Annotated in this window: 52 protein-coding genes and 1 CRISPR repeat array (2 of these 53 only partly in view); of the genes, 33 read left to right on the top strand and 19 right to left on the bottom strand. The window is 66.9% G+C overall.

Features of this window, described 5'->3' with window-relative positions; translation table 11 throughout:
- Positions 1-300: the 5' portion of a glycosyltransferase family A protein gene (locus HOP52_RS14020; protein WP_238978020.1), read on the bottom strand. 246 nt of this gene lie to the left of the window's left edge; the window shows 300 of its 546 coding nt (coding positions 1-300); it begins with the start codon at positions 298-300; the stop codon falls past the left edge of the window.
- A 407-nt stretch (positions 301-707) separates the two neighbouring features.
- Here HOP52_RS14020 and typA point away from each other — a divergent pair, with 407 nt between their 5' ends.
- From typA to HOP52_RS13985, 7 genes are all read left to right on the top strand, one after another.
- Positions 708-2534 (top strand): translational GTPase TypA, encoded by a 1827-nt coding sequence (gene typA / locus HOP52_RS14015; protein ID WP_238978019.1) that lies wholly within the window; start codon positions 708-710, stop codon positions 2532-2534.
- A gap of 107 nt (positions 2535-2641) precedes the next feature.
- Positions 2642-2971, top strand: coding sequence for a hypothetical protein (locus HOP52_RS14010; protein WP_238978018.1), 330 nt, complete (start codon positions 2642-2644; stop codon positions 2969-2971).
- Positions 2972-3128: 157 nt separating this feature from the next.
- The gene (locus tag HOP52_RS14005) at positions 3129-4574 is read left to right on the top strand and encodes a sodium-dependent transporter (RefSeq protein WP_238978017.1); all 1446 of its coding nucleotides are present in this window, start codon (positions 3129-3131) and stop codon (positions 4572-4574) included.
- Between the two features lie 132 nt (positions 4575-4706).
- Complete coding sequence (locus tag HOP52_RS14000; protein ID WP_238978016.1) at positions 4707-5477, top strand: ABC transporter ATP-binding protein; 771 nt, start codon at positions 4707-4709, stop codon at positions 5475-5477.
- 52 nt (positions 5478-5529) lie between these two features.
- Positions 5530-6234 (top strand): ABC transporter ATP-binding protein, encoded by a 705-nt coding sequence (locus HOP52_RS13995; protein WP_238978015.1) that lies wholly within the window; start codon positions 5530-5532, stop codon positions 6232-6234.
- Between the two features lie 30 nt (positions 6235-6264).
- Positions 6265-7272: a branched-chain amino acid ABC transporter permease gene (locus tag HOP52_RS13990; protein WP_238978014.1), complete on the top strand. Its 1008-nt coding sequence runs from the start codon at positions 6265-6267 to the stop codon at positions 7270-7272.
- Positions 7272-8588 (top strand): branched-chain amino acid ABC transporter permease, encoded by a 1317-nt coding sequence (locus tag HOP52_RS13985; RefSeq protein ID WP_238978013.1) that lies wholly within the window; start codon positions 7272-7274, stop codon positions 8586-8588. The genes HOP52_RS13990 and HOP52_RS13985 overlap by 1 nt, the downstream gene beginning before the upstream one ends.
- Before the next feature lie 78 nt (positions 8589-8666).
- On the opposite strand, the gene HOP52_RS13980 is transcribed toward HOP52_RS13985, so the two are convergent.
- On the bottom strand, positions 8667-9872 hold the full coding sequence (locus tag HOP52_RS13980; RefSeq protein ID WP_238978012.1) for an ABC transporter substrate-binding protein: 1206 nt from the start codon (positions 9870-9872) through the stop codon (positions 8667-8669).
- A 241-nt stretch (positions 9873-10113) separates the two neighbouring features.
- Here HOP52_RS13980 and HOP52_RS13975 point away from each other — a divergent pair, with 241 nt between their 5' ends.
- Positions 10114-11184, top strand: a complete 1071-nt coding sequence (locus tag HOP52_RS13975; RefSeq protein ID WP_238978011.1) for a C45 family autoproteolytic acyltransferase/hydrolase — start codon at positions 10114-10116, stop codon at positions 11182-11184.
- A gap of 4 nt (positions 11185-11188) precedes the next feature.
- Here the strand turns inward: HOP52_RS13975 and HOP52_RS13970 are convergent, their stop codons facing one another.
- The 10 genes from HOP52_RS13970 to casA all read right to left on the bottom strand — a co-directional run bounded on the left by HOP52_RS13970 (position 11189) and on the right by casA (position 25326).
- A complete protein-coding gene (locus HOP52_RS13970; protein WP_238978010.1) occupies positions 11189-11455 on the bottom strand; it encodes a hypothetical protein in 267 nt (88 codons plus the stop codon).
- Between the two features lie 101 nt (positions 11456-11556).
- Positions 11557-12147, bottom strand: coding sequence for a DUF4202 domain-containing protein (locus HOP52_RS13965; RefSeq protein ID WP_238978009.1), 591 nt, complete (start codon positions 12145-12147; stop codon positions 11557-11559).
- Positions 12148-12306: 159 nt separating this feature from the next.
- Entirely contained in the window at positions 12307-13719 is a 1413-nt protein-coding gene (locus tag HOP52_RS13960; RefSeq protein ID WP_238978008.1) for an amidase, read from the bottom strand.
- A 144-nt stretch (positions 13720-13863) separates the two neighbouring features.
- Positions 13864-19078: a CRISPR direct-repeat array (repeat unit 29 nt; unit sequence CGGTTGAGCCCCGCGCCTGCGGGGACCGG).
- Between the two features lie 110 nt (positions 19079-19188).
- On the bottom strand, positions 19189-19482 hold the full coding sequence (gene cas2e / locus HOP52_RS13955) for a type I-E CRISPR-associated endoribonuclease Cas2e (RefSeq protein WP_238978007.1): 294 nt from the start codon (positions 19480-19482) through the stop codon (positions 19189-19191).
- On the bottom strand, positions 19482-20402 hold the full coding sequence (gene cas1e, locus HOP52_RS13950) for a type I-E CRISPR-associated endonuclease Cas1e (protein WP_238978006.1): 921 nt from the start codon (positions 20400-20402) through the stop codon (positions 19482-19484). The genes cas2e and cas1e overlap by 1 nt, the downstream gene beginning before the upstream one ends.
- Positions 20403-20429: 27 nt before the next feature.
- Positions 20430-21128 carry a type I-E CRISPR-associated protein Cas6/Cse3/CasE gene (cas6e, locus tag HOP52_RS13945; protein WP_238978005.1) on the bottom strand — a complete coding sequence of 233 codons (699 nt, stop codon included), beginning with the start codon at positions 21126-21128 and terminating at the stop codon, positions 20430-20432.
- On the bottom strand, positions 21128-21871 hold the full coding sequence (cas5e, locus tag HOP52_RS13940; RefSeq protein WP_238978004.1) for a type I-E CRISPR-associated protein Cas5/CasD: 744 nt from the start codon (positions 21869-21871) through the stop codon (positions 21128-21130). The genes cas6e and cas5e overlap by 1 nt, the downstream gene beginning before the upstream one ends.
- A gap of 9 nt (positions 21872-21880) precedes the next feature.
- A complete protein-coding gene (gene cas7e / locus HOP52_RS13935) occupies positions 21881-22954 on the bottom strand; it encodes a type I-E CRISPR-associated protein Cas7/Cse4/CasC (RefSeq protein ID WP_238978003.1) in 1074 nt (357 codons plus the stop codon).
- Positions 22955-22990: 36 nt separating this feature from the next.
- Positions 22991-23647, bottom strand: a complete 657-nt coding sequence (gene casB / locus HOP52_RS13930; protein ID WP_238978002.1) for a type I-E CRISPR-associated protein Cse2/CasB — start codon at positions 23645-23647, stop codon at positions 22991-22993.
- Positions 23644-25326 carry a type I-E CRISPR-associated protein Cse1/CasA gene (casA, locus tag HOP52_RS13925; protein WP_238978001.1) on the bottom strand — a complete coding sequence of 561 codons (1683 nt, stop codon included), beginning with the start codon at positions 25324-25326 and terminating at the stop codon, positions 23644-23646. The genes casB and casA overlap by 4 nt, the downstream gene beginning before the upstream one ends.
- Positions 25327-25541: 215 nt before the next feature.
- On the opposite strand from casA, the gene HOP52_RS13920 reads away from it, so the two are divergent.
- A complete protein-coding gene (locus tag HOP52_RS13920) occupies positions 25542-25973 on the top strand; it encodes a DUF29 domain-containing protein (protein ID WP_238978000.1) in 432 nt (143 codons plus the stop codon).
- Between the two features lie 8 nt (positions 25974-25981).
- On the opposite strand, the gene cas3 is transcribed toward HOP52_RS13920, so the two are convergent.
- The gene (gene cas3, locus HOP52_RS13915) at positions 25982-28660 is read right to left on the bottom strand and encodes a CRISPR-associated helicase Cas3' (protein ID WP_238977999.1); all 2679 of its coding nucleotides are present in this window, start codon (positions 28658-28660) and stop codon (positions 25982-25984) included.
- Between the two features lie 150 nt (positions 28661-28810).
- Between cas3 and HOP52_RS13910 the strand changes: the two genes are divergently transcribed.
- Together HOP52_RS13910 and HOP52_RS13905 are read left to right on the top strand one after the other, a co-directional pair.
- Entirely contained in the window at positions 28811-29680 is an 870-nt protein-coding gene (locus HOP52_RS13910) for a BrxR family helix-turn-helix transcriptional regulator (protein WP_238977998.1), read from the top strand.
- A 74-nt stretch (positions 29681-29754) separates the two neighbouring features.
- The gene (locus HOP52_RS13905) at positions 29755-30042 is read left to right on the top strand and encodes a DUF1330 domain-containing protein (RefSeq protein ID WP_238977997.1); all 288 of its coding nucleotides are present in this window, start codon (positions 29755-29757) and stop codon (positions 30040-30042) included.
- 246 nt (positions 30043-30288) lie between these two features.
- Here HOP52_RS13905 and HOP52_RS13900 read toward each other — a convergent pair whose 3' ends face one another.
- Complete coding sequence (locus HOP52_RS13900; RefSeq protein ID WP_238977996.1) at positions 30289-30672, bottom strand: DUF4168 domain-containing protein; 384 nt, start codon at positions 30670-30672, stop codon at positions 30289-30291.
- A 347-nt stretch (positions 30673-31019) separates the two neighbouring features.
- Here HOP52_RS13900 and HOP52_RS13895 point away from each other — a divergent pair, with 347 nt between their 5' ends.
- Complete coding sequence (locus HOP52_RS13895) at positions 31020-31970, top strand: glycerophosphodiester phosphodiesterase (RefSeq protein ID WP_238977995.1); 951 nt, start codon at positions 31020-31022, stop codon at positions 31968-31970.
- 28 nt (positions 31971-31998) lie between these two features.
- Here HOP52_RS13895 and HOP52_RS13890 read toward each other — a convergent pair whose 3' ends face one another.
- Both HOP52_RS13890 and HOP52_RS13885 read right to left on the bottom strand, forming a co-directional pair.
- Positions 31999-32553, bottom strand: a complete 555-nt coding sequence (locus HOP52_RS13890) for a porin family protein (protein ID WP_238977994.1) — start codon at positions 32551-32553, stop codon at positions 31999-32001.
- Between the two features lie 42 nt (positions 32554-32595).
- Complete coding sequence (locus HOP52_RS13885; protein ID WP_238977993.1) at positions 32596-33189, bottom strand: malonic semialdehyde reductase; 594 nt, start codon at positions 33187-33189, stop codon at positions 32596-32598.
- A 102-nt stretch (positions 33190-33291) separates the two neighbouring features.
- Here HOP52_RS13885 and HOP52_RS13880 point away from each other — a divergent pair, with 102 nt between their 5' ends.
- On the top strand, positions 33292-33957 hold the full coding sequence (locus tag HOP52_RS13880) for a hypothetical protein (RefSeq protein ID WP_238977992.1): 666 nt from the start codon (positions 33292-33294) through the stop codon (positions 33955-33957).
- A 90-nt stretch (positions 33958-34047) separates the two neighbouring features.
- Here HOP52_RS13880 and HOP52_RS13875 read toward each other — a convergent pair whose 3' ends face one another.
- The gene (locus HOP52_RS13875) at positions 34048-34395 is read right to left on the bottom strand and encodes a hypothetical protein (protein WP_238977991.1); all 348 of its coding nucleotides are present in this window, start codon (positions 34393-34395) and stop codon (positions 34048-34050) included.
- Between the two features lie 184 nt (positions 34396-34579).
- Here HOP52_RS13875 and HOP52_RS13870 point away from each other — a divergent pair, with 184 nt between their 5' ends.
- The 10 genes from HOP52_RS13870 to HOP52_RS13825 all read left to right on the top strand — a co-directional run bounded on the left by HOP52_RS13870 (position 34580) and on the right by HOP52_RS13825 (position 46106).
- Complete coding sequence (locus HOP52_RS13870; protein ID WP_238977990.1) at positions 34580-35464, top strand: metal ABC transporter permease; 885 nt, start codon at positions 34580-34582, stop codon at positions 35462-35464.
- A 134-nt stretch (positions 35465-35598) separates the two neighbouring features.
- Entirely contained in the window at positions 35599-35754 is a 156-nt protein-coding gene (locus HOP52_RS13865) for a hypothetical protein (protein WP_238977989.1), read from the top strand.
- Entirely contained in the window at positions 35754-36491 is a 738-nt protein-coding gene (locus HOP52_RS13860; RefSeq protein ID WP_238977988.1) for a metal ABC transporter ATP-binding protein, read from the top strand. The genes HOP52_RS13865 and HOP52_RS13860 overlap by 1 nt, the downstream gene beginning before the upstream one ends.
- Positions 36485-37387, top strand: coding sequence for a metal ABC transporter permease (locus HOP52_RS13855; RefSeq protein WP_422677719.1), 903 nt, complete (start codon positions 36485-36487; stop codon positions 37385-37387). The genes HOP52_RS13860 and HOP52_RS13855 overlap by 7 nt, the downstream gene beginning before the upstream one ends.
- A 39-nt stretch (positions 37388-37426) precedes the next feature.
- Entirely contained in the window at positions 37427-38656 is a 1230-nt protein-coding gene (locus HOP52_RS13850; protein WP_238977987.1) for a metal ABC transporter solute-binding protein, Zn/Mn family, read from the top strand.
- A 382-nt stretch (positions 38657-39038) separates the two neighbouring features.
- Entirely contained in the window at positions 39039-40262 is a 1224-nt protein-coding gene (locus tag HOP52_RS13845) for an ABC transporter substrate-binding protein (protein ID WP_422677718.1), read from the top strand.
- Positions 40263-40442: 180 nt separating this feature from the next.
- Entirely contained in the window at positions 40443-42002 is a 1560-nt protein-coding gene (locus tag HOP52_RS13840) for an acyl-CoA synthetase (protein ID WP_422677717.1), read from the top strand.
- A gap of 2 nt (positions 42003-42004) precedes the next feature.
- Positions 42005-43156 (top strand): acyl-CoA dehydrogenase family protein, encoded by a 1152-nt coding sequence (locus HOP52_RS13835; protein ID WP_238977985.1) that lies wholly within the window; start codon positions 42005-42007, stop codon positions 43154-43156.
- A gap of 57 nt (positions 43157-43213) precedes the next feature.
- On the top strand, positions 43214-44404 hold the full coding sequence (bktB, locus tag HOP52_RS13830) for a beta-ketothiolase BktB (protein WP_238977984.1): 1191 nt from the start codon (positions 43214-43216) through the stop codon (positions 44402-44404).
- Positions 44405-44453: 49 nt separating this feature from the next.
- Positions 44454-46106 (top strand): fatty acid--CoA ligase, encoded by a 1653-nt coding sequence (locus tag HOP52_RS13825; protein ID WP_238977983.1) that lies wholly within the window; start codon positions 44454-44456, stop codon positions 46104-46106.
- A 66-nt stretch (positions 46107-46172) separates the two neighbouring features.
- On the opposite strand, the gene HOP52_RS13820 is transcribed toward HOP52_RS13825, so the two are convergent.
- Complete coding sequence (locus tag HOP52_RS13820) at positions 46173-47183, bottom strand: AraC family transcriptional regulator (RefSeq protein ID WP_238977982.1); 1011 nt, start codon at positions 47181-47183, stop codon at positions 46173-46175.
- A 73-nt stretch (positions 47184-47256) separates the two neighbouring features.
- On the opposite strand from HOP52_RS13820, the gene HOP52_RS13815 reads away from it, so the two are divergent.
- The 8 genes from HOP52_RS13815 to HOP52_RS13780 all read left to right on the top strand — a co-directional run bounded on the left by HOP52_RS13815 (position 47257) and on the right by HOP52_RS13780 (position 54439).
- Positions 47257-47559 (top strand): nucleotidyltransferase family protein, encoded by a 303-nt coding sequence (locus HOP52_RS13815; protein ID WP_238977981.1) that lies wholly within the window; start codon positions 47257-47259, stop codon positions 47557-47559.
- Complete coding sequence (locus tag HOP52_RS13810; protein WP_238977980.1) at positions 47556-48083, top strand: hypothetical protein; 528 nt, start codon at positions 47556-47558, stop codon at positions 48081-48083. Before HOP52_RS13815 ends, HOP52_RS13810 begins: the two co-directional genes overlap by 4 nt.
- Positions 48084-48131: 48 nt before the next feature.
- Positions 48132-48809 carry an ABC transporter ATP-binding protein gene (locus HOP52_RS13805; RefSeq protein WP_238977979.1) on the top strand — a complete coding sequence of 226 codons (678 nt, stop codon included), beginning with the start codon at positions 48132-48134 and terminating at the stop codon, positions 48807-48809.
- Positions 48806-49489 (top strand): TVP38/TMEM64 family protein, encoded by a 684-nt coding sequence (locus HOP52_RS13800; protein ID WP_238977978.1) that lies wholly within the window; start codon positions 48806-48808, stop codon positions 49487-49489. Before HOP52_RS13805 ends, HOP52_RS13800 begins: the two co-directional genes overlap by 4 nt.
- Before the next feature lie 66 nt (positions 49490-49555).
- Positions 49556-52057 carry an FtsX-like permease family protein gene (locus tag HOP52_RS13795; protein WP_238977977.1) on the top strand — a complete coding sequence of 834 codons (2502 nt, stop codon included), beginning with the start codon at positions 49556-49558 and terminating at the stop codon, positions 52055-52057.
- 114 nt (positions 52058-52171) lie between these two features.
- Positions 52172-53074: a LysR family transcriptional regulator gene (locus HOP52_RS13790; protein WP_238977976.1), complete on the top strand. Its 903-nt coding sequence runs from the start codon at positions 52172-52174 to the stop codon at positions 53072-53074.
- A 125-nt stretch (positions 53075-53199) separates the two neighbouring features.
- The gene (locus tag HOP52_RS13785; RefSeq protein WP_238977975.1) at positions 53200-53622 is read left to right on the top strand and encodes a DoxX family protein; all 423 of its coding nucleotides are present in this window, start codon (positions 53200-53202) and stop codon (positions 53620-53622) included.
- A gap of 64 nt (positions 53623-53686) precedes the next feature.
- A complete protein-coding gene (locus HOP52_RS13780; protein ID WP_238977974.1) occupies positions 53687-54439 on the top strand; it encodes a DODA-type extradiol aromatic ring-opening family dioxygenase in 753 nt (250 codons plus the stop codon).
- A gap of 43 nt (positions 54440-54482) precedes the next feature.
- Here HOP52_RS13780 and HOP52_RS13775 read toward each other — a convergent pair whose 3' ends face one another.
- Positions 54483-55289 carry a helix-turn-helix domain-containing protein gene (locus tag HOP52_RS13775; RefSeq protein ID WP_238977973.1) on the bottom strand — a complete coding sequence of 269 codons (807 nt, stop codon included), beginning with the start codon at positions 55287-55289 and terminating at the stop codon, positions 54483-54485.
- Between the two features lie 193 nt (positions 55290-55482).
- Here HOP52_RS13775 and HOP52_RS13770 point away from each other — a divergent pair, with 193 nt between their 5' ends.
- Together HOP52_RS13770 and HOP52_RS13765 are read left to right on the top strand one after the other, a co-directional pair.
- Positions 55483-55932, top strand: a complete 450-nt coding sequence (locus tag HOP52_RS13770) for a hypothetical protein (protein WP_238977972.1) — start codon at positions 55483-55485, stop codon at positions 55930-55932.
- Position 55933: 1 nt separating this feature from the next.
- Positions 55934-56222, top strand: partial view of a tripartite tricarboxylate transporter permease gene (locus tag HOP52_RS13765; RefSeq protein WP_238977971.1) — the beginning only. Its footprint extends 1232 nt past the window's final position; 289 of the gene's 1521 nt are visible here — the first part of the coding sequence; the start codon lies at positions 55934-55936; its stop codon lies off the right edge, out of view.

The raw sequence follows: 56222 nt of genomic DNA, 5'->3' as shown, positions 1-56222 counted from the left end.
GGTCACCCAGACAGGGGACAGGTCGATGGCGGCCCCCGGAAAGATCAGGATCTCTCCCGCGCTGCTCGACACGGCCGCATTGAGCCGCCCGCCCAGCGCCATGGCGTCGGTGCTCAGCAGGCGCACCCCGTAGCGCTGGGTCAAGCTGGAAAGCCGCGCATCCTTGGTGTCATCGACTACCAGCAGCTCCACCGCGCCCTGGTGTTTCCCCTGGCGCACGGCCTTGTGCAGGGTTCCCAGTTGGCGAGGTAGTCGAGCCCCCGAAAGGCGAGCATCTAGCACGATGCTGCAAGTAGGCATGGTCAGTCGAGCTCCCTGGGAGGCGACCGCCATGCATGGCGCTCACCGGTTCGACGAGCAGTCGCCCTCGACTACAGTGTAAGCCAGTGTATCCCTGGGTTGAAAAAAGTATCAATGCTGTGGAGGTTGAAATTCCTGTTGTCGACTTTCTCAGCTTCCCCCTGCAAAATGATGGCTACACGAAATACCAGGGCCTCGAGCCGCTCCCTCTCCAGCAACACGCCTTACCCACCGACAGGCCACTTGGCAGCACTTACCGGCGGCAAATCAAGGCGGTGCAGTGCCAAGCCGCCACCGGCCCAGCGCCTCCCGATGGAAAACCCCCTCGCGTGGCACCGGTAAAGGTGGCAGCCGCAGCGCCCCAGCCCCTATAATGCGTCCCCACTTTTTCCCAGCAGGATCGCGTCGTGATCGAGAATCTTCGCAACATCGCCATCATCGCTCACGTCGACCACGGCAAGACCACCCTGGTCGACAAACTCCTCAGCCAGTCCGGCACCCTGGACCGCAAGGCCGAGGGGCAGGAGCGCATCATGGACTCCAACGACCAGGAAAAGGAACGCGGCATCACCATCCTGGCCAAGAACACCGCGATCCGCTGGCGAGACGGCAACGGCCGTGACTATCACATCAATATCGTCGACACCCCCGGACACGCCGACTTCGGCGGCGAAGTAGAGCGGGTGATGTCGATGGTCGACTCGGTGCTGCTGCTGGTGGACGCCGTGGACGGCCCCATGCCGCAGACCCGCTTCGTCACCCAGAAGGCCTTCGATCAGGGACTCAAGCCGATCGTGGTGGTCAACAAGATCGACCGCCCCGGCGCACGCCCCGACTGGGTCATCGACCAGATCTTCGATCTGTTCGACAACCTGGGCGCCTCCGACGAGCAGCTCGACTTCCCGATCATCTACTGCTCGGCGCTCAACGGCATTGCCGGCCCCGAGCCGGAGGCGCTGGCCGAGGACATGAGCCCGATGTTCCAGGCCATCGTCGACATCGTCGAGCCGCCCAAGGTGGAGGTCGACGGCCCCTTCCAGATGCAGATCTCGGCGCTGGACTACAACAGCTACGTGGGCGTGATCGGTCTGGGCCGCATCAAGCGCGGCGCGGTGCAGCCCAACCAGCAGGTGGTGGTGGTCGGCACCGACGGCAAACCCCGCAAGGGCAAGGTCGGCCAGGTGATGACCCACATGGGCCTGGAGCGGGTGCAGACCGACGAAGCCACCGCTGGCGACATCGTCTGCATCACCGGCATCAGCGACCTGTCGATCTCCGACACTCTGTGTGACCCCAACGCCGTGGAGGCGCTGCCGCCGCTGTCAGTGGATCAGCCCACCGTCTCCATGACCTTCCAGGTCAACGACTCGCCCTTCGCCGGCAAGGATGGCAAGTACGTCACCAGCCGCAACATCAAGGATCGCCTCGACCAGGAGCTGATCCACAACGTGGCGCTGCGCGTCGAACAAGGCGAGAGCCCGGAGAAGTTCATCGTCTCAGGGCGCGGCGAGCTGCATCTCTCGGTGCTGATCGAGACCATGCGCCGCGAGGGCTTCGAACTGGCGGTGGGTCGCCCCGAGGTGATCATCCGCGAGATCGACGGGGTCAAGCAGGAGCCCTACGAAGAGGTGATCATCGACTGCGAGGAGCAGCACCAGGGCGCCATCATGGAGGAGCTGGGCTATCGCAAGGGCGAGCTCTCCAACATGAACCCCGACGGTAAGGGCCGGGTGCGCCTGGACTTCATGATCCCCGCCCGCGGCCTGATCGGCTTTCGCGGCCAGTTCATGACCCTGACCTCGGGCACCGGCATCCTCACCAGCCGCTTCGACCACTACGGCCCGCTCAAGCCCGATGCCGCCATCGAGCGCCGCAACGGCGTGATGGTCTCCATGGTCGACGGCAAGGCCCTGGCCTACGCCCTCTACGCCCTGCAGGACCGCGGCAAGCTGATCATCGACCACGGCACCGAGGTCTACGAGGGCATGCTGATCGGCATCCACAGCCGCGCCAACGACCTGGTGGTCAACCCCACCAAGGGCAAGAAGCTCGACAACATGCGTGCCTCGGGCAACGACGAGAACATCGTGCTGACCCCGCCGGTGAAGTTCAGCCTGGAGCAGGCCATCGAGTTCCTCGACGACGACGAGCTGGTGGAGATCACCCCCAACCATATCCGCCTGCGCAAGAAGTTCCTCAAGGAGCACGAGCGCAAGCGCGCCAGCAAGAAGTAAGCGGCCCCGGCCCCGACACGCCCGCCCCACCGGCGGGCGTTTTCGTGTGCGCCTTGGCAGCCAAAACGCTACGCTTGGCAGTTCATCCCGAGCATGGAGACAGCGGCATGCACAAGCACGTGGAGTGGGACGACCCCGGCGCCGACAGCGTGATGCGCCACTTCGCGCGAGACCCGATGGGACACAGCGACCCGGGACCCGGCGATATCCTCTCGGCCCGCTACCAGGGGTACGTGGTGCGTATTCGGGTCGAGGCCTATGTGAACGGCACCAGCATCGGCGAGGTGGTGGCCCTGATCGCCCCGGTCTCCGGCGAGCGCCGCAAACTGTGCGGCAAGCTCGCCCTTGGCGACATGGTGCGCCTGCCCGACGCATCCCGCGCCTTGGAGCCGCGAGCCGACGAACCTGATGACGACGAGGAGGACGAGGCGCCGTGATATCCACGATCGCGCGCCTCGGTCACCAGCGCCACCCAACGGGCCCTAAACGCTTGACCACTGGCAATGCAACCGGAATCTGGCACAGTTAGGCTTTTCTACCTGAAAACCGGCTACCCCGGCCCACAAGGCCTGAACCCCAACCGTCGGAACCCCCATGAGTACGCACAACGTCTGGACGCACAAGGGCACCTTCCTGCTGGCCGCGGTCGGCTCCGCGGTAGGGCTGGGTAACCTGTGGCGCTTTCCCTATCTGACCGGCGAAAACGGCGGCGGGGCCTTCATCCTGGTCTACGCCCTGACCATCTTCGCCGTGGGCATCCCCATCCTGATCGCCGAGACCATGCTCGGCCGCAACAGCCGCCAGAGCCCGATCATGGGCATGCGCTACCTGACCCGCACCCACAACACCTCGCGGGCCTGGGAGTCGATCGGCTGGCTGGGCGCTGCCTCGGCCTTTTTGATCCTGAGTTTCTATTCGGTGATCGCCGGCTGGGCGATCCACTACACCTGGCAGATGCTCACCGGCTCGCTGTCCGGCGCCGATGCCGAGACCATCGGCGCCGGCTTCGACGCCCTGCTGGCCTCGCCGGCGCTGCTCACCCTCTACCACACCCTGTTCATCATCGCCTCGGGCCTGATCGTCGCCATGGGCATCCACCGGGGGATCGAGAGCGGACTGCGCATCATGATGCCGGCGCTGTTCGTGATCCTGCTGCTGGTATTGGGCTACGGCGTGGCCAACGGCGACTTCGGCGCCGCCGCCCGCTTCCTGTTCACCTTCAACATCGCCGACCTCAGCCTGGAAGGCTGGCTGGCCGCCATGGGACAGTCGTTCTTCACCCTGAGTCTCGGCATGGGCGCGATCATGGCCTACGGTGCCTACATGTCCAGCGAGGCCTCGCTGACCCGCACCGCGGTGGCGGTGGCCTTCGTCGATACCGCCGTGGCCATGGTGGCGGGCCTTGCCATCTTTTCGCTGGTGTTCGGCGCCGGGCTCTCGCCGGGGCAGGGCCCGGGACTGATGTTCGTTACCCTGCCCATGGCCTTCGCCGAGATGCCGCTGGGTGCGCTGATCGGCGGGGTCTTCTTCATCCTGGTGCTGGGCGCGGCCATCAGTTCCTCGATCTCGCTGATCGAGCCGGTGGCCGCCTTCCTGGTCGAGCGCTTCGACCTGACCCGGCCCCAGGCGGTGACGACCATGGTGGTCGCCAGCTGGGCGCTGGGGCTGCTCACCGTGGTCAGCTTCAACATCTACGCCGAGGGCACCATCTTCCACGCCCTGTTCGGGCGCAGCGCCTTCGACTTCATCGAGCTGCTGACCAATATCTTCATGCCGCTGGGCGGCCTGCTGATCGCGCTATTCGCCGGCTGGGCGCTGACCCACGCCGAGGTCATGAAGGAGATGCGCACCAGCGAGACCTGGTTTTCCATCTGGCGGTTCCTGGTGCGCTTCGTGGCCCCGGCCGCGGTGGCCTTCGTGTTCCTGCGCAGCATTCCGCAGATCGAGGGCTACCTGATTCCGACCATCGGGGCCCTGGTGATCGTCGGCGCCTTCGCCGCCGGCCGCACCTTCCTGATCGACCACAGCCAGGAACAGTAGGCCGGCCCGCCGGCAGCGGCCACCCCCACGAGCGGTGGCCAAAGTACGGACACGCACCCGTCCCGGCCAGCCCGCTGGGCAGGACGGGTGCCATATAACAACCAACTCCGCAAAGGAACTGGGCACAACGCTATGGCTGCCATCATCGACGTGCGACACGTCCACAAGGCCTTCGGCGGTCTGAAGGTCATCAACGACTGTTCGATCCAGGTGGAGCAGGGCTCCATCACCGGGCTGATCGGCCCCAACGGGGCCGGCAAGTCGACGCTGTTCAACATCATCGCCGGGGCCCTGCCGCTGGACAGCGGCCAGGTACTGCTCGACGGCGAGGACATCACCAACCGCCCCGCCAACGAGCTGTTCCACAAGGGCCTGCTGCGCACTTTCCAGATCGCCCACGAGTTTTCCCAGATGACCGCGCTGGAGAACCTGATGATGGTGCCTCCCGCCCAGGACGGCGAGAACCTGTTCAGCGCTTGGCTCAAGCCCGGCCTGGTACGCCAGCGGGAAACCAAGGTTCGCCAGCGGGCCCTGGAGGTGATCGAGTTCATCGGCCTGCACCACGTGCGCAACGAGCTGGCCGGCAACCTCTCCGGCGGCCAGAAGAAGCTGCTGGAACTGGGCCGCACCATGATGACCGACGCCCGGGTGGTGCTGCTCGACGAGATCGCCGCCGGGGTCAACCGCACCCTGCTGGGGGATCTGGTCAGCAACATCGAACGGCTCAACCGAGAGATGGGCTACACCTTCCTGGTCATCGAGCACGACATGGAAATGATCGGCCGACTATGTGACCCGGTGATCGTGCTGGCCCAGGGCAGCGTGATGGTCGAAGGCACCATCGACGAGATTCGCAACAACCCCGAGGTCATCGAAGCCTACTTTGGCTCCAACGTCGCCTGATGCCACGGGCCTGACCACAACACGAATAACGAGACTACGCTGGAACTTCACAATGCCACTACTCGACGCACGCGATGTGCACGGCGGCTACGGCGGCATGAACATCCTCAACGGGGTGAACATGGCCGTCGAGGCCGACGAAATCGGTGTGATCGTCGGCCCTAACGGCGCCGGCAAATCGACCATGCTCAAGGCCATCTTCGGCCTGCTCACCGTTAACCAGGGCGAGATCCTGCTGCGCGGTGAGCCGATCCACAACCTGCCGCCCAACAAGCTGGTGCAGAAGGGGATGGGCTTCGTGCCCCAAGAGAAGAACGTCTTCCCGAGCCTCACGGTTAAGGAAAACCTGGAGATGGGCGCCTTTCTCAAGCCCGACAACGTCAAGCGCATGCTGGGCCAAGTCTACGAGTTCTTCCCGCCGCTCTATGACAAGCGCCACCAGCCGGCCGGCGAGCTCTCCGGCGGCCAGCGCCAGATGGTGGCCATGGGCCGAGCGCTGATGGCCGAACCCGAGATGCTGCTGCTCGACGAGCCCACCGCCGGCCTCTCGCCACTCTACATGAACGAGATCTTCGAGCGCGTGAAAACGATCAATGCCGCCGGCGTGGGCATCCTGATGGTCGAGCAGAACGCCAAGCAGGCGCTGGCCATCGCCGACAAGGGCTTCGTGCTGGCCGCCGGCCAGAATCGCTTCACCGATACCGGGGCCGCGCTGCTGGCCGACCCGGAAGTGGCCAGGAGTTTCCTCGGCGGCTAGAACGCCGGGGAGCATGGGAGAGAAACCGTCGTGAATGAACTCGTCTTTTTCATCAACAATGTGATCGTCGCCGGCAGCGTGACCGGCTCGATCTACGCCATCGGCGCCATCGGCGTGACGCTGGTGTTCAGCATCATGCGCTTCGCCCACTTCGCCCACGCCGACATGATGACCTTCGGCGCCTTCATGGTGCTGCTGCTGACGCTGGCCTTCCCCGGCGTCGGCAGCGTGGTCGGGTTGCCCACCCCGGTGGTGATGCTGCCGCTGGCGATCGTGCTCACCTCGCTGCTCGCGGTGGGCATCGACAAGGCTTTCTACAAGCCGCTGCGCGCCCACGGCGTCAAGCCCATCGTCATGGTCATCGGCTCGCTGGGGGTGACCCTGATGCTGCAGGGCCTGATCCGCCTGTTCGCCGGCACCAGCGCCCAGAACCTCTACTTGGGAGGGGAGCGCAAGGAGATCTACCGCCTGGAGCTGCCCTTCGAGCTGGCCACCCGCCCGGTGATCGTCACCGAGCCGCAGGTCATCCTCTTCGTGCTGACCATCGCCTGCGTGGTGGGCCTGCACCTCTTTCTCAGCCGCACCCGGCTGGGCAAGGCGATGCGCGCCATGTCCGACAATCCCGACCTGGCCCGCGCCTCGGGCATCAACACCAACCATATCGTGGCGGTGACATGGGTGATCGCCGGGGGCCTGGCCGCCACCGCCGGCACCCTGCTGTCGCTGGACGTCACCTTCAAGCCCGACCTGAGCTTCTTCCTGCTACTGCCGATCTTCGCCGCGGCCATCGTCGGCGGCGTGGGCCACCCCTATGGCGCCATCGCCGGCGGCTTCGTGGTGGGCTTCGCCGAGACCCTGGCGGTATTCAACTGGTCGGTGCTGCTGCGCCCCATCGCCCACCACTTCCCCGAGTGGCTGGAACTGCCGCGCAACCTGGCCTTCGTCGGCACCGAGTACAAGATCGTGGTGCCCTTCTTCATCCTGGTGGCGATCCTGGTGTGGCGCCCCACCGGCATCTTCAAGGGTAAGGTGATCTGATGAGCACACAGCAACCTAGCGAACAGCGCGCCGATAGCGTCGCCGCACCCTCCCGCTTCCCGTTGCGCGAGGTAGTACTGTTCACCGCCCTGCTGGCGGTGGTGCTGGGCGTCTATGCCATGATGGGCACCGCCTACAGCACCCGCATGCTGGTGGAAGCCTCCTGCTACGCCATCCTGGCCCTGGGGCTGACCATCCAGTGGGGCTACGCCGGGCAGTTCAACGCCGGGGTGATGGGCTTCGTGGCCCTGGGCGGCTTCTGCGCCATGTTGTTCAGCGTACCGGTCAACGACGCCTTCTGGGGCACCGAGCTGCCCGGCGAACTCGGCCGGGTGCTGCTCTACGGCGCCGCGGCCGCCATGCTGGTCTACGGCGCCACCAAGCTCGACCGCCTGGGCGTGCCGAAGAAGCTGCGCACGGTGATCGCCGTGGCCCTCGCCGTGGTGCTCTACCTGGTGGTGATCAGCCTGCTGCGCGGGGTCACCGGCGAGATCCAGTCCCGGGCCGGCTTCATCGGCGGCCTGGGCCTGCCGGCCTGGACCGGCTGGCTGGTCGGCGGGGCACTGGCCGGCGGCATCGGCTACTTCATCGGCAAGATCTGCCTGGGGCTGCGCAGCGACTACCTGGCCATCGCCACCCTGGGCATCGCCGAGATCATCAAGGCGTTTCTCAAGAACTCCGACTGGCTGACCCGCGGCACCGCCACCGTCTCGCCGCTGCCCTGGCCGACCCCCGGGCCCAGCGAGCTGGGCTTCACCCTGGCCCGGGCGCTGTATCTCTCGGTGACAGCGCTGATGATCGCGGTGATCTTCTTCCTGCTGCACCGCGCCTACCACGCTCCCTGGGGGCGCATGATCCGCGCCATCCGCGACAACGAGATCTCCGCCGCGGCCATGGGCAAGGACATCAACCGCCGCCGCCTGGAGATCTTCGTGCTCGGCTGCATCCTGATGGGCATCGGCGGCGGGGCGCTCGCCTCCTTCAACAGCATCTTCGATCCCAACGGCTATCTGCCGCTCAACCACACCTTCCTGGTGCTGGTGATGGTGATCCTGGGCGGGCCCGGCAACAACCTGGGTACCATCTTCGGCGCCGTGGCGGTCTACATCATCTGGATCATGTCCGAGCCTCTGGCGCTGTTTGTGATGCAGCTGGCGGTGAGCGTCGGCGAGGGAGCCTTCGGCTGGGAACCGCCGAGCAACCTCGACAGCCGTGCCCTGCAGGCCCGGGTGTTCGTGATCGGGCTGCTGATCACCCTGGTGCTGCGCTTCGCGCCTCAGGGGCTGCTGCCAGAAAAGGTCAAGCACCACGGTTAGAGAGCACCTCAGCAACGACAAGGCCCCGGCGGTTCATTCCCGCCGGGGCCTTTCGTTGCTAGGGCGTTGCGCTAGCGCTTAGAGGTCGACCAGGCCCTTGCTGACGAAGGCGCCGTCTTCCACGGTCATCTCGACCACCACGCCCGGCACGTCGCCGTTCTCATCGAACTCATGGGTGCCGGAGGCGCCCTCGTAGTTGATCTCGGTGCCGGCGGCGATCAGCTCCACGGCCTTCTCCCACTCGCCGGGCAGAATCACCTCGCCCGGGGCGGTGGCGACGCTGCGCAGGGCGGCGGAGAGCCCCTCACGCTCGGCGCTGCCGTTCTGCTCGATGGCCAGCGCCAGCAGGAAGGCGGCATCGTAGGCCTGGGCGGCAAACACCGCGCTGGGGTCGAAGCCCGCCGCCTCCGCCGCCTCGGCGAAGATATCGGTACCGGGAAGCTCCGGGCTACCCGGGCGGGTGGCGATCATGCCCTCCAGCACGTCGGCCCCGACGGCCTCCACCAGCGATGAGCCGACCATACCGTCCGCCCCGGCGTACTGGGTGAACATGCCACTCTCGTAGGCCTGGCGCAGGATGGTCTGACCGGAGCCGTCGGCGTAGGCCAGTACCACCAGGGTCTCGGCGCCGCTGGCGGAGAGCGAGCCCAGTTCGGAGCGGTAGTCGGCGCGGCCATCCTCGTGGGCCAGGTTCTCGGCCAGGAAGCCGCCGCCCGCCTCGAAGGCCTCGCCGAAGGCGTCCGCCAGGCCGCGGCCATAGTCGTTGTTGACGTAGGTGACGGCCACCTCGTCGAAGCCCTTGTCGAGCATCAGCTTGGCCAGGATCTCGCCCTGGAAGGCGTCCGAAGGCACGGTACGGAACACCAGGTCGTTGTCATCGAGCTCGGTGACCGCCGGCGCCGTGGAGGCCGGCGAGACCATCACCACCCCGCCCGGAATCGCCGCGCTGTTGGCCGCGGCCACGGTGGCCCCGGTACACAGCGCGCCGACGATGGCGGTGACGTTCTCGGTGTTGACCATGCGGTCCGCCGCGTTGGAGGCCGCCGAAGCGTCGCTGCAGGTGGTATCCGCATTGGGCATCACCAGCGTCTGGCCGCCCAGGATGCCACCCTGCTCATTGATCTGCTGAACCGCCAGCCGGGCGCCGTCATAGATCGGCGGGGTCAGGCTCTCGATGGGACCGGTGAACCCCCCGATGAAGCCGATCTTGACCTCTGCCTGGGCCGCACCGACAAAGGCCACGCTGGACGCCGCGATCGCAATCGCCAATACGCTCTTCTTCATGGTTGTTTTTCTCGCTCTGGTTGCAATGATGGGACACGTCACCAATCTGGAAGGGCGGCACGCAAAATACAAGCCCCCGCTGCCAACGTTAGCCTGCTTCAATATCACCCCAAGCCCCTGATTGTGCAAACACTATGATCGCCGCTTTGGCCCGGGGCGAGACTTCAACGCTGACCAGGCAGCCCCCCTAGCGGGGCTCCTATACTGGAAGCCAACCACCCAATCAGGAGGCGCCTACCCTGTGACACTCCCCGTTACCGAACTATCCGGCAGCCGGCGCATGATCGGCGAGGCCCACGGCCGGATCCACGCCCGCTTGATCCAGCACAGCCTGACGGTCTACGCCCAGCTGTTCCATGACTTCGTCGGCATCGACTGGGACGCCGCCCGCCGCGAGGCCGGCCGCTTCCAGGCCATGATCGAACGCGGCTTCCCGGCGATTCTCGAGGAGATGGACGGCATCGCCCGCGGCGCCGGCGTCGACTTCACCGACGTGCTGACCCTCAACTGCAGAAGCGAGATCGCCCTGACCCGCGCCAGCGGCGGTTGCTCAGCCTTTGCGCTGCTGCGCGACGGCCAGCAGTGGCTGGCCCAGAACTGGGACTGGCGCACCGACCAACTGCACAACGTGGTGGTGCTGCGCATCGAGGGGATCGGCCGTCCGGCGCTGATCAGCATTGGCGAGGCCGGCATGGTCGGCAAGGTGGGCCTGAACGCCCAGGGCATCGGGGTCTGTCTCAATGCGATTCGCTCACAGACCTGCGGCGAGGGGCTGCCGATCCATATCGCCCTGCGCAAGATCCTGGAAAGCCCCGACTGGGACAGCGCGCTGCGCGTGGTCACCGACGACCGGGTCTGCTCCCCCGCCCACTTCCTGCTCGCCAGCGCCCCGCCGGCAAGCGAAGCGTGCCAGGCCCTGGGGCTCGAGGTGCTGCCCGGCGAGCCCGGCCGGCTCGAGGCGCAGGGCGGCCTGGTCACCCACACCAATCACCTCTACGCCCCCGCCGCGACCCGCCAGGTGGAGGACTTCCCGCGGGCCGACTCCCGCCCCCGGCTGGCGCGGCTCAACGCCCTGCTGGACGGCGAATCGGCAAGCCAAGGCAGCCTCGATGAGGCCAGGCTGTTCGAGATCCTCAGCGACCACCAGGGCGCACCGATGTCGATCTGTCGCCACTTCAATCCCGACCAGCCCCCCGACGAGCGCATGGAGACGCTGTTTGCCGTGGTCATGAACCTGAGCCAGCGCCGCCTGACCCTGCGCCACGGCAAGCCCTGCGAGACCAGCGACAGTCTCAGCCTGACGCTGGCCTGACGGCTCAACCCCGCCCCCCATGCCGGCGAAGCTGCCCGCGCTCGTCGAGCTCGCCCTTGAGATACTGCTCGGTGGTCCGCAGAAACAACCGGCGAAACAGCTCATGGAGGGCCTCGTCCCGACGCAGCTGCAACAGCGCCTGGTCGGCTTCGCTGAGCGCCGAGTCAGGACGGGGGGACTGCCAGGCCAGGCGTACCGAGCCCGATGTCGCATCGCAGACCTGCAGCGCGGGGCTGGCTCCCTTGAACCGAGTATTGGCGCAGTACGTCATGGCGACCTCCTTGATCACACGATTTAATGATAACAATTATCATTGGCAATCGTGAATCTAGGTCGCCTCGGCCGGTTTGTCAAATGCTCAGAAAAGCGGTGTCACCCCGCCAGGGCTTCCTCGACCAGCCCGCGCGCCTCCTTGCTCATCGGCAGACCCAGCGCCAGTTCGTGTGCCCGCGGCGACATCTTCTTCCAGGTCTTCTGCACGATGCGGATCAAATGATCGTGGTCGACCTGCTTCGAGAAGTCGGCGAAGTAGTTCTCCAGGAATACCAGGCAGGCGCAGTCCTCCACCGCCTGGGTACCGGCATCCCGGCCCAGGCCCTGCTTGCGAATCATCTGCGCCACCCGCTCCGCCTGATCGGCCGAATAGCCGGCCTCCTGCATCAGCCGGGCGGTGGTCTCACCGGCCCGCTTGCCCTGGTCGCGCCGCCAGGTGAGATAGCCCACCCGGCCTTCCGGGTACTCGCTGCGCGGCACCTGCCAGCGCTGCAGGTGCTGGGCCCGCACGGCGATCTGGGTCAGCTCATCGGCATCTGCCACCAGCTGCTCCAGCCAGGCGCTCATGCGACCGGCGTGCCACAGCTCCAGGGGAACGGAGTCACCGTCGACCTCCACCCGGCGGGGGTCCTCCGCGTGGAGGGCATCGATGGCGCTCAGGGTGGCGGCGAAAGGGGTTTGATCTGACATCGGTCTTTCCTTGCAAGCTATTGTGGTTTCAGCATACCGCATATGGCCACCTTGGCGAGGCAAAGGACTGGCAGGCGCTGATCGCCGACGACCTTTCCGGCTCGGTAAGCCCCGCGGCACCGGCTATCCGTGTCGGGCCCCGGCTCAGGTCACCCGAGCTCAGGGCCGCCCAGGATCGGGACAGTCGGGAAAGCGCGGTGGATAGGCCGCCATGAAGGCGTGACAGACGCGCAGCACCCGCGCATCGTCATGCTTGCCGCCCGCCAGCTGGAAACCCACCGGCAGGCCGGCATCGGTGAAGCCGCAGGGCACCGAGGCGGCCGGCTGCTGGCTGAGATTGAAGGGATAGGAGAAGCTCGCCCACTCCTCCCAGTCACGCATGCCGCTGCCGGGCGGTACGGTATGGTGGAGCGCGAAGGGCTCGATCGCCACGGATGGCGTCATCAGCAGGTGGTAGCGCTGGTTGAAGTGCTCGAGCCGCTCGGTCAGCCGGGCCCGCTCGGTCAGGGCATGAAACAGGTCCACGGCGCGCCAGGCCTCGGCGCGACGCGCATCGGCCACCAGGCCCGGGTCGAGCAGCTCGCGCTGACGCTCGTCGAGCTCCTCCCAGACCACCAGCGAGGCGGTGAACCACAGCTTCTGGAAGGTATCCAGCGGGGAGTCGATCTCCGGGTCCACCTCCTCGACCTCGGCGCCGAGCAGGGTGAGCCGATGTGCCGCTTCGCGCACCCGCTCGGCGACCTGGGCGTCGACCTGCGCATAGCCCAGGTCCGGCGAATAGGCGATGCGCAGCCCACGCAGCCCCTGATGGAGCTCCATCCCCCAATCCTCTGGCTGGCCGCGCACCGCATAGGGATCGCGAAAATCGTAGCGTCCCATCACATTGAGCATACGGGCGGCATCGGCCACCGAGCGGGTCAGCGGGCCGAGGTGCGACAGCGTCGGCTCCTTGCTCGGCGGCCACTGCGGCGTCCAGCCGAAGGTGGGCTTGAAGCCGAACACCCCGGTAAAGGCCGCCGGAATGCGAATGGACCCGCCCGAGTCGCCGCCCTGGTGCAGCACGCCCATGTTGAGCGCCGCCGCCACGGCGGCCCCACCGGACGAGCCACCGGGGGTCAGGCGGGTATCCCAGGGGTTGGCCGTAGCGCCGAAGACCCGGTTGTCGGTCACCGCCTTCCAGCCGAACTCCGAGGAGTTGGTCTTGCCCAGGATCACCGCCCCCGCCTCGCGCAGCATCCGCGCCGGCGGCGCATCCCGCCGGCAGGGGGTGTCCGGCACCGTCAACGATCCCTGGCGCGCCGGCATCCCGGCCACCTCGGTCAAATCCTTGAGCGAGACCGGCACGCCATCGATCGGGCTCAGCGGCTGACCCTGCTGCCAGCGCCGGGTGGAGGCGCGGGCCGCCGCCTCGGCCCCCTCCCGGTCTAGGTACACATAGGCATTGACCGCGTCGTTGAAGCGGTCGATACGCTGGAAGGCCGCCTGTGTCGCCTCGAGTGGCGACGCCTCGCCCGACAAGAACAGCGCACTCAGTCGGCCGGCATCCATCAACCCCAGATCGCTATCGCTCACATACTCCCCCTGCACCGGTGGACGGGACACCCAGTCCCACGAAAGCACTCTCAACGTAGGTGACAAGGGTGGGCCTGCGCAAAGTGGCGAGGCTCGCGCCTGCGGGGATCGGTCTGATTACGGGTATTCCGGGTGGGGGTAAATCGGTTGAGCCCCGCGCCTGCGGGGATCGATCGGCAAGGTGCTCGACATCCAACTGATCCAGCGGTTGAGCCCCGCGCCTGCGGGGATCGGATGCGCCACAGCGAGGCCCGCCAGCTCGAAGCCGGTTGAGCCCCGCGCCTGCGGGGACCGGTCGTAGATCGAGCCGTTGGCCAGCTGGAGGAGCGGTTGAGCCCCGCGCCTGCGGGGACCGGGTGGGGCCTGTCGCGCAGGCCGTCGAGCAGTTCGGTTGAGCCCCGCGCCTGCGGGGACCGGGTCATGCCGCCGTAGGCGTTGTCGGCCTCCAGCGGTTGAGCCCCGCGCCTGCGGGGACCGGTGATAGTCGATCACGGGCTGGTCAGTCTTCGCCGGTTGAGCCCCGCGCCTGCGGGGACCGGGCGCTGCCGTGGTGGGCCGTGGCCCGGTAGCTCGGTTGAGCCCCGCGCCTGCGGGGACCGGATCTGCTCCTCGTCCAGGTTGTTACGGCGCTGCGGTTGAGCCCCGCGCCTGCGGGGACCGGTTACTATCACCGTAAACAGAGTTTAGTGCCAGCGGTTGAGCCCCGCGCCTGCGGGGACCGGGCCGAGCGCCTGCCGGCGGTGATCACCTGGCGCGGTTGAGCCCCGCGCCTGCGGGGACCGGGGGGGTGCCGATGACCTCCTCACCGAGGATCGCGGTTGAGCCCCGCGCCTGCGGGGACCGGCAGGCGAAGCGTAGAGCGCGCCGAACGCACACCGGTTGAGCCCCGCGCCTGCGGGGACCGGAGCAGCTGGCGGGTCCAGCCGGTGTGGTAGGCCGGTTGAGCCCCGCGCCTGCGGGGACCGGCAGTTCCCTGCATTCCCCGTCTACGGGCGGGGCGGTTGAGCCCCGCGCCTGCGGGGACCGGTCCCAGCGGTAGACGCGGCGCCCGCGCTCGATCGGTTGAGCCCCGCGCCTGCGGGGACCGGCCGTTGGCGTCAGAATCACGCACTTCACCGAACGGTTGAGCCCCGCGCCTGCGGGGACCGGGACCATCGCGTAGTCGTCTGCGCTGGCGGCGTCGGTTGAGCCCCGCGCCTGCGGGGACCGGAGTTGATCGAGCGTCAGCGCCAGCCGGTGGCGCGGTTGAGCCCCGCGCCTGCGGGGACCGGGACTAGGCACAACATGTTGTGCCAATGACGGCCGGTTGAGCCCCGCGCCTGCGGGGACCGGGTCGATGCGGTGATCTACGACGAGCTGTCCGCCGGTTGAGCCCCGCGCCTGCGGGGACCGGGCCTGGTCGTGCAGGCGGAATAGGTACATGTTCGGTTGAGCCCCGCGCCTGCGGGGACCGGTCGCAGTCTCCAGGCTCAAACTCGAAAGGCGGCGGTTGAGCCCCGCGCCTGCGGGGACCGGGACGACAACGACTGACCCGCCGCCCGGCGGGTCGGTTGAGCCCCGCGCCTGCGGGGACCGGAACAACATCTTGGTGTAGCCGAGACGAGCCGACGGTTGAGCCCCGCGCCTGCGGGGACCGGTGGTCAATAGCATCTACCAGAACAGCTGTGACCGGTTGAGCCCCGCGCCTGCGGGGACCGGTGCCTAGCCATGTAAGCCTGCTGACATTCCTGCGGTTGAGCCCCGCGCCTGCGGGGACCGGCGAGCGGATTCGCGATGTTGCTTCCATTCGGCCGGTTGAGCCCCGCGCCTGCGGGGACCGGGCGGCGGGGTGTGGGGCTTCGGCCTGCTGGTGCGGTTGAGCCCCGCGCCTGCGGGGACCGGAGAGCCTGGATGGTGGCGTCGCCCCACTGCGGCGGTTGAGCCCCGCGCCTGCGGGGACCGGATCATCAGGCGACTTGCGGGTTTTCATTATCACGGTTGAGCCCCGCGCCTGCGGGGACCGGCAGACGTTTCACGTGAGGTGGCGGCATGAGCACGGTTGAGCCCCGCGCCTGCGGGGACCGGCGCCCGGATCAGCGCGAGGCCTATCGCAATTACGGTTGAGCCCCGCGCCTGCGGGGACCGGGCCTATCCCGCGACTCAACGAAACTGACCATATGGTTGAGCCCCGCGCCTGCGGGGACCGGGTTTCCAGTCAGGTCCAGAGCACCCACCATGCCGGTTGAGCCCCGCGCCTGCGGGGACCGGGGCACGGAGCGCGACGAAAAAAAACGCGGGTCCGGTTGAGCCCCGCGCCTGCGGGGACCGGCCCCGGTGGTCGTAGTAGATGCCGTCGGGCAGCGGTTGAGCCCCGCGCCTGCGGGGACCGGGTGGGGGCAGTAGGTGAGGGTGGTCATGGGGTCGGTTGAGCCCCGCGCCTGCGGGGACCGGGCCTGCACGTCGATACTGCCGCCGTCGTCGCTCGGTTGAGCCCCGCGCCTGCGGGGACCGGGGTGATGATCCAGGGCGTGGCGTCGATCTCGGCGGTTGAGCCCCGCGCCTGCGGGGACCGGTCCAGGGTGTCGGGTTGCACGGCACTGTCGGCCGGTTGAGCCCCGCGCCTGCGGGGACCGGGGCGGCCTTCTCTGCGTACTTGGCGGACAGGGCGGTTGAGCCCCGCGCCTGCGGGGACCGGCAGCCGGGGAGCCGCTGCCCGTTCCTGGCAGTCGGTTGAGCCCCGCGCCTGCGGGGACCGGGCTACTGTCGCTACTGCCGGCATTGCGAATGCCCGGTTGAGCCCCGCGCCTGCGGGGACCGGGGGTGTGCACCGGGCCTTCGGCCCACAGCTTGCGGTTGAGCCCCGCGCCTGCGGGGACCGGGGCGCAGTGGTCGACGTGCCGGACCGCATCAGCGGTTGAGCCCCGCGCCTGCGGGGACCGGGACCCGAGCCCAGGCCATCATCGACCTGGGCGCGGTTGAGCCCCGCGCCTGCGGGGACCGGTTTGCCGGTAGCGTTCATCATGGGTAAGACTCCGGTTGAGCCCCGCGCCTGCGGGGACCGGACCGCCCTGTTCGCGTCGGTCAACGAGGATCGCGGTTGAGCCCCGCGCCTGCGGGGACCGGGGTTAAAACGTGTCGCCGCGCTTGATGACCGCCGGTTGAGCCCCGCGCCTGCGGGGACCGGCTCGATACGGGTCTGCATGGTCACTCTCCTTTCGGTTGAGCCCCGCGCCTGCGGGGACCGGCCGTCCAGCGTCTCGAAGCGGTAGCCGGCGACCGGTTGAGCCCCGCGCCTGCGGGGACCGGGGCTGGCGCGTGTTGCCGCTGCGCAGCCATGCCGGTTGAGCCCCGCGCCTGCGGGGACCGGCCTAGCGTGGCGGGAATAACGCACCCCTACGCCGGTTGAGCCCCGCGCCTGCGGGGACCGGGCCGCCTCCATGGCGGCGGCATGGGATTCACGCGGTTGAGCCCCGCGCCTGCGGGGACCGGTTCCAGCACGGCCAGCGGCGCAACCTCGGCGGCGGTTGAGCCCCGCGCCTGCGGGGACCGGCGCTTAACGGCGTTAACTATGTAAGATGGATTCGGTTGAGCCCCGCGCCTGCGGGGACCGGTTCGCTCGACTCCGCGTTAGCCACGTCGATAACGGTTGAGCCCCGCGCCTGCGGGGACCGGGGGCGGATGATCGAAGCCTGTTGTGAGCATATCGGTTGAGCCCCGCGCCTGCGGGGACCGGATCGCCCAGGGCGGCTGTGGGCACGCCTTCAGCGGTTGAGCCCCGCGCCTGCGGGGACCGGAGCGCGTGTGACAGCCTCGTCAAACTCTGCGGCGGTTGAGCCCCGCGCCTGCGGGGACCGGACCGTGACAGGGCGGGCGCACTGCACCAAGCGCGGTTGAGCCCCGCGCCTGCGGGGACCGGCAAACAATGCCCACACAAACAATCACCAATAACGGTTGAGCCCCGCGCCTGCGGGGACCGGGTACCCGAGTCGAGGCAAACAGTATCGAATTGCGGTTGAGCCCCGCGCCTGCGGGGACCGGCGACATTCGTCTAGGGGACGACTGATGAAAGACGGTTGAGCCCCGCGCCTGCGGGGACCGGTTCCCAAGTGCGTCGCGCCTCCACCTTGGTAACGGTTGAGCCCCGCGCCTGCGGGGACCGGGTGCGCAGCGTGTCCGATGGCGCGCCTTGGGGCGGTTGAGCCCCGCGCCTGCGGGGACCGGATTATCCACCCCGCTTCGCCATTGCCAAATCGCGGTTGAGCCCCGCGCCTGCGGGGACCGGACAAGGTGTTTCACCATACGGCGGATATTCGGCGGTTGAGCCCCGCGCCTGCGGGGACCGGGGCGTCCGAATCGGCGCCGTCCGTCGTGCAGTCGGTTGAGCCCCGCGCCTGCGGGGACCGGGCCGCCCGGTACCAGCAAAGCCGGCGTGACGACGGTTGAGCCCCGCGCCTGCGGGGACCGGGCTGCAAAAATATCTGACAAACGTGTCACCGTCGGTTGAGCCCCGCGCCTGCGGGGACCGGTGTTCTTCACAGGAACCTCGTCAGGGCGTGACCGGTTGAGCCCCGCGCCTGCGGGGACCGGCCGGTCAAGTCTCGACCCACCCCCGGTCAACCCGGTTGAGCCCCGCGCCTGCGGGGACCGGGGCATGGATCGACTGACCATCGTCGGAAGTGCCGGTTGAGCCCCGCGCCTGCGGGGACCGGCGCGCCAGCTCGGCCTCGTCGGCGCCACCCATCGGTTGAGCCCCGCGCCTGCGGGGACCGGTAGAGGTTGATCAACGACAGATCGCCGTAGCTCGGTTGAGCCCCGCGCCTGCGGGGACCGGGACTGGACAGTGCCTGCATAACCCATAGATAGCGGTTGAGCCCCGCGCCTGCGGGGACCGGTTCAAGCCCAGCCACCGCGTGGATCTCTCCACCGGTTGAGCCCCGCGCCTGCGGGGACCGGGCGTAGGGACCATTGGCAGCATCGACAACGATCGGTTGAGCCCCGCGCCTGCGGGGACCGGCGAGCAAGCGTAAGGTTCCTAAGTGTAAGTTTCGGTTGAGCCCCGCGCCTGCGGGGACCGGTCCGTAAGAGCTATATCTCAGCGGACACCCCACGGTTGAGCCCCGCGCCTGCGGGGACCGGACGACATGTGGCTCGCTATCCAGTGGCTGTATCGGTTGAGCCCCGCGCCTGCGGGGACCGGGCTCGCAGCCGTTGCGGGTCGCGGTCCCAGGGCGGTTGAGCCCCGCGCCTGCGGGGACCGGCCCATGGCACAACATGTTGTGCCAATGACGGTCGGTTGAGCCCCGCGCCTGCGGGGACCGGTCAATCAGTTTCTTCGCCGAAAACTTCAGCGACGGTTGAGCCCCGCGCCTGCGGGGACCGGACTAATTGTAGACACTTGATCTACAAAAGGAAAACCGCCGGCAGAAATTCCACCAGCGATTTTGCCTATTTTTTGTACAGACTAAATTTTTAAAGATCCAAAATTATCAATCACTTAGTCTCAACTGGCAGAAAGCGCACCAAACGCAAGCCATCATGGTCCCAAGGCTCGCGACGATTGGTGCCGTAAGTCTGGAATTCGAAACCGGACTCATGGTTGCTGGCCCAGGCCATGGCGACATTGCCATCCTCAGCCAGGGCACTGATCTGCTCCCAGATCATTTCCCGGATACGCTTGCTGACATCACCGACGTAGACCCCGGCACGTATCTCCAGTAGCCAGACGGCAAGTCGCCCCCTCAGGCGGGGCGGAACCGCTTCGGTCACTACCACGATCATGGCCATCATCCACTCCTGTGACCGGCATCACCGATCGAGGGTGGTTCGGGAATCGCCGGCGGTACGGCTTCCGGGGCGGGGGGAGGCGGCTCGATCTCCCCGGCCGCCAGGACCTCTTCGATCATGGGGATCAACCGCTGCAGTATCTTGGCCTGTTTGAAGGCATCACGACAGGCGATGCGGACTTCGCGCTCCGGCATGGGCGGGTTGCGTGCCGCGACACGAAATGCTGCAGGAACAACCGTTTCAAACTTCACGATATCGGCGATATCGTAGACAAAGCTTTTCGGCTTACCGGTATGCAGAAAACCGATGGCAGGAGCATAACCCGCCGCCAGGATGGCAGCTTCACTGATGCCATAGAGACAAGCGGTGGCGGCGGAAAGGCACTGGTTGGAAACGTCGGAGGCATCCCACTGGGTTGGGTCGTAGCGGCGCCCCGACCATTTGACGCCATATTGCTTGGCGATCAACTGATAGGTCTTGCGTACCCTGGCGCCCTCCATCCCACGGAGTTGTTCGACGCTGCGACGAGATGGCGGCGGCTCACCAAAGCGCAGCTCGAACATCTTACGGACGACCTTCAAGCGTAGCGAGTCGTCCAGCGCCAGCTGTGCTTGATAAAGCAGCTTGTCGGACCGCGCCCCACCAGGTTGACCGGCGCTATAGAGCCTCACGCCGGCATCACCAACCCAGATCAGCAGGGTACCCACGGTCGCCGCCAGCTTGACAGCGGCGTGGGAAACTCGCGTACCCGGCTCCAACAATAGGCAGGCGACAGAGCCCACCGGGATGTGCATGCGCTCGCCATTGACCTCGTCGATCACCACAAAGGCGCCGTCTCGCACATCAATCTGTCCCATGCCGACGAAGATCATCGACATACGGTCCTTCATGGGAATCGGCTTGAGTGGAATAAAGCCCATACTGGCCTCCCTGCCTTTGAAGTGTCGCTATGGCCGGCGAATCAGCATCAGCCCGCAGCCAAAGGCCTTGGCACGCCCAACACCCTGGGCCAAGGCCTCGATCAGGCGGCCGGGATCGGTAACCTCCAACAAGCCCTCATAGTCAACACTGGAATATTGGATGGCATCACGCCGCCCGGGTTTGTGCAGAGCATGTTGACGATAGGCCCCGACCTCCGGATCCACCAGTAGCCGAAAGCCCAGCGCTTCCGCCCTCGTCCGCAGCCAGTCTCGCGCCGCCTGATCCATCGCCTGGACGCATTCCGTGCCAGTACGCTGACCGGGTGGAAAGGGTTTCTTCGCGGCCATTAGCACATCGCTGCGGGGCGAGTGCTTGGCCCCCTCTACTCGCCGTGCCACCGTCGGGTTGGCGCGCAGCCGGAATGCCAGTTGCTCGCCTTCCCGCAGCGTCGGCGCAAAGGGTTTGCACTGCACATCGAGCAGGCCCGCGATGGCAGTAGGCTCCCGATCGGAGAGTACATAGAAGAGCGGCAGCCCCTTGGGGGTCTTGCTCTGCTCGGTCTCCTCTTCCATCTCCTGACGAAACAGGAAAGGTCGGGCTCCCTGGTGGCCCGGGAAGGCCTGCCACAGCAGCTGGTGAGCGCCATAGGCCCCACCCTGCATAACGTCGAAAAGGGCTTCGCGGGAGAGGCCGTTGAGATCGACGCGAACGCGTGAAAGAAACATTAGTGCCCCTCCTCTGCCGGCACGAAGCGCCGGAACTCGGTGCGTGGCCCGAACTGCCAGCGACGCCGATTGAGCGGCCGATCCCACACTTCGCTGGACTCCACATCGTGCTTGTCGCCATCCAGTAGTGCGGCTCCCCCCTCCCAGCAGTACAGCGTCTCTCCAGTCAGTCGCAGGGCCTTCCCCTCACCAGGGATCAACGCTTCGAACTCGCTATCGAGGGCTTCGCGAAGGTGCGCGACCTCGACTCGTCGAGGCGCCAACGGTGCCGCCAAGGGGCATGACTTGCGTCCCAGGTAGAGCGAGTAGTGAGGTCGCTGCAGCGCTGCCTCGAGTGACTCTAACGTGTAGACGGAACCCTCGGAGAGCCATACCGCAACGCTCCAGAGACCGTCGCAGCGGTAGTCACGGCTGGAAAGGATGGTATTGATCACCTTCTGTGGGGCATGCAATTCATCGCGTCGCGTGCGATAGGTCACGCCCTTACGATCACTCGGCACCTGGGCGGTGTGGTAGTCACGCAGCAGGGTACCGGGAGAGCGCTGCTTGACGGCAATAAGCACACTATCAGCCAAGGCCCGTTGGCCGGCATCGTCCTCCCGCTTGATGCCCAGGGCGGCACCGAGCAGGCCCAGGATCGCGCCACGCCCGGGGTAGGTGGCGGTCGGCCGAGACTCGCCCACCGCCGCTTCGCCCCAACTGGCGAGTGGGGCATAGAGTCGAAAGACCAGATATTCCGTCATGACGACTCCTTACCAATCGGCTTTGAGAAACTCGATCAGGCCATCGAGGTTGCCCGTGACGACCTCGCCCTCGAACTTGGGGCCCTGGTAACCAGGCATGGCGGAGACGATATAGCGGCGATCGGCTCCCGCTCCATAGGCCCCGTCGAAGGCGTTCACCTGTGCCTCAAGCTGATCGATAGCCTCACCGGCCTGATCCTGACCGACCACCGGTCGCAGGAAAGCCACCGACAGCGAGCGGGGCTGCTGGTCGCCCTTCTCGGCCAGCACATAGCTGGCATGGGCGCGGGAGCCAAAGCTGTTCTGCTTGCCCTTTGGCGAAGTCCGCACAGCGGCTTCCACCAGGGCGGCAATGGCACGCTCGGCCAGCTCGGCATCGCCGTTAAGGTTATCGATCAATTGCTGTCGATCGATGCAGATGTAGCTATAGAACAACCCCGCCGCGAAGCCGGCCTCACCGACATGGGCCGCCCCCCGATGCTCATCACCGGTATTGAGGTCATCCACGGCGGTGAAATAGTCATCCTCCACCTCTGCCGCATGAACGGTGATGGCATGCGCGACCTGACAGGCCGCCTCGACGTTGTATTCCGGCACCGCTGCCAGCATGCGACCGAACAGGGCGATATCCGCGGCGGCTGGCTTATGGCGCAGAAGCTCCAGGTCGGCCTTCTCGGGAGCCCGATTCTCGGCGGCCAGCGTCTCGACGAGAGCATCCACCGCCGTTTGCTCTTCGGGGCCGATATGCACCAGTTGACTGGTCGCCAACTCACCCTTGGCGACATCACCAAATACCTTGGCGATCTCCGTGGCCCAGGCCCGAGCCTCTTTCTCCTTCACACCTTTTTCCAGCAGACGCTTCTCGGCCTCGAGCCCCACGCGCTTGGTACGCTGGCCGCGGTGCTGACCCAATGCCTCCTCGAACAAGGCCGAGGTACGCCAGGTGCGCTTGAGACTCTGGGAGGAGACACGTAGGCGCTTGGCACCGCCCATGATCGCGGTTTTTGGCCGCCCCAGGTCATCGCGGTTGAGGTTGGCCGGTGGATAAGAGGTCAGCAGATGCAGTTGAATGAAGTGGCTCATGAGTTTAATTCCCTGTCGTAAATGGTGAAGGCTCGATCAGTCGCTGCCGCGCTGATAGCGGGACAGCGCCTCGAAATAATCATTGGCCCATAGGAAGCCGAGTCGACCGGATGGCTGGGGTGCCATGTCACCCTGCGACTCACGCCACCAGAGCGCGATATTGTCGGCCAGATGGACAACGCTCACATCCCGCTTGTCGATCAGCGCCAAGGCGCGCCGCAGCCGCTGCACCAGTTCTTCCGGTGTCTGGCAAGTCAACAGCTGCTGGAAGCGCAGCTCGCTCATGTGGGGCTTGCCGGTGTCCTTCTTCTGTTTGCCTAGTTGGCTACCCAGGCTGACATTGGGGCGTTCCGCCGTCACCTCGGCCAGTACCAGCGCGATGCAAGCCCAGGCCTGAAGCCGGATATCTCGCTGCCCCATCCAGCTGCCCTCCACCTTCTCCACCGAGTGCCAGAGGTGGCGAAAGGCCTCGCTCAGCATGGCGGCCTCCGGCGTTTCACTGCGCCGCAGCATGGCCCGCACTCCCTTCGGCCAAGGAGGTGCCGAGGTAAAGGCTTTCAGTTCCTCGGCAGGCAAGGTCAGCCGCTGCCACCAGCAACGCACGGCAAAGGCTTCTTCTGGCCTGACGGCTCGTAGGTACTCGGTCACCACAGGCGTCTCTTTCTCCGCCTGTGGTTCTGCTGTCTCGCTCATGGCGCGACCTCCTCAGTTGTGGTGCTTTCCTTGCTAGCCGCTATCGCGAACCCTCCTTTCTTGGCGAACTGGGTGATGACCTTGCTGCCCTTGCTGCGCCCCGAGAGCCAGGCCTGCAGATTGCGACGGGCCCCGGTAATGCGTTTCATATCGAGCTCGGCCACGGGGCCGCTCAGGGCCTGCGCATCGAACAACCGCAGGGCTTCCTGTCGGAGTCCGCGATACCAGCCTTTGGCGATATCTGTCGGCATATGGGTGCTCTCGCCATCGAGCAGCGCCTGCTGCATGCCAAACAGGGCATGGAAGAATCCGGCCTGTGTTGCCTCATAGAATTGGGTATCGATGGGGCTCATATCCCCCTTGGCATCGGCAGGGCGCGAGAACCAAGCGACCTTGATCTGGTTTCGCACCATCCACGCCACTTGGCGAGCCAGTTCGGTCACATCCTGAACCCATGATCTGAGCACTTCCTGCTGTTCAGGCGGCACCGCCACCAGCGGCATCTCCACGCCATACCAGCCGCGGGGCTTCATATTGTCCATGTCGTAACCGAAGGCCCAGAGCCTCGCATGCTGGAGCAGCGGCTCGAATGCCTCACCTTCGCGTCGCGCCTGCCGATTGGCCGGCACCTTGCCATACAGGTAGTCATGCACCACCGCCGCCGGCAGGGCGCCGCTGTTATCGACATCATTGAGCACTAGGTTCGACCAGTGCCGATACCCCAAGCCACCTGGCTGCCCCTTGGTGGAAAGCGGCGGTTCACTGGGCTTCTTGGGATCACGGCGATAGGGGGTAAGCGGATGCTGCCAAGGACCCTCGTAGTTGGCGCCATAGTTCTTGGCGCGAATCTCGGCTACGGACCGGGTAGCTTCTCGCCCACAGAGATCGCACCGACAGGGGGCGTCCTCGAAGAGCAGGCGAAAACGCCGCGGCATGGCCCAGTAGGCATGCAGTGCATGCATGCTATCCGGGACGACAACGGCGCCCTTCTTGTCGCTGAGCCGAGTTGGTCCCATCCAGGGGAAGAGGGTGTCGTCCTCCGGACGCGGCGCTTCGACCTTGCCCTGCCGCGCAAGGGATTTGCTCGGCATCACGTTCAGCCATAGCCGCTGCCAGAGGCTGGCCTCCTCATCATCCGGCAAGACCAGGGTCGTAAGCGGGCCACCGCCCCGCAGCCCCACACGATAACCAGCCCCCCCGGATGGGGCATTGATCTGCATGGTAAACAGTGCCAGCGCCGCACAGTCGGGGCAGACTGTCTCGACCCGCCCCCGTTTAACGAAATGATCGGTATTCAGCTTGAGGCCGTTGGCGCCGGGGGAATCGATCAGGAGTCCCGAAACGGAAGTTGGCTTGGCATCCTCCAGCGGATCCCGGTCCTGCATAAAGCGCGGACCATCGCCATCCAGTTCGAAGGCAGCAGCTAACGGCGCAAAGGCGGCGTCCAGCTCCTCAATACTCGGCGGCTCGGCAAGGCGATCCAGCCAGTCGTCGTGATCCTCGGGTGGCAAGGCGGTCTGCAACAAGCCAATCAGCCACTGGTAAGCAGCCCCCTGGAAATCCGCCCGAGGCAGCGCGAGCTCGACGATATTGGGGTCGGCGACGGAAGAAGGTGGGCGGTACGCAATGTTTCCATCCCTGGCTCGAAGGGGCAGCCAGGCATCCAGTAGGAGGTTCATGTCGACTCCAATAAATTTATCTATTCAGTGACGATCCATTGACTGTAGACCATAATCCCCGAACAGCACCTTCCCTGTCCGTTCGGGGTTGAACCGTTTATGTATTCGATGAGTGCTATGTTCCCCGCCTTGGCGGGGCTTTCCTCGTGACCCGGTGACGACTCGGGGCCTATCATGTCCGTAGACGTCGCAGGCGGGACCCGAGGAGCCGACTTATGCCGACACACTACGATCAGGATGCCTATGCATGGGCGCTCGAGCAGGCAGCGTTGCTGCGTGCCGGCAAGCTCGACCAGATCGATATCGAACATGTTGCCGAGGAGATCGAGAGCATGGGCAAGAGCGAACGGCGTGCGCTGATCAGCCAGCTGGCTCGACTCCTCATGCACCTGCTGAAGTGGGATCACCAGCCGGAGCGCCGCTCGCGCAGCTGGCGCCTCTCCATAGAAGATGCCCAGGCCAAGGTGGAGCGGCTGCTGGAAGACAATCCCAGCCTCAAGGCGGCGATACCCGAACTGATGGCGAAGGCCTATGAGGACGCTCGCCGGGCAGCCGCTATCGAGACGGACATGGAACCAAGCAACTTCCCTGGAGAGTGTCTGTACAGCTTCGAAGAAGCCATGACCTTCGCCCCAGAGGAGTGCTGACTGAGGACTCACGCTGGGCTCTCCTCGGCAGCCACTAGCCCACGTTGAGCGTTGTAGTGCCAGTTGGCATCCCCATTCGCCAGCCAAGGCTGAACAAAGCGCAGCGCCTTGTAACGCTCCTGCAAGACTTCCCACTGGGTCTGATACTCACCTGGAAGGCTAACCAGCTTGCTTGCCTGACTCTGGCGCAACTTGATCTGACTGAGCATATCGGCATGGCGGCCGCCCTCGGCCCATAACACCAAGGCCCCCGTAGCATCACACTTGAGGAGCGCCACATTGACCGTCGGCTCATCCACCAGCCGCGTGCCGATCTCCTGCTCCTCCTGCCACTTGTGGCGATCCCAGACGTAGCCGGCCTCCAGCTCCAGGGCATTGAAGTTAGCCATCGAGGTCGCGACCCCCTGGATCCCTTTCTGCTCCCAACGCGCCCCCTGCAAGCCAGCCGGCACCAGGTCAATCACCTCACCGTAGACATCTTCAATCAGCAGACGCGCCTGCTCGGGCATATGGATTCCTCCCAACTCGCGTAGGATTCGCTGGGTCAGCCACAGCAAGGAAGTGTCCCGATAGACGGCATTCGTTCCGGGTAGAGCACGCTTCAGCCAATTCTCATCCGGCGCGTCTGACCACTCGGGTGCCAGTACATGGAGAACGGGTGGCAGGCGCAGGCCTCGCACATGGCGCTGGAGACGCCCGGCGCGTTGAATCAGCAGGTCGATGGGAGCGAGATCACTGATCATCAGGTCGACATCACAGTCCAGAGACTCCTGGAAGACCTGGGTACTGATCAGCACCTGACCTCGACGTGCCTCTGGGGTCGATGCCTTCCCCAATCGTTCGATCACCTCGCACTCGATACGCTGACGGTCGATCATGGCGAAGCGGCTATGAAAGAGCAGACAACGCTCCGGCTCGGGATGCCTCTCACGCACCGCCTCGAAGGCACGGATGGCGTCGTCTACGGTATTGCGCACCCAGGCAACGCACTCGCCGGCCTCGACGGCTGCCAGAATGGTCTCGATGGCCTGCTCTTCCTGGGTCAGCCAGTCGACGCGCACCTCCCGCGAGACTTCCGGGCGCGAGCCCAAGGCCACCTCACGAGACGCGCCCTGATCGATCTGCGTCAGCAGCGGAAAGTGACTGCATTCAAGGGCGGCAGGCCCCCGGTCCAGACCTGCACGCCACGCCGTTGCCAGCGACTCACGCATTGCGTTTGGCAGGGTGGCGGTCAACAGGATGGCGCTGCCGCCCTGCCGTGCGTGATAGCTCAGCAGCTGATTGAGCAGGGTCTGCATGTAGTGGTCATAGGCGTGCACCTCATCGACGATCAACACCTTGCGCGCCAAGCCATAGAGGCGTAGCGACTGATGGCGGAACGGCAATAACCCCATGAGCGCCTGGTCAATGGTGCCTACGCCCACCTCAGCCAGAAGCGCCTTCTTGCGCGAGTCGGCGAGCCAGCGGTTGCAATGGGCCGTCGCCGTGGCTTCGCCGGGCTCGTAGTCCCGATCACCCGGCTGAGGCCTGTCGATCGCCAGCGAGAACGATTCGTTCAGCCTGCTGGCACCGTGGGCCAGTACGAAGGAGGGATGGGAATCGGCCGTGAAGAAACGTCGATGCAACAAGCCGAGACGCTCATACATGGCGTTGGAGGTCGCCATGGTGGGTAAGGCGAAGTAGAGCCCTTCTCCGTGACCTTCGACCAGCAGTCGTTGGGCAAGAATGCAGGCCGCCTCGGTCTTGCCAGCCCCCGTAATGTCTTCAAGGATGAAAAGCTGCGGCCCATCAAGAATTGGCAGTGTCTCGGCCTCATACTGCAAGGGTGTGGGCGTTACAGTCTCCCCATCGAACCAGGACGAAAGCCCTGAATAGGGAATTGGCTTTGGCAGTCTTGCAAAGCCGGTATCACTCAGCGCCGCCTCGGCGCGCGGCAATGCATAGCACTCCCAATACTCGGCGAGCGACATCTCCTTCTGGCAGTAGCGGAAATGATTCTGGTTCGAACCCAACCAGTCGCTGAGCGTCGCCCAGCCGGCAATGGTCCAGCTCAGTGCCTGGAAGGTCTTCAGCCAGTCGCCCGAGACTAACTGCTCAGTGGGCCACTCGACTTCGATAAGATAGGCCCACTCCTCGACGAACTGCTTGGCGGCTTCCTGGTCGTCACTATCGGCATCCTTGGCAAAGAACTGCTCGATCCGGAGTTGCTCCGCCTCGACTGGCTGGCCATGGTGGCCAAAGAAGGGAATCAACAATGCCTGCATGGCTTTACGGCGTTGGCGCACCTCCGGACGTTCGAGAGACACCTCGGGCCAACGCAAGGCTCGGTCTTCCAGCCAGGTGAACCAGCACTCCTGCCACAGCAGCGCGCCCAGCCGGTCATGGCGCGCGGTGTACTCGTATCGCTCGACGGGGGAAACCAGCTCGACTTCCTCGGGTCGAGCCAACCCCTGGAAGGTGCGTGAGAATTTGCCGAGATCGTGAAGCCCCAGCAGGAAGACAAAGAAGCGGCGCAGCACCTCGGGCGACATGTCGAGACGCTTTGCCAGCAGCTGAGTCAACGGCCTTTCGGGAGCCAGCAAGTGCCAGCCCACTGCCGCCACATCGAGGCAGTGGTAAGGAAGTAGATGACATTGGTCACCCTCGCCGCTGGGCTTGGCCTTACCCCAGTAAAGAAAGTACAACATCCCTGTCCCCCATGGGCTGCTTGAATTCTTTCTTATCCAAGCACCCCCACCCCCTCTGCGCCACCCCTGTGCATACAACCACCGTACTCTTCAACCCGACCCTGACTTCCGTCATGCTGGAGCAGCAGCCACGGAAGGAAGGAACCTCCCATGTCCGAAACGTCAGCTCTCCCCTGGGACACTCTCGCCCGCTTCCGGCTGATCGAGATCCTGGCGCTTTGGGAGGGCCGGGTAGTGGCCTCGCAGATCGGCGAGGCTTTCGGCATCGGCCGACAGCAGGCACAGAAGGTGCTGCGACGCTACCGAGAGCTCGCACCGGCCAACCTGGCCTATGACGAGTCACGCAAGGGTTTCCTGCCTACCCCGCGGTTCTCCACGCGCTTCACCCACGGCCGGATCGAGGAGTACCTGCATCTGATGGGCTCCGGCCAGGCACCGGACTCCCCCTTCACCGGGCTGGGAATCGGCCCGGCCACGACTGAATCGCTGCCACTGCCGAGCCGCGCGGTGTCACCGCAGGTGGTACGCGAGGTCGTCAAGGCCGCCCGCGACGAGCAGCGCCTGGAAGTCACCTACGCCTCTTTCACAAGCCCAGAGGGCGAAGATCGGATCATCGTGCCGCATACCTTGGTGTTCGCGGCCGGGCGATGGCACGTGCGGGCTTTCTGCGAGAAGCATCGGGGCTACCGGGACTTCGTACTCAGCCGTTTCCGTGGCCTACCGGAGCCCAATGGACCGATGCTTGGCGAGCATGGCGTCGCCGAGGATTCAGCCTGGCATACCTGGGCCGAGGTGCACCTGATTCCAGACAGGCGGTTACCGCCTGAGGAAAAGGCGCTAATCGCGGCGGACTATGGCATGGAAGAAGGAGAGCTCACCCTGTCATGCCGGGGACCGCTGGTGCTCTACGTACTGCGTGAGCTGGGCATCAATCCCCATCATGTCGAGACCGAGCCGCGGGCCCAGCAGGTCGAGATCGCCAACCGCAAGTGCCTGGCGGAATGGATCAACTGGGTATGAGCGCTGAAAGCATTGCCCGGCCAAGGCTGGCAAGATGGCGAAGGGCGGCATCCAATAACCGAGGAAAGCAAACCATGGCGGCATACACGATTGGCCACATTACGGTAAAGGACCAGGAGAAGTGGGAGGAGTACCGTAACCGGGTACCGGCAACCCTCGCAGACTGGGGAGCTGAGTTGATATTCCGAGGCAAACGAGTGGCAATACTCAGCGGCGAGCACAACCACACGGATACAGTGGTAATACGCTTCCCCAACCACGAAGCCATTATCAAGTGGCACAATTCGGCGGCTTATCAGGAACTGCTTCCCCTGCGAAAGGAGGCTGCGGATATCGACATGATCAGCTACGAACCGACATAGCGGGGCTGGCGCCTACACGCCTCCATTCGCCCGGCAGAGCCGGCCTCCCACGGGGCAGCTCCTCCAGAACTGATTCACGCCAACGTGCTAGAAGCCTACAAAAAACCCCCGCGGGTGCGGGGGCGAAGGGCAAGGTCGGCGGTTCATGCTGAGGGGAAAGAGAGCATTGGCCGACCGAGCAAGGGAAAACCATGAAAAAGACTGACTGTTACCACTAGCTTGCAATAAGCCTAGTGGCGGCCGGCCTTAGGACTCGACCATCTCCTGTACACGCTGCATCAGCTCGGGGTCCTGCTGAACGGCCTGGCCGATGGTATTGAAGGTATCCACATCGAGACCGCTCTCCTCGACCGCTTCGACCATCTTGTCGTTGGCTTCCATCTGAACTTCCTGCTGGGCGGCCTCATCCTCGGCGGCATGCAGGCGTTCGGTGTACTCCTCGGAAATCACGACGATGTCTTCGGACGCATCCGCGAACTGCTGCAGCTGCTCATCGGAAACATCCATCGTCGGTGCCGCGGCCTGAGGCTGCTCGGGGGCGGCCGCCGGGTCCTGCTGGGCGTGGGCGGTGGCCGACATCAGGCCAGCGCTGAGCAGGGCGGCAGAAATCAGGGCAGTCATCCGTTGCATTAATACCTCCAAAAAATCACCCCTACCTAGGGGCGTTGTGTGCATGTGCCCTCTGTGACGATAGCCGCCGGCCCGCGTTCAGAATTTTCATGTAATTGTTAGTAACAGGAGGAATCATCGGGTATCAGGTCATTGGCACTCTGGCTTCCGCATCCAGCCGCTGGGCGGCCTGGTCCACCCCGCGCAGCCAGCCGCCCAGTGCCACGAAGCGCCGTAAAGCACGGCGCTGAACAGCACGCCGACCAACAGCGGCTCACGCTCGGCGATGGTGGCCCCAGGGAGTGGTTTGCATTCCCCCGGGGAAGGCCTGTATTTTTATTAATTGAACATTCAATTAAAGGATTCCCATGACGCCGTTCCGCATCAGCCCTCTGTCGCTTCGCTATGCGCTGGCCGCCCTCGGCACCGCAACCCTGATTGCCCCCGCAACGGCCGATACCAGCCCGCTGCAGCAGCAGTTGGACGACCTGCAGGCCTTTCAGGTGATCGCTCACCGTGGCGCCAGTGGCCACGCCCCGGAGCAGACCCTGCCGGCGCTGGAGCTGGCCCACGAGATGGGCGTGGACTACCTGGAACTGGATATCCAGATGACCGCCGACGGCGAGCTGGTCGCCTTTCACGATGAAAGGATCGACCGCACCACCGATGGCGAAGGCGAGCTAAGGGATTTCACCCTGGAATCCCTCAAGGCGCTGGATGCCGGCAGCTGGTTCAACGCCGCCTACCCCGACTACGCCGACGAGGCCTACGCCGGCGTCGAGATCCTTACCTTGGGCGAGGTGATCGAGCATTTCGGCACCGAAATGCGCTACTACCTCGAAACCAAGTCACCGGAGCTCTATCCGGGGCTGGAAGAAGCCATGGTCGAGGAACTGGAGGCACACGGTCTGGTCGAGTCGGGCTCGGTGATCATCCAGTCGTTCTCCCAGGAGAGCCTGCAGAAAGTCCACGCGCTCAATGCCGATATCCCGCTGGTCCAACTGGTGTGGTACTACCCGGAGTCGGACGACAGCGAACGGCTGGTCGAGTGGACCGGGGTCACGCCGGGGCCGAGCGAGATCACCGATGCGGACTTCCAGGCGATGGGTGAGTATGCAGTCGGCATTGGCACCAACCTCACCTATCAGGATGACCTTCAGGTGATCGATGCCGCCTTTATTGAACAAGCCCAGGCCAACGACCTGCTGGTGCATGTCTACACCGTCAACGATCCGGCGGAGATGCAGAAGCTGCTCGACTGGGGCGTTGACGGCATTTTCACCGACTTCCCGGACCGGCTAAATGCCCTGGTCGACTAAGCGCTCCTCATAGGGCCGGGAAGACCGCTTAAAAGGTGTACACCAGCCCCAGGCTGACCCGGTCGTGATTGCCGATCCGGCGGGCATCGAGGCGCTCGACTTCCAGGCGCCCGGTCATATCGAGCAGCCGAAGCCGAACGCCCAGGCCGTAGACCGGATCGGTGCCCGAGTCATCGTCATCCACGCCGGGGCCGCGCTGCTGGGCGTTCCAGTCGGCCATGCCCACCTTGGCATACAGGCCCAGCGGCCCGAGGCTCCAGCCGACCAGGCCGGCGGCTTCCACGCTTTCCACCTTCAGGGTCGCCGGCTGGCCGTTGACCTCACCGCTCAGGGCGCTGCCCCTGACATAGGCCAGTTCCGCGGCCAGGTCGAGAAACGGCAACCAGCCCACGCTGTAGCCGCCGACCAGCTTCCAGTGGTCGGCGGTGTCGTCGAAGGCCCTGTCGCCGTGCCACTCTCCCATCCCTCCGCCCAGGTAAAGCCCGCTGTTACCGGTCGTCGCCGCCGCGCCGCTGGCCGACATGGCCAGTACCCCCGCCGCCCCGAGCAGCATCAGGGGCTTGAGCAGTGTCTTGCTGGGCATTGCGTGTCTCCGCATATCCTGGGGTCGTTTGATCGCTGCGACTCACACCACCTCGGCCACCTCGTCGAACGCCAGCCGCGGCCCGCGGGGGCGCAGGCTGGCGGGATCGCCTTCGCCGAGGTTGACCAGGAAGTTGCTCTGGTAGCGCCCGTCGGGGAAGAACTCCTCGTCGACCATAAACCGATCGAAGCCGCTCATGGGGCCCACGTCCAGGCCCAGCATGCGCGCGGCCACGATCAGGTAGCCCCCCTGCAGGGTAGCGTTGCGCCAGGCGGTATCGGCGGCCCTGGCAGGGTCGTCAGCGAAGCGAGCTCGGGCGTTGGGCGAGTCGGGGAACTGGCTTGGCAGGTGCTCGTAGAAGCGGGTGTCGGTGGCCACGATCACCGTGGCGGCGGCCTCCCGGGCCTTGTCCCGGTTGCCCTCGGAGAGCGCCGGCAGCAGCCGCGACTTGCCGGCCAGGCTGGTCACGAAGACGTAGCGGGCCGGCTGGCTGTTCATGGAGGTCGGCCCCCATTTCAGCAGGTCGTAGAGGCGGCGCAGGGTGGCCTCGTCGATCGTCACATCGCGAAAGCCGTAGTGGGTACGCGCCTCGCGGAAGGCGATATCGAGCGCGGTGTCGTCGAGCGGCGGTCGCATCACAGTCTCCTGTTCAGGCTACCTTCGACTCTACGGTATTGCGGCGTAACGGTCACGATGGGCTAACCTCAGGGCGTCACTCGACCGTTTCCGGAGCCGCCCATGATATCGCCTCGCCCGCTTGCCCTCCTGCTCGCCCTGCTGCTGTGCACCGCGGCGCCCTCTGCCGTCGCCCAGTCGGCCCAGCCGGAATTCGAGGCCTACCAGAGCGCCCTGGAGCGCGGCGCGCGCCAGGCCAACGTCTGGCAGGCAAGCTGGACGGGCATCTACGCCGGCAGCCTGGCGCTGAATGCCTATCAGGCCAGCGAGTCGGACAGCCGCGACACCCGCTATGATGCCCGCGTGGGCGTGGTGAAATCGGCGCTGGCGCTGGGGGGCATGTTCCTCGACCGCCAGCCGCACCCAGGGGCGCGCCGCGAGCTGCGCGACGGCGAAGGGGATATCGAGGGTGCCCGCCGGCTGATGCAGGCGGTCGCCGAGGAGGAGCGCCAGCGCCGCAGCCTCGAGGCCCGGCTCGGCTCACTGGCCGTCAACACCGCGGCGGGGCTGCTGATCGGCGTGGGCGACGGCCGCGGGCGCGACGGTGCGATCAACTTCGCCACCGGCATGCTGGTCAGCGAGCTGCAGCTGCAGACCCAGCCGCGCCAGGCCACGGCGGCGATCAACCGCTTCCAGCCGGCCAGGCTGTCGCTGGGCGAGCTTCACCTCGAAGGCGAGTACGCGCTGCTGGTCGCCCCCAACCAACTGGGGGTCACGCTGCGCTATTGACTGTCGTAGAGACGCAAACGCACAGGCCCGTGCCGCGCAAGGGGCACGGCACGGGTATGCTGCGACGGCCCGAGAGCCGCGAGCGAGGGGTCAGCTCACCACCTTGACCGGGCCATGGTCGTCGCAGTGATCGCCATGGGGATGGTGCAGGTGGCCGTCGACCAGATAGTCGACATGATCGCCATGGGGCACCGGCTCATGCCCGCAGCCGGGGCCATGCACATGCCCCGGGTCGTGTCCCGCACACTGGTGTGACGGCGTGCAGTGGTCGGGATTGGTGTCGGATACCTCGATCACATGCTCATCCACATGGTCTTCATGGGGGTGATGCAGATGGCCATCATGCAGGTAGTCGGTGTGGCCCTTATGCTCAATGGCCGTATGGCCACAGCCGGGGCCATGCTCATGATCATGGTGGGGGTGTTTTTGGCAACTCATGGTGTCCTCCCCAGTCGATAGCGCCTCCTTGCGACGTTCGTCCCAGTGCTTGGTCGATGGGCCAGCTTGGCCTCGCTCACTCTCAAAGTGGCCGCTACGGCAGTCGCCGTCAAGCAGGAAGGATGGCCTGAGGAGCCCCCAATAAGTTATGTTATAACATAACTTATTGAACGGAACCCCAGCAATGCTCGACACCCTGCTCTGGTGGCTGACCTCCCCCTTCGACTATGCCTTCATGCGCCGGGCGCTCGCCGCCTGTGTGGCGCTGTCGCTGACGGCGCCGATCATTGGCGTGCTGCTGACGCTGCGCGGCATGAGCCTGATGGGTGAGGCGCTCTCCCACGCGATTCTCCCCGGCGTGGCCGTCAGCTTCCTGCTGGCGGGTTTCTCCCTGCCGCTGATGATGCTGGGCGGGCTGGTCGCCGGCCTGGCGACGGTGGGCATCGCCAGCAGCATCTCGCTGATCAGCGGCCTCAAGGAGGATGCCGCCATGGCCAGCCTGTTCCTGGTGGCCATGGCCACCGGGGTCATGGTGATTACCCTGGCCGGCTCACCGCTCGACCTGGGCCATGTCCTGTTCGGCTCGATCCTCACCGTGAACCGCAACACCCTGCTGCTGGTGGCCGCCACCGCCAGCCTGATACTGATCGCACTGGCGATGACCTTCCGCGCCCTGGTCGTGGAGTGTCTCGACCCTGTGTTTCTGACCCTCCAGGGCCGACACGCCGGCTGGACACACGGCCTGTTCATGACCCTGGTCGTGCTGAGCCTGGTTGTCGGCTTCCAGACCCTGGGCACGCTGATGGCGGCCGGGCTGATGCTGTTGCCGGCGGCGGCGGCCCGGTTCTGGAGCCAGCGCCTGGAGAGCATGATCGCCATGGCCATCGGCGGCGCCCTGGCCGCCAGCCTGGCCGGGCTGCTGGTCTCCTATCACGCCGGTTTACCCTCCGGCCCCACCATCATTCTGCTGACCGGTGTCGGCTATGTGATCTCCCTGGTGGCCGGCCCCCACCACGGCTTGATCACGCGCTGGCGCATGCCCGCCACCGACACGGCACACGGCCACTGACGCCAAAGGTTCCATTTTTTGCTGAATGCGGGATACTGCCCGCCCGCCATCCTGACCGACACAGCCATCACAGCGCTGGATGACGGGCTTTTTGTTATGTTATATCTTCATTTGTCTCACGCGAGGGTCCGCTCATGGCACACCGCACACACTCGCACCGGCACCGCCAGGAAGGGCCGTGCCACTTTTCGCTGCTGTCGCTTTCCGCCGGGCGCCGCCTGCTGCTGGTGGCCGCGCCCCTGTCGCTGCTGTGGCTGACGGTCGGCTGGGCCGCCGGGTGGTGGCAGTGATGCCGGAGCCCCAGCCCGCCCGCCTGGCCCTCCACGACCTGCAGCTGGCCCAGGGCCACCGCACCGTGCTGCAGCATGTGGACGGCCAGTTCGCCGACGGCGCCATCACCGCCCTGGTCGGCGCCAACGGCGCCGGCAAGAGCACCCTGATCCAGGGCATCACCGGCACCCTCAAGCCGGTGGCCGGCCGCATCGCCTGCACGATTCCCAAGTCGCGGCGCGCCTGGCTGCCCCAGCAGCTGGCGCTGGACCTCAGCTTCCCGATGAGCGTGGAAGAGCTGATCATGATCGGCACCTGGCCCAGCCACGGCGCCCTGAAGGGCTACTGCGCTGCCCACTACCGCCGCGGCCGCGAGATCATGGCGCGCCTGGGCATCTCCCATCTGGCCCACCGCCCCCTGGGCGAGCTGTCGGGCGGCCAGCGCCAGCGGGCGCTGATCGGCCGCACCCTGATGCAGGAGGCTGAGCTGCTGCTGCTCGACGAGCCCTTCGCCAACGTGGATGCCGAGACCGTGGAGGTGCTGATCGAGGTGCTGCGCGACATGGCCGATGCCGGCGCCACCCTGCTGGTGGTGCTCCACGACATGGAGCAGCTCACGCGCCTCGCCGACGAGGTGGTGGTGCTGGCCGGCGGCCACGCCCACTGGACCACGGCGGCCGCCTTCCGCGAGATGTCCGCGGCCGAGCTGATCGAGCTCACCAGCCCGCTGAAGCTCCCGGGAGTGGCCGCATGCTAGCCACCTTGTTCGCATCGCTCCACGAGTGGCTGATCGCCCCCTTCGACTATGGCTTCATGCGCCGCGCCATGGTGGCCGGCCTGGCGCTCTCCCTGGCGGCACCGCCCATGGGGGTGTTTCTGGTGCTGCGCGGCATGAGCCTGATCGGCGACGCCATGGCCCACGCCATCCTGCCCGGCGTGGCGCTGGGCTTTCTGCTCGCCGGTTTCTCGCTACCCGCCATGAGCCTCGGCGGCGTGCTATCGGGCCTGCTGGTGGCCGTGCTGGCCGGCAGCGTGTCGCAGATGTCCGGCCAGCGGGAGGACGCCGCCATGGCCAGCTTCTTCCTGATCTCGCTGGCCGCCGGGGTGATGATCATCTCGCTGGGCGGCAGCAGCGTCGACCTGACCCATGTGCTGTTCGGCTCGATCCTGGCGGTCAACAGCACCGCGCTGCTGCTGATCGCCGCCATCAGCAGCCTGATCGTGGTGACCCTGGCGGTGATCTTCCGCGCCCTGGTGGTGGAGTGCCTCGACCCGCTGTTCCTGCGCGGCCAGGGCGTGCGCGGCAGCCTGGTTCACGGGGTCTTCCTGGGGCTGGTGGTGCTCAACCTGACCGCCGGCTTCCAGACCCTGGGCACGCTGATGGCGGTGGGCCTGATGATGCTGCCGGCCACCGCGGCACGTTTCTGGAGCAAGCGCCTGGAGGGGCTGATCGGCGTGGCCATCGCCCTGGCCATGGTCGCCAGCACCGGCGGGCTGCTGCTCTCCTACCACCTCAGCATCCCCTCCGGGCCGGCGATCATCCTGCTGGCCGGGGTGGGCTACATCCTTTCCGCCCTGTTCGGCCGCCACCATAGCCTGACCGCCCGCCTGCGTCGGCGGGCGGCACCGCTGGGGGCGCCCGAGCCGCACTGACCAACTTGACCTCTGACAAACCCACGAAGGAGACATCGAATGCGCACCCTCAAGCCCTCCGCCCTGGTGATCGGCACCACGGCCATGCTGGCCCTGCCCGCCGCCATGGCCGCGGAACGCGTCCAGGTGGTGACCAGCTTCAGCATCCTGGCCGATATGGTCGAGAACATTGGCGGCGAGCACGTCGAGGTGACCTCGCTGGTCGGCCCCGACAGCGACGCCCATGTCTACTCCCCCACGCCCCGTGACGCCCGGGCACTCGCCGATGCCGACCTGGTGGTGTTCAACGGCCTGCTGTTCGAGGGCTGGATGGAGCGATTGATCGACTCCAGCGACTACGCCGGCCCGCTGGTCACCGCCACCGACAGCATCGATCGGCTCGAGTATCACGGCAACGATCATGGACATGACGACCACGACGATCACGGCCACGATCATGACCACGACCACGGGCATGACGACCACGACGATCATGGGCACGATCATGACCACGACCACGGGCATGACGACCACGACGATCACGGCCACGATCATGACCACGACCATGGGCATGACGACCACGACGATCATGGGCACGATCATGACCATGGCCATGAGCACGACCACGATGACCACGGGCATGACGATCACGCTCACGACCATGACCATGAGCACGGCGACTACGACCCCCATGCCTGGCAGGATCTCGCCATGGGGCAGGTCTATGCCGGCAATATCCTGGAGGGGCTGATCGAGGCCGACCCGGACAATGAAGCCGCCTATCGCGAGAACGCCGAGCGCTACATCGCCGATATGCAGGCCATGGACGAAGAGATGCGTCGTCTGATCGGCGAAATCCCCGCCTCCACCAGCGTGATCACCGGCCACGACTCCTTTGGCTACTTCGCCAACGCCTACGGGCTGAACTTCCTGTCGCCGGTGGGGCTCTCCACCGAGGCAGAGCCCAGCGCCGCCGACATGGCGCGACTGATCGACGTGATCCGCGAGCAGAATGTCCGGGCGCTCTTCCACGAGAACATGACCAGCCCGGCCATCATCATCCAGCTCGCCGAGGAGACCAACCTGCCCATCGCCGGCACCCTCTACGCCGACGCCCTGGCCGCCGAAGGCGACGCCAGCACCTACCTGGGCATGATGCGCCACAACGCCCAGACCCTGCATGACGCCCTGGCCGAACCCGGCCATGACGATCATGACCATGGGCATGACCACGGCCACGATCACGGGCACGATCACGATCACGATCACGGGCACGACCACAGCCACTGAGCCAGTCTCACGGGCACTCGCCCACTGAGCCGAGCGGCGGGGGCACCTTCGGGTGCCCCCGCTTTTATCTGCCCCGCTCACGCCACCGACAACACCTCACGGTCTGGCATCATCTGTCCCGCCGCCCACCTCCCCGATGCCGTCCGGCATTGTCGCTCTTTCCTTAAGCATCTGTATAAAAAAGAAAAACACCTAAACACCGCTCAATGGGGCCCGCTCGCCGGCTAACACCAAGGTCTTAGTTCACATCCCAGCGCCACAAAATTGGCACGAAATGCAAAAACTGTGGCCGGATGGGTAAACCCCGCCGCGGCCTTTGCTCCTACCATGAATCCGGCAGCGTTGAGCTGCCCGTTCACAACAACAAGCAAAGGCCAAACGCATGTACACACCTCGCCAGTTCGCTCTAGGCGCCCTCGCCGCCTCCATCATGTTCGCCGGCCAGGCCGGCGCCACCGAGATCACCGACAACGAGATCCGCATCGGCTATCTGGCCGACATGTCCGGCGTCTACCGCGACCCGATCGGCCCGATCGGGATGGATGCCATCGAGATGGCCATCGAGGACGTGGGCGGCAGCGTGGCGGGCGCCGAGATCGTGGTCTTCAGCGCCGACGACCGCAACAGCGCCGACGTGGGCTCCAGCATCGTTCGCGAGTGGATCGACGAGCGCAACGTCGACATGGTCACCGGCCTGGTCGCCTCCTCGGTGACCCTGGCCGCCGTGCGCCTGCTGGAAGAGGAGAACCGCCTGGGCCTGGTCAACGGCGCCGTGTCTTCCGGCGTGACCAACGAGAGCTGCTCGCCCAATCATATCCACTGGGTCTACGACACCTGGGCCATGTCCAACGGCACCGCCAAGGCGATCACCCAGGAAGGCAACCCCAACTGGTACCTGCTCAGCGCCGACTACTCCTTCGGCCACGCCCTGGAGAGCGACGTGGAGCGCGTGGTCACCGAGAACGGCGGCACTATCGTCGGCCGGGCCCGCCACCCCTTCCCCAGCAACGATTTCTCGTCGTTCATGCTCCAAGCCCAGGCCTCCGGCGCCGACGTCATCGCGCTCAACAACGCCGGCGGCGACACCATCAACGCCATCACCACCGCCGGTGAGTTCGGTATCACCCAGGCGGGCCAGATACTCGCGGGCATGGTGCTGTTCAGCACCGACATCCGCAGCATCGGCCTGGAGGCCGCCCAGGGCCTGCAGTTCACCAAGGCGTGGTACTACGACCTCAACGACGAGGCGCGCGAGTGGGCCGAGCGCTTCCGCGAGCGCACCGGCAGCATGCCCACCATGGTTCACGCCGGGCTCTACTCCAGCACCCTGCACTACCTGCAGGCCATCGACGCCATCGGCACCGACGAGGCCCAGGCGGTTCGCCGGCAGATGATGGAGACGCCGATCAACGACATCTTCGCCACGGGCGGCTATATCCGCGAAGACGGCCGCATGGTGCACGACATGTACCTGGTCGAAGTGAAGTCGCCGGACGAAGCCGCGGACGAGGACGATCTCTTCCGCATCGTGCGCACCATCCCCGCCGAGGAGGCCTTCCGGCCGCTTTCCGAGAGCCAGTGCCACCTGGTCAACAACGGTGCCTGAACGCCGCGACAAGAGACGTGACATGAGCCATTCACGCCCTCGCTCATCCGCGCCTGTCAGCGCCTCCCTGCTCTGGGTGCTCTGCCCCGATGAGCCAGCCCTGCCCCCGGCGGACGCCCGGGGCAGGCGCCAAGGCGCCGTTTCGCCGCGATCCACGATGCCTGAGAGGTCCAGCAAGCGATGAACATGACAACGACACCCCCATCACGCATCCAGCAGAACACCATCGGCGCCGCCCTCGCCCGCAGCGCCCGCAAACATGGCGACCGCCTGGCGCTCGCCTTCAACGACCGCCAGTGGCGCTATGCCGAGCTCGACCGGGCGGTGAACCGGGTCGCCAACGCCCTGCTGGCATCGGGCCTGGCCCCCGGCGATCGCCTGGCGGTGTACGGCAAGAACTCCGACGCCTACGTGATCGCCTGGCTGGCCGCCACCCGCGCCGGCCTGGTGCATGTGCCGGTGAACTTCGCCCTGAGCGCCGACGAGCTGCGCTACATCCTCGAGCAGTCCGGCGCCAGCGGGCTGCTCAGCGACCTCAGCCTGGCCGACAACGTGGCCGCGGCCACCACGGGGCTCGACCTGACGCTCGCCGGCACCCTGCATGCCGAAGGGCGGGAAGGCTTCGATGCCCTGCGGGTGGCGCTCGATCAAGAACACGCCGACGGCGAGCCGAGCGTCGATATCGACGGCGCGAGCCTCGCCCAGCTGCTCTACACCTCCGGCACCACCGCCGCCCCCAAGGCGGCGATGATGACCCACCAGGCGCTGCTCGCCGAGTACCTGGCCTGCATGGTGGAGCTCGACATCAAGGGCGACGAGCCAATGCTCGCCGCCCTGCCGCTCTACCACTCCGCGCAGATGCACGTCTTCCTGATGCCGGCGCTGCTGCTCGGCGCGCCGGTGCACCTGCGCGAGGCGCCGCTGCCTGACGACTGCCTGGCCCAGATCAGCCGCCAGGGGATTGCCTCCTTCTTCGCGCCCCCCACGGTGTGGATCGGCCTGCTGCGCCACCCCGACTTCGACAAGCACGACCTCACGGCCCTGAAGAAGGCCTACTACGGCGCCTCCATCATGCCGGTGCCGGTGCTGGAGGAGCTGCGCCGACGCATCCCCGGGGTGGGGCTCTACAACTGCTACGGCCAGAGCGAGATCGCACCGCTGGCCACGGTGCTGCGCCCCGAGGAGCACGACGCACGCCCCGCCTCGGCCGGCCGGCCCATCCTCACCGTGGAGACCCGCATCGTCGACGCCGAGATGAACGACGTGGCGCCCGGTGAGCACGGCGAGATCGTCCACCGCTCGCCGCAGCTGCTCACCGGCTACTGGGACAGGCCCGAGATGACCGAGGAGGCCTTCGTCGGCGGCTGGTTCCACTCCGGCGACGTCGGCTATTTCGATGAAGCGGGCTATCTCTACATCGTCGACAGGATCAAGGACGTCATCAACACCGGCGGCGTGGTGGTGGCCAGCCGCGAGGTGGAAGAGGCGCTGTTCACCCACACGGCCGTCTCGGAAGTCGCGGTCATCGGCCTGCCCGACGACAAGTGGATCGAGGCGATCACCGCGGTGGTGGTGCCCAAGGCGGGCGCGGAGGTGACCGAGGAGGCGCTGATCGCCCATGCCAAGGCGACCATGGCCCCCTACAAGGTGCCCAAGCGGGTGGTGTTCACCGAGGCCCTGCCCAAGAGCACCGCCGGCAAGATTCTCAAGCGCCACCTGCGCCAGGAGCTCAAGGGCTGACCATGACCACACCCCAAGACGACATGACGCCGCTGTTTCTCGACACGATACGCCGCTTCCTCGAGCAGGAGGTGGCACCCCACTACGAGGCGTGGGAAGCCGCCGGCGAGATGCCGCGCTCGCTGTGGGAGACGCTCGGCGACGCCGGCCTGCTGGGCATCGACCTGCCCGAGGCGCTGGGCGGCAGCGGCGCCGACTTCGCCATCGTTCAGCTGGCCCTGGAGGAGATCTCGCGCCAGGGCTTCGGAGGACTCGCCAGCGCCTACAACATCCACGCCAACATCGTCATGCCCTACCTGCTGCATATCGCCACCGAGCAACAGCAGCAGCGCTGGCTGCCGGCCATGGCCCGCGGCGAGGCGGTCGGCGCCATCGCCATGACCGAGCCGGGCGCCGGCAGCGACCTGGCGGCGATGAAGACCCGCGCCCGGCGCACCGAGAACGGCTGGCGGCTCGACGGCAGCAAGATCTTCATCACCAACGGCCAGGTAGCCGACCTGGTGATCGTCTGCGCCAAGACCGACCCCGCCGCCGGCGCCAAGGGCGTCTCGCTGTTTCTGGTCGACGCTTCGCTGCCCGGCTTCTCGCGGGGCCAGCCGATCAAGAAGATCGGCCAGCACGCCAGCGACACCGCCGAGCTGTTCTTCGACGGCATCGAGCTGGCCGAGGACGCCCTGCTCGGCGAGGCGGGGGCGGGCTTTGCCTACCTGATGCAGGAGCTGCCCCGCGAGCGGCTGGGGGTGGCGGCCCAGGCCCTGGGCGCCATGGAGGGCGCCCTGGCGCTGACCCTGGACTACGTCAAGGAGCGGCGCGCCTTCGGCCAGGCGGTGGGCGACTTCCAGAACACCCGCTTCACCCTGGCCGACGTGCGCGCCCAGATCGACATGGGCCGCGCCTACTTCGAGCAGTGCGTGACCCGCTACCGCCGGGGCGAGATGAACGCCACCGACGCCGCCGTGCTCAAGCTGCAGCTCAGCGAGATGCAGTGCCGCGCCATCGACGCCTGCCTGCAGCTGTTCGGCGGCTACGGCTACACCCGCGAGTACCCGATCTCGCGCTTCTACCTGGATGCGCGCATCCAGACCATCTACGCCGGCACCTCGGAGATCATGCGCGAAGTGATCGCTCGCTCGCTGCTGGGCCGTTCCGCCTGACAACCCCACCGCGCCCGGCATCCGCCGGGCGCGGCTATCCAACTGGAGGGATACCCCATGCTGTTCGACTCCGTCGTCATCCTCGATGGCGTTCGCACCCCCATCGGCGGCTTCGGCGGCAGCCTGGCCGGGCTCGCCCCCCATGAGATGGGCACCCTCACCGCCCGCGAGGCGCTCACCCGCAGCGGGCTGGCGGCCGAGGCCATCGACCACGCCGTCTACGGCCATATCATCACCACCGGCCCCCAGGACGCCTACCTGGCGCGGCATATCGCCCGCGACGCCGGGGTGCCCGACAGCGCCGCCGCGCTCAACGTCAACCGGCTGTGCGGCTCCGGCGTGCAGGCGCTGATCTCCGCCGCCCAGCAGATCGCCCTGGGCGACAGCCACTTCGCCCTGGCCGGCGGCGCCGAGTCCATGAGCCGCGGCGCCTACCTGCTGCCGCCCCAGGCGCGCTTCGGGCTGCGCATGGGCCACGCCGGCGTCACCGACCTGACGCTGGGCATCCTCAGCGACCCCTTCGGCAGCGGCCATATGGGCTGCACCGCCGAAAACATCGCCAGCCGCTACGGCCTGACCCGCGAGGCGGTCGACCAGTTCGCCCTGGAGAGCCACCGCAAGGCCGCCCACGCCATCGCCGAGGGGCGCTTCATCGACCAGATCCTGCCGGTCACCGTGCGCGAAGGGAAAGGCGAGCGGGTCTTTGCCCAGGACGAGCACGTGCGCGAGGCAATCACCCTGGAGGACCTGGCCCGGCTCAGGCCCGCCTTCCAGAAAGACGGGCTGGTCACCGCCGGCAACGCCTCGGGGCTCAACGATGGCGCCGCCAGCCTGGTGCTGGCCGATGCCGACGAGGCCGCCCGCCACGGCCTGAAGGCTCGCGCACGCATGGTCGCCGCCACCGTGGCCGGGGTCGAGCCGGGCGTGATGGGCCTGGGGCCGATTCCCGCGGTCACCCGCTGCCTCGAGCAGGCCGGCCTCGCCATCGGCGATATCGACGTCATCGAATCCAACGAGGCCTTCGCCGCCCAGGCCATGGCGGTGGCCCAGGCGCTGGACTTTCCCGCCGAGCGCCTGAACCCCAACGGCGGCGCCGTGGGCCTGGGCCATCCGGTGGGCGCCACCGGCGCCATCCTGGTGATCAAGGCGCTGGCCGAGCTGGAGCGCACCGGCGGCCGCTACGGCCTGATCACCCTGTGCATCGGCGGGGGCCAAGGCATCGCCCTGTTGATCGAACGTTGCGCATGATCGAAACCCGGCACGTCAGCCAGTGAACAACAACGACAAGGAGCCACCCATGAACACCGTTACCCCCAAGGTCCTGCCCGCCACGCCTTCGGCCACCAACCCGCCGCTGCTGATCGGCGACCTGCTCGACTCCGGCGTGCGCATGGCCGGCGACAACCCCATCGTCTACCGCGACCTGAGCCGCCACAGCTACCGCCGCTTCCGCGAGCGCGTCCACCAGCTGGCCCACCTGCTCACCGCCCAGGGGGTGCGCGCCGGCGACGTGGTGGCGGTGCTCGACTGGGACAGCCACCGCTACCTGGAGGCCTTCTTCGCCGTGCCCATGCTCGGCGCGGTGCTGCACACGGTGAACGTGCGCCTGGCCCCGGAGCAGATCCACTACACCATGGAGCACGCCGAGGACGACTTCGTGCTGGTGCACGAGGACTTCGTGCCGCTGCTCGAACCGCTGGCCGAGCGGCTGCCGCGTATCCGCGGCTACCTGCTGTGCCAGGATGCGCCCCGGCCGCTGGAGAGCCCCCTGCCGCTGGTGGGCGAGTACGAGGCGCTGCTGGCCGAGCAGCCCGGCCACTACGACTTCCCCACCTTCGACGAGAACGCGGTGGCCACGCTGTTCTACACCACCGGCACCACCGGCAACCCCAAGGGGGTGTTCTTCACCCATCGCCAGCTGGTGCTGCACACCCTGGGCGAGGCCAGCACCTTCCAGTCGCCGGGCTTCGCGCTGCTCAATCGCGACAAGGTGTACATGCCGATCACCCCGATGTTCCATGTCCACGCCTGGGGCGTCCCCTACACCGCCACGCTGATGGGCGCCACTCAGGTCTATCCCGGCCGCTACGAGCCGGAGATGCTGGTCAAGCTGCTGGTCGAGGAGCGGGTCGACTTCTCCCACTGCGTGCCGACGCTGCTCAACATGGTGGTGGCGGCGGAGCCGATCCGCTCGGGCCGGGTCGACCTCACCGGCTGGAAGGTGCTGGTGGGCGGCAGCCCCCTGACCCAGCCGCTGGCCCGCAAGGCGTGGGAGCTGGGCATCGACACCCGCAGCGCCTACGGCATGTCCGAGACCTGCCCGCTGCTGACCGCCGATATCCTGCCCCGCGATATCGACCAGGCCGACTTCGAGACCCAGCTGCCGTGGCGCTGCAAGGCGGGGGTCGCGGTGCCGCTGGTGCGCCTGCAGGTGGTCGACGAATCCGGCACCCCGCTGCCCCAGGACGGCGAGAGCGTCGGCGAGGTGCGGGTGCGCGCCCCCTGGCTGACCCAGGGCTACTACAAGGAGCAGGCCCGCAGCGAGGAGCTGTGGCGGGACGGCTGGCTGCACACCGGCGACGTGGCCGCCCTGGACGAGCGCGGCTTCCTGCAGATCCGCGACCGCATCAAGGACGTGATCAAGACCGGCGGCGAGTGGATCTCCTCACTCGACCTGGAGAATCTGATCGGCCAGTTTCCCGGCATCGACGAGGTCGCCGTGATCGGCGTGCCCGACGACCAGTGGGGAGAGCGTCCCGCGGCCCTGGCCGTGGCCAGCGACCTCAACAACCCGCCGGACGTCGAGGCGCTCAAGGCGTTCCTCACAGGGTTCGTCGAGCAGGGCAAGATCAACCGCTGGGCGATCCCCTCCTTTATCCGCTTCGTCGACGAGATCCCCAAGACCAGCGTCGGCAAGCTCGACAAGAAGCGCATTCGCCAGGAGGTCTGAGCCAGACAGGCACCTGCCGGAGGCGACCGATCGTCGGAGAGACGCGGCTCTCCTGGCAGATCGGGGCTACGTCCGACTGGTGCCCAGCGCCCGCCGGTAGGCGGCGGGCGAGTTGCCCGTCCACGCCTTGAAGGCGCGACTGAAGCACGCCAGGTCCTCGAACCCCAGCGCCTCGGAGATCCCCAGCAGGGGGCGGTCGCTGCGGGTCAGGGCCTGGATGGCGTAGTCGCGGCGAAACTCATCCTTCACCGCCTGGAAGTGGGTGCCCTCGGCGGCCAAGCGCCGGGACAGGGTGCGCACCGACATGTGCAGCGCCACCGCCACGTCGCGCACCGAGCCGGAGCTGGCGAGGTTGCGGGCCAGGTGCTCGCGCACCCGGTGCGAAACCAGGCGGTCCTCGAAGGAGACGTAGAACCAGTCCGTCGGCGCCCGCTGCAGGAAGTCGCCGAGGTGGCGCTTGGTCTGGCGGACCGGCTCCTCCAGCAGGGCGGCGTCGATGTACAGGGCGCTCTCCGCCTGGTCGAAGCGCACCCGGCCGGGATAGAAGTAGCGATAGTCGGCGCTGTGGGCCGGCTGGGCATAGGCACAGTCGATCAGGATCGGCGGGATCTTGCGGGCGATCATCCATGAAGCGATGCCGTGGAACAGCTTGAGCATCAGCTCGTGGATGAGGATGCGGCTGCCCGCCGGCGGCCGCTTCTCCACCAGGGCGACGCGCGCCAGGTCACCCTCCACGGAGGAGTCGTAGCCGAAGTCGTCGAGCAGGATGCGGAAGAACTGCTTGTAGCGGTGCAGCGCCACCTTGAGGGTCGGCGCCTCCAGCAGGCTCAGGCAGAGCAGCTTGAGGGTGCCGCCGCGCAGCGGCCGGGCGAAGAAGCCCGGTGTCTCGTCGTCGCACTCGATCACCAGCAACCGGTAGAGGGTGGCGAACTGCTCCACGGTGACCCGCCCATGGGGCGCCTCGAGCAGGAAGGGCGAGATCCCGGCGCGCTTGAGATAGTCGCCCCGCTCGGCCGCCATGGCCGGCACGCCGCGAAACAGCTCGTTGACGAAATGCATGGAGACCGTGACGGTCAAGATTGCTCCTCCTCTGGAACCGATCAGGCACGCAAGTGCTAGACTCATCTTGCCATCGATGGAGCGACTCGCAATGCGCTTGACGTATGAACAGACCAGGATCCTGCGCGACATCGTGCATGACCTAGCCGGTAACGAGGCCGAGATACGGGTGTTCGGTTCCCGCCTGGATGACAGTCGTCGCGGCGGAGACCTCGACATACTGGTCATCACGACGCAGCCGCTGCCGCGCCTGACGCTGGCCGAGATAAAGTACGCGCTGGAGCAGGCGCTCTACCTGCCTGTGGATATCCTGAATTATACACAGGGCCAGCCGCCGACCCCGTTTCAGGCCATCGCCCTCTCACAGGCCCAACCCCTGGATGATGCCGCATGAGCGCCGATCTACTTGCCGAGCAGCATCGCCATCTGGCCAGGCTGCTGGAGGCCATCCAGCGCTGTGCCTGGTTCCTCCATGAGTCCGATGCCAAGATCGACTGGCCTATCGAGGCCGGCTGGCTGGGCAAGCACAAGAAGGACGTGGAACTCTTCGAGACCCTGGCCGCCATCAATGAGCGGTTTGCCAAGCTACAAGATTCGCTCGCCTCCGCCATGCGCCACAGCGCGCTGTTGATGGGCGAGCCTACCGACAGCTTCCTGAAGGTGCTGGCCTTCTTCGAGAAGCAGGAGGTCATCGACACCATGGCTGATTGGCAACGCTGCCGGGCCGTGCGCAACATGGCGGCTCATGACTACGCCACGGACTACGGTGAGATCGCCGAGCACTTCAACCTGCTCCATGAGCTCAGCGGATTGCTGTTCCAGACGGCACGAAAGCTGATTCAGCTTTGCCATAGCCTGCTCGGAATTGAGCCTGCTTCCTCCGACTTTACTGACGAGTTCGAACGCATCTTCGCCTAGGCAGGCCGCTTGTGGGACGATGAGCCTTTTCCCGAGAAAGGCTCGGCCATGCTGCAATTTCACCAGGTCCACAAGGCCTATGCCACGCCCCAGGGCCCGCTGCCGGTGCTCAGGGGCATCGACCTGCGCCTGGCCCCCGGCGAGAGCCTGGCGCTGATGGGCGAATCCGGCAGCGGCAAGTCGACCCTGCTGCATCTGGCCGCCGGCCTCGACCTGCCCGATAGCGGCGAGGTGTGCCTGGCCGGCCGCTCACTCTCGGCGCTGACCGAACCGGCCCGCGCCCACCTGCGCCGCGACACCCTGGGGCTGGTGTTCCAGCAGTTTCACCTGGTCCCGAGCCTGAACGTAGGCGATAACCTGCGCCTGCAGGCGCGCCTCGCCGGGCGCGACGACCCCGCCTGGTCGAGCGAGCTGCTCGAGCGGCTGGGCCTGGCCGGCTTGGAGCGGCGCTACCCCGAGCAGCTCTCCGGCGGCCAGCAGCAGCGCCTGGCCATCGGCCGCGCCCTGGCCCCACGCCCGGCGCTGCTGCTCGCCGACGAGCCCACCGGCAACCTGGACGAAGAGACCGCCGACGAGGTGCTGACCCTGCTGCTGGCGCTGGTGCGCGATACCGGCAGCGCCCTGCTGGTGGTGACCCACAGCCCCCGGGTGGCGGCCCCGCTGGACCGCTGCCTGCGCCTGTCCCATGGCCGGGTAGATGACGCCGCCATCACGGGAGCGACATGACCCAGCGTGACGGGCTTTTCCGTTTGAGCGTCCTGATCGCCGCGGCGATGAGCATGACCCTGGTCTGGCTGGTGCTGAGGCAGCTGGGGATGCCCGACTCCCTGTCGCCCGAGGCCCTGTCGCAGTGGCTGAACAGCCGCGGTGCGCTGGGGCCGCTGCTGCTGCTGGGGCTCATGGTGATGACGGTGGTGGTCGGCCCCCTGCCTACCCTGCCGATCACCGCCGCCGCGGGGCTGGCATTCGGGATCCTGCCCGGTGCCTTGCTCGCGGTGAGCGGCTCCCTGGCCGGCGCACTGATCGCCTTCTTTCTCGCCAGATTGCTGGGACGTGACCTGCTGCGCGAACGCTTCCGGGACAATCCGCTGTTCGGTGCCCAGGGCTCGCAGCGGCTGCTGTTCGTCACCGTGCTGCTCACCCGCCTGATCCCTATCTTTTCCTTCGCCCTGATCAGCTATGCCGCCGGCGTGACCGCCATCTCTGCGTGGCGCTTCGCCCTGGCCTCGGTGATCGGCATGCTGCCGATGACGCTGGTCTTCGCCAGCCTCGGCCAGGCCTTCGAGCTCCACCCCCTGCTCAGCATGACGGCGGCCGTCATGATCCTCGCCGTCATGGCCCTGCTGCCCTGGTACCTGAGCCGGCACCGGCAGTCGCGACTGGCCAGGTGGCTGGGTCTTGACTAGCCCGACTCCCCGTCGGGGCATGAGTGTGAGACGATTCTCGATCACCCCAGGCTATCCGTTATCCTGATGCTCACCGCCCTAGCTACCCTGCTCTCCCACTACAAGCGCCACCCGGGCCAGCTGGCCATGCTGCTGCTGGGCCTGTGGGTGGCCAGCGCCCTATGGAGCGGCGTCCAGGCGATCAACGCCTCGGCGCGGGACAGCTATGCCCGCGCCGAGGCGCTGTTCACCACCGACCTGGACCGCCTGGAGCGCCGCGACGGTGAGCCGCTGACCCGCGAGGACTACCTGCGGCTACGCCGCGCCGGCCTGCCGGTCTCGCCGCTGCTGGAGGGCACCCTGGAGGCCCCGGACGGCACCCGGCTAACGCTGATCGGCATCGACCCCCTGACCCTGCCCGGCGACAGCGCCTTTGCCGCCGCCGATAGCGCCGGTGACCTCACTGGCTTCCTCACGCCTCCCTGGCAGACGCGGCTCGCTTCCGACACCCTGGCCGCGCTGGGCGTGGGGGCAAGCGAGGCCTCAGGCGCCACGCCGCGGCTGGCCGATGGCCAGCGCCTGCCGCCGCTCGCCCTGGCCCCGGCGCTGCCCCCCGACACCCTGGTGATGGATATCGCCGCCGCGGCGGCCCTGCTGGCTAGCGGCGAGACCCTGTCGCGGCTGGTGACCCGGCCGGGCGCCCTGGCCACCGCCCCCGAGGGGCTGCGGCTGAGCCGCGCCGAGACCCTGGCCTCGCCGGGCCAACTGACCGAGAGCTTCCATCTCAATCTCACCGCCATGGCGCTGCTGGCGCTGGTGGTGGGGCTGTTCATCGTCCAGGCGGCGCTGGGCCTGGCGCTGGAGCAGCGCCTGGGGCTGCTACGCACCCTGCGCGCCCTGGGCGTGTCGGGCCGCCGCCTGGTCGCGCTGCTGGTCGCCGAGCTGCTGCTACTCGGGATCATCGGCGCCCTGGCCGGCATCTTCAGCGGCGTGTGGCTGGCCCGCGCGCTGCTGCCGGACGTGGCCGCCACCCTGGCGAGCCTCTACGGCGCCGGGGTGGGCGCCGAGCTCAGCCTGCCCTGGCACTACTGGGTCGGCGGACTGGCGGTGACACTGGGCGGGCTCTTCCTGGCCGGCGCCGGCGTGCTGTGGCGCGCCGCCCGGCTCAGCGTGCTGGGCCTGGGCCAGGCCCAGGCCTGGCGCGCCGGCTTTCACCGCCAGCTCAGGGGCATGACGCTGGCCGGCATGGCGGTCGCGGCGCTGGGGCTCGGCCTGTGGGCCTGGCTGGCCCGCCAGCCCCCCGGCGAGGGGCTGCTCGCCGGCTTCGGCCTGGTGGCCGCGCTGCTGCTGGCCAGTGCGCTGTGGCTACCGCCGCTGCTGGCGGTCCTGCTCGCCGGGCTGGAGCGGCTGGCCAGGCGCCGACCGCTGGCCCGGTGGGCGCTGGCCGATCTGCAGCTGCAGCTGCCGCGCCTGGCGCTGGCAATGATGGCCCTGCTGATCGCGCTCTCCGCCAACCTGGGCGTCAGCAGCATGGTCGGCGGCTTTCGCCTGACCTTCCTCGACTGGCTGGACCAGCGCCTGGTGGCGGACCTCTACTTCCGCCCGCCGCCGGCCCAGTACCACGACATCGACGCCTGGCTGGCGACCCGCCCCGAGGTGGCCGAGCGGCTGCCCACCCGCCGGGTCGACACCACCCTGCGGGGCATCGAGCGCGCCGACGGCTCCACCTCGCTCGCTCTTCCCATCGGCCTCTACGGCATCACGCCGGGGGAGACCCTGCGGCCCAGCTGGCCGCTGCTGGCCACCCGCGACGGGCGAGACGACGCCTGGGACGCCTTCCGCGCCGGCGACGCCTTTATCAACGAACAGCTGGCCATCGCCCACGGCCTGGCCCCCGGCGACCGCCTGACGCTGGACGCACCCCAGGGCCAGGAAACGGTCAGCGTAGCCGCCGTCTATCCCGACTACGGCAATACCCAGGGTGAAGTGCTGTTCGCCACCCAGGTGCTGGCCAGCCGCTTCGATGCCCCGCCGGGGTCGCTGGGCCTGGTGCTCGCCGAGGGAGCCGATCACCGCACCCTGGCCCGTGAGCTGGGCGAGCGCTTCGACCTGGCCAGCGACAGCCTGGTGGACCAGCGCGAGGTCAAACGCATCGCCACCGGCATCTTCGAGCGCACCTTCACCATCACCCGGGCGCTCTCCGCGCTGACCCTGGGGGTGGCGGCCCTTGCACTGCTGGCCAGTCTACTTGCCCAGGCCCGCGAGCGCCGCGCCCAGCTCGCCCCGCTGTGGGCGCTCGGCGTGCCGCGAGCGCAGCTGGTTCGCGTGCAGCTGGCCCAGCTCGGGGCCGCGGCCCTAGCCACCGGCGCCCTGGCGGTCCCGCTGGGCATCGCCCTGGCGCTGGGGCTGGTGGCGGTGATCAACGTCGCCGCCTTCGGCTGGCGCCTGCCGCTCTATCTCTTCCCCGGCGAGATGGGACTGACCCTGGCCACCGCGGTCGGCGTCGCCCTGCTGGCCACCGCCCTGCCCGCCCTGCGCCTGTGGCGCACGCCGCCCCGCGCCCTGCTCGCCGAGGAGGCCGGTCCATGAGCCGTTTGTCACCCGCCGCGATACTGCTGGCATTGTGGGCGCTCACCGGCTTCGCCGGGCTGGGCGAGGGGTACCTGGAAACGACGGGGTATTGACCCTGCGCGAGGAGGAACCATGAACCTGCTGGATGCCATTACCGCCTTCGTCCGCGTCGCCGAGCTGGGCAGCTACACCCGCGCCGCCGAGGCCCTGGACCTCTCCCGCACCCGCCTGTCGCGCCAGGTGATGGCCCTGGAGGAGCACCTAGGAGTGCGCCTACTGCAGCGCACCACCCGCCGCCTGCACCTCACCGAGGCCGGCGAGCGCTACCTGGCCCGGGCCCAGGGCATCCTCCAGGCCCTCGAGGAGGCGGAGATCGAGGTGGGGCGCGGCAGTAGCGAGATCCGTGGCCGGCTGCGCATCAACGGCCCGATGAGCTTCGGCGTCCGCCACCTGGCCCCCCAGGTGGCCCGCTTCATGGTCGAGCACCCGGCCCTCGAGGTGCGCCTCGATCTCAACGACCGCCGGGTGGACCTGCTGGAGGAGGGTTACGACTTGGCGATCCGCATCGGCAGCCTGCCCGACTCCAGCCTGGTGGCACGCCGCCTGGCCCGTTGCCGCCTGCTGCTGTGCGCCTCCCCGGGCTACCTGGCCAAGCACGGCGCGCCGCGCGACCTGGACGACCTGGAGAAGCACCAGTGCCTGCGCTACCGCACCGGCCTCGGCAGCGGCGACTGGCAGTTCGGCGGCCGCGGCCTGGCCGTGCGCGGCCCCCTGGAGAGCAACAACGGCGATGTCCTCACCCACGCCGCCGAGGCGGGGCTCGGCATCGTCCAACAGCCGAGCTTCCTGATCACCGACAGCCTGCTCAGCGGTCGCCTGGTGCCGCTCCTCACCGAGGAGGCGCCGCTCTTCCTCGATATTCATGGGATCTATCCCGCCCGGCGCCACCTGCCCGCCAAGGTGGAGCGCTTCCTCGACTGGCTGGCCGCGACCTGGGGCGAGCCGCCCAGCTGGGAGCGCGAACTGGGCCTGTAATTGTCGCTTAAAACGCAACAGTCATTTTCATTTCATACAGATTATCTCCGCACTTGCCACGGGTAGAGTGACACCCATCAACGACACAACACTCCCCCGACAACACCCCGACGGAGATTACGACCATGACCACCCAAGCCCTGACCCAAGCCCAAGCCACCCAGCTGCAGCCCCACGCCATCGCCCTGCTGCGCATCACCCTCGGCGTCATGACCCTGGCCCACGGCCTGCTCAAGGTGTTCGTCTTCACCCCGGCCGGCACCGTCGGCTACTTCGAGTCCCTGGGCCTGCCCGGCATCTTCGCCTACCTGACCATCCTGGCCGAAGTGGGCGGCGGCCTGGCCCTGATCCTCGGCGTCTACACCCGTTCGGTGAGCCTGGCCCTGGTCCCGGTGCTGATCGGTGCCACCTGGGTCCACCTCGGCAACGGCTGGGTCTTCTCCAACGCCGGCGGCGGCTGGGAATTCCCCGCCTTCTGGACCCTGGTCCTGCTGGTGCAGGCTGGCCTCGGCAGCGGTAGTCTGACCCTGAGCCGTCGCGTCGCCTGATCCCTTGACGTCACCCTGCGCCTGCCCTTCCCGGGCAGGCGTACCCGTTCACAGGAGTTTCCCCATGCTGCCCAGCCTCTTCATCTCCCACGGCTCGCCGATGCTGGCGCTGACCGAGACGCCGGCCCACGACTTCCTGCGCGAGCTCGGCCAAGCGCTGCGCCCCAAGGCGGTGGTGGTGGTCTCGGCCCACTGGGCCAGCCGCCAGCTGCTGGTGAGCACCAGCGCCCAGCCCGAGACGATCCACGACTTCGGCGGCTTTCCCCGCGAGCTCTTCGAGTGCCAGTATCCGGCCCCCGGCGAGCCCGAACTGGCCCTGCGACTGGCCCGGCAGCTCAACGCCGTACCCACCGAACGCGGCCTGGACCACGGCGCCTGGGTGCCGCTGTCGCTGATGTTTCCCGAGGCCGATGTCCCGGTGGTCTCGCTGTCGCTGCCGGTGTCCTGGTCCAACGCCGAGCTGGTGGCCCTGGGCGAGAAACTCGCCGCACTCTTTCGAGCAGATGAGGGCGAGGAGAACATCCTGGTGATCGGCTCCGGCAGCCTGACCCACAACCTGATGGAGCTGCGGGCCCAGGGCGCCGAGATGCCCGCCTGGGTGGGCGACTTCGCCGACTGGGTGCACGAGCGCCTGGAAGCCGGCGACCGCACGGCGCTGCTTGACTGGGAACAGGCCCCCCACGCCCGGGAGAACCACCCCACGCCGGAGCACTTCCAGCCGCTGCTGGTGGCCATGGGCGCCGGCGGCCGGGCCGAGCGGCGGCACCATAGCGTCGAGCACGGCGTGCTGGCCATGGACGTCTATGCTTTCGCCTGAACGGCGAGGGTCGTCGCGCGGGCATGCTATCAGTGGCGTGCTCTCAATGACGTGCTCGGAAGTGCTGCTCCCCCGGCGCCACGTCGTTGCGCACCGCGGCCAGCAGCTCGGCATCCAGGGTGGGGTCATCGAGGGAGAGCAGCCCGCACTGCGACAGGGCCTGGCGCAGGCTCACCTGCTCGCCGAGTCGCTCGTAGAGGACGCGCACGCAGCAGGGCATGCGCTCGCTGTTGTCCGCCACGCCGAGCTTGAGCCCTGTCAGCCGTGTCACCTGGCTTTGAAAGCTCGGGAAGAGGATGGTCTGGGTTACCTCGTGGCCGTTGAGGGTCTCATGATCCACCAGGAAGATACGGTCGGCCAGCCTGACGGCCACGCCCTCGTAGCGATTGTGACAGGGCCGGGGATTGGCCGGAGTCTGCATGCGCTCGGTGCGCTGGTAGACAATGCCGCTCTCCCGCTCCTCCAGGCACACCAGGGTACGAATCAAGTGTCCGGGCCGTGACATCGAATGGTAGTACTCGAAATAGCACCCCAGGTAGCGCGCCATACCCTCACGGCCGCGATAGAGCAGGTCATCCGGCCAGCCGACCCCCGATGCCTGGCTCGATGCCGTTGGCACCCTTCCCGCCTGTACCAGGGTGCAGAAGTCGTCATGGGGCAGATAGAGTTCATGCTCTTCCACGCCGAAGAAGGCGCAGAGCCGCCGCATGGCGGCATGCCGGGGTCGGTAGCGCCCCTTCAGGTAACGGTTGAACTGGGCGCGATTGATCTCGAGCCGCCGACACACCTCGGCGATGGACGGATAGTAGCTGCACAGCAGGCGTAGATTGGCAACGAAATCGTCATGCATGTAATCGGCCCCCGGCGCCCAAGATAGGTGATGCAGTCTGATGCACTCACCTTGGCGGATTGTGCACTGGAGTGCAACGAAGCGCCAAGTCCCAAAACCTTCTGTAATTGTTTCAATCATTCCACGAACCCAGCGGGTTCGCTGCGATATTCCCCATCGGCACATTTCAAAAACAATGACCGAAGGCAATACCATGATACGCAAGAATTTCTGGTCTGGGCTGGGGGTTGCCGCCCTCGCGGTAATACTGCTGACCTGGATCATCCCCACCTACGGCGGCAGCGGCTTCGCCTTCGGGATGCAGCCCCAGCGGCTGGCCACCCTCGGCGCCTGGCTGATCCTCGGCTGCTCCATCGTTCTCACTGTGGTGAGCGCCATCGCCCTGAAGCGCCGCGGCGAATCCATCGTTGCCATCCCCGATCTCGGCCACCTCTGGCATCAGGCGTGGCCGTTTCTGTATGTGCTCGGCTTTATCGTGCTGATCGACCGCTTCCCGCTGACCTGGGTGGCGCCGCTATTGATCGGCGGCCTGCTGCTGTTGCTCGGCGAGCGCCGCTGGTACGTGGTGGTGCTGACCGCCGCCGTCCCCACCGCCGGCCTGTACGGCCTGACGGCTCACCTGATGCGCATCGGAGTGGTATGACATGATCGGTTTCGACGCCATTCTCAACTCCTTCGCGGCGGCCCTGCACTACGAGTCCATCGCCATCATTCTGGGCGGGGTGCTGCTCGGCTACATCGTCGGGGTGATCCCCGGGCTCAACCGCGCGGTGGCCATCGCCATCGCCATTCCGCTGACCTTCTACATGTCGGCCTATGCCGCCATCGCCTTTCTGATCGGGCTTTCCAAGGGCACCGCCGCCGGCAGCGCCGTCTCGGCCATCCTGCTCAACACCCCGGGGGAGCCCTCCTCGGCGGCCACCTGCCTGGACG

Source organism: Billgrantia campisalis (genome assembly GCF_022341425.1).
GTDB lineage: Bacteria > Pseudomonadota > Gammaproteobacteria > Pseudomonadales > Halomonadaceae > Halomonas > Halomonas campisalis.
This window is presented reverse-complemented; position numbering and strand designations above follow the sequence as displayed.

What these genes read in the sequence shown, in the direction of transcription:
- HOP52_RS14010 (WP_238978018.1), top strand. Translation starts at nt 2,642, where the DNA reads ATGCACAAGCACGTGGAGTGGGACGACCCCGGCGCCGACAGCGTGATG.
- HOP52_RS14005 (WP_238978017.1), top strand. Translation starts at nt 3,129, where the DNA reads ATGAGTACGCACAACGTCTGGACGCACAAGGGCACCTTCCTGCTGGCC.
- HOP52_RS14000 (WP_238978016.1), top strand. Translation starts at nt 4,707, where the DNA reads ATGGCTGCCATCATCGACGTGCGACACGTCCACAAGGCCTTCGGCGGT.
- HOP52_RS13995 (WP_238978015.1), top strand. Translation starts at nt 5,530, where the DNA reads ATGCCACTACTCGACGCACGCGATGTGCACGGCGGCTACGGCGGCATG.
- HOP52_RS13985 (WP_238978013.1), top strand. Translation starts at nt 7,272, where the DNA reads ATGAGCACACAGCAACCTAGCGAACAGCGCGCCGATAGCGTCGCCGCA.
- HOP52_RS13980 (WP_238978012.1), bottom strand. Translation starts at nt 9,872, where the DNA reads ATGAAGAAGAGCGTATTGGCGATTGCGATCGCGGCGTCCAGCGTGGCC.
- HOP52_RS13970 (WP_238978010.1), bottom strand. Translation starts at nt 11,455, where the DNA reads ATGACGTACTGCGCCAATACTCGGTTCAAGGGAGCCAGCCCCGCGCTG.
- HOP52_RS13965 (WP_238978009.1), bottom strand. Translation starts at nt 12,147, where the DNA reads ATGTCAGATCAAACCCCTTTCGCCGCCACCCTGAGCGCCATCGATGCC.
- cas2e (WP_238978007.1), bottom strand. Translation starts at nt 19,482, where the DNA reads ATGGCCATGATCGTGGTAGTGACCGAAGCGGTTCCGCCCCGCCTGAGG.
- cas1e (WP_238978006.1), bottom strand. Translation starts at nt 20,402, where the DNA reads ATGGGCTTTATTCCACTCAAGCCGATTCCCATGAAGGACCGTATGTCG.
- cas6e (WP_238978005.1), bottom strand. Translation starts at nt 21,128, where the DNA reads ATGTTTCTTTCACGCGTTCGCGTCGATCTCAACGGCCTCTCCCGCGAA.
- cas5e (WP_238978004.1), bottom strand. Translation starts at nt 21,871, where the DNA reads ATGACGGAATATCTGGTCTTTCGACTCTATGCCCCACTCGCCAGTTGG.
- cas7e (WP_238978003.1), bottom strand. Translation starts at nt 22,954, where the DNA reads ATGAGCCACTTCATTCAACTGCATCTGCTGACCTCTTATCCACCGGCC.
- casB (WP_238978002.1), bottom strand. Translation starts at nt 23,647, where the DNA reads ATGAGCGAGACAGCAGAACCACAGGCGGAGAAAGAGACGCCTGTGGTG.
- casA (WP_238978001.1), bottom strand. Translation starts at nt 25,326, where the DNA reads ATGAACCTCCTACTGGATGCCTGGCTGCCCCTTCGAGCCAGGGATGGA.
- HOP52_RS13920 (WP_238978000.1), top strand. Translation starts at nt 25,542, where the DNA reads ATGCCGACACACTACGATCAGGATGCCTATGCATGGGCGCTCGAGCAG.
- cas3 (WP_238977999.1), bottom strand. Translation starts at nt 28,660, where the DNA reads ATGTTGTACTTTCTTTACTGGGGTAAGGCCAAGCCCAGCGGCGAGGGT.
- HOP52_RS13910 (WP_238977998.1), top strand. Translation starts at nt 28,811, where the DNA reads ATGTCCGAAACGTCAGCTCTCCCCTGGGACACTCTCGCCCGCTTCCGG.
- HOP52_RS13905 (WP_238977997.1), top strand. Translation starts at nt 29,755, where the DNA reads ATGGCGGCATACACGATTGGCCACATTACGGTAAAGGACCAGGAGAAG.
- HOP52_RS13900 (WP_238977996.1), bottom strand. Translation starts at nt 30,672, where the DNA reads ATGCAACGGATGACTGCCCTGATTTCTGCCGCCCTGCTCAGCGCTGGC.
- HOP52_RS13895 (WP_238977995.1), top strand. Translation starts at nt 31,020, where the DNA reads ATGACGCCGTTCCGCATCAGCCCTCTGTCGCTTCGCTATGCGCTGGCC.
- HOP52_RS13890 (WP_238977994.1), bottom strand. Translation starts at nt 32,553, where the DNA reads ATGCCCAGCAAGACACTGCTCAAGCCCCTGATGCTGCTCGGGGCGGCG.
- HOP52_RS13885 (WP_238977993.1), bottom strand. Translation starts at nt 33,189, where the DNA reads ATGCGACCGCCGCTCGACGACACCGCGCTCGATATCGCCTTCCGCGAG.
- HOP52_RS13880 (WP_238977992.1), top strand. Translation starts at nt 33,292, where the DNA reads ATGATATCGCCTCGCCCGCTTGCCCTCCTGCTCGCCCTGCTGCTGTGC.
- HOP52_RS13875 (WP_238977991.1), bottom strand. Translation starts at nt 34,395, where the DNA reads ATGAGTTGCCAAAAACACCCCCACCATGATCATGAGCATGGCCCCGGC.
- HOP52_RS13870 (WP_238977990.1), top strand. Translation starts at nt 34,580, where the DNA reads ATGCTCGACACCCTGCTCTGGTGGCTGACCTCCCCCTTCGACTATGCC.
- HOP52_RS13865 (WP_238977989.1), top strand. Translation starts at nt 35,599, where the DNA reads ATGGCACACCGCACACACTCGCACCGGCACCGCCAGGAAGGGCCGTGC.
- HOP52_RS13860 (WP_238977988.1), top strand. Translation starts at nt 35,754, where the DNA reads ATGCCGGAGCCCCAGCCCGCCCGCCTGGCCCTCCACGACCTGCAGCTG.
- HOP52_RS13855 (WP_422677719.1), top strand. Translation starts at nt 36,485, where the DNA reads ATGCTAGCCACCTTGTTCGCATCGCTCCACGAGTGGCTGATCGCCCCC.
- HOP52_RS13850 (WP_238977987.1), top strand. Translation starts at nt 37,427, where the DNA reads ATGCGCACCCTCAAGCCCTCCGCCCTGGTGATCGGCACCACGGCCATG.
- HOP52_RS13845 (WP_422677718.1), top strand. Translation starts at nt 39,039, where the DNA reads ATGTACACACCTCGCCAGTTCGCTCTAGGCGCCCTCGCCGCCTCCATC.
- HOP52_RS13840 (WP_422677717.1), top strand. Translation starts at nt 40,443, where the DNA reads ATGAACATGACAACGACACCCCCATCACGCATCCAGCAGAACACCATC.
- HOP52_RS13835 (WP_238977985.1), top strand. Translation starts at nt 42,005, where the DNA reads ATGACCACACCCCAAGACGACATGACGCCGCTGTTTCTCGACACGATA.
- bktB (WP_238977984.1), top strand. Translation starts at nt 43,214, where the DNA reads ATGCTGTTCGACTCCGTCGTCATCCTCGATGGCGTTCGCACCCCCATC.
- HOP52_RS13825 (WP_238977983.1), top strand. Translation starts at nt 44,454, where the DNA reads ATGAACACCGTTACCCCCAAGGTCCTGCCCGCCACGCCTTCGGCCACC.
- HOP52_RS13815 (WP_238977981.1), top strand. Translation starts at nt 47,257, where the DNA reads ATGCGCTTGACGTATGAACAGACCAGGATCCTGCGCGACATCGTGCAT.
- HOP52_RS13810 (WP_238977980.1), top strand. Translation starts at nt 47,556, where the DNA reads ATGAGCGCCGATCTACTTGCCGAGCAGCATCGCCATCTGGCCAGGCTG.
- HOP52_RS13805 (WP_238977979.1), top strand. Translation starts at nt 48,132, where the DNA reads ATGCTGCAATTTCACCAGGTCCACAAGGCCTATGCCACGCCCCAGGGC.
- HOP52_RS13800 (WP_238977978.1), top strand. Translation starts at nt 48,806, where the DNA reads ATGACCCAGCGTGACGGGCTTTTCCGTTTGAGCGTCCTGATCGCCGCG.
- HOP52_RS13795 (WP_238977977.1), top strand. Translation starts at nt 49,556, where the DNA reads ATGCTCACCGCCCTAGCTACCCTGCTCTCCCACTACAAGCGCCACCCG.
- HOP52_RS13790 (WP_238977976.1), top strand. Translation starts at nt 52,172, where the DNA reads ATGAACCTGCTGGATGCCATTACCGCCTTCGTCCGCGTCGCCGAGCTG.
- HOP52_RS13785 (WP_238977975.1), top strand. Translation starts at nt 53,200, where the DNA reads ATGACCACCCAAGCCCTGACCCAAGCCCAAGCCACCCAGCTGCAGCCC.
- HOP52_RS13780 (WP_238977974.1), top strand. Translation starts at nt 53,687, where the DNA reads ATGCTGCCCAGCCTCTTCATCTCCCACGGCTCGCCGATGCTGGCGCTG.
- HOP52_RS13775 (WP_238977973.1), bottom strand. Translation starts at nt 55,289, where the DNA reads ATGCATGACGATTTCGTTGCCAATCTACGCCTGCTGTGCAGCTACTAT.
- HOP52_RS13770 (WP_238977972.1), top strand. Translation starts at nt 55,483, where the DNA reads ATGATACGCAAGAATTTCTGGTCTGGGCTGGGGGTTGCCGCCCTCGCG.